Source organism: Acinetobacter sp. NIPH 298, from assembly GCF_000369505.1.
Lineage (GTDB): Bacteria > Pseudomonadota > Gammaproteobacteria > Pseudomonadales > Moraxellaceae > Acinetobacter.
The window spans coordinates 378,324-435,994 of record NZ_KB850053.1 but is presented as its reverse complement, the minus strand read 5'-3'; the positions used below and the strand labels follow the sequence as shown (position 1 = coordinate 435,994).

53 protein-coding genes, 1 pseudogene and 1 riboswitch (2 of these 55 cut by a window edge) are annotated in these 57,671 nt (G+C 41.0%); of the genes and pseudogenes, 38 read left to right on the top strand and 16 right to left on the bottom strand.

From position 1 onward, the window contains the following. A protein-coding gene (gene urtD / locus F903_RS01965) for an urea ABC transporter ATP-binding protein UrtD (protein ID WP_005194082.1) crosses the window boundary here: on the top strand, window positions 1-779 show its 3' portion. It extends 49 nt beyond the left edge of the window; 779 of the gene's 828 nt are visible here — the last part of the coding sequence; its start codon lies beyond the left edge, outside the window; its stop codon occupies window positions 777-779. A 9-nt stretch (window positions 780-788) separates the two neighbouring features. Then, window positions 789-1,487 (top strand): urea ABC transporter ATP-binding subunit UrtE, encoded by a 699-nt coding sequence (urtE, locus tag F903_RS01960; protein WP_005194080.1) that lies wholly within the window; start codon window positions 789-791, stop codon window positions 1,485-1,487. 26 nt (window positions 1,488-1,513) lie between these two features. On the opposite strand, the gene F903_RS01955 is transcribed toward urtE, so the two are convergent. The 3 genes from F903_RS01955 to F903_RS01945 form a co-directional block, all read right to left on the bottom strand. Then, a complete protein-coding gene (locus F903_RS01955; RefSeq protein WP_005194078.1) occupies window positions 1,514-2,251 on the bottom strand; it encodes a hypothetical protein in 738 nt (245 codons plus the stop codon). A 74-nt stretch (window positions 2,252-2,325) separates the two neighbouring features. Beyond that, window positions 2,326-2,874, bottom strand: a complete 549-nt coding sequence (locus tag F903_RS01950; RefSeq protein WP_005194077.1) for a GNAT family N-acetyltransferase — start codon at window positions 2,872-2,874, stop codon at window positions 2,326-2,328. Between the two features lie 132 nt (window positions 2,875-3,006). Next, window positions 3,007-3,732, bottom strand: a complete 726-nt coding sequence (locus F903_RS01945) for an outer membrane protein OmpK (protein WP_005194075.1) — start codon at window positions 3,730-3,732, stop codon at window positions 3,007-3,009. 502 nt (window positions 3,733-4,234) lie between these two features. On the opposite strand from F903_RS01945, the gene F903_RS01935 reads away from it, so the two are divergent. From F903_RS01935 to F903_RS01910, 6 genes are all read left to right on the top strand, one after another. Next, window positions 4,235-4,606, top strand: coding sequence for an HPF/RaiA family ribosome-associated protein (locus F903_RS01935; RefSeq protein WP_004673497.1), 372 nt, complete (start codon window positions 4,235-4,237; stop codon window positions 4,604-4,606). 144 nt (window positions 4,607-4,750) lie between these two features. Further along, window positions 4,751-5,296 carry an ankyrin repeat domain-containing protein gene (locus F903_RS01930; protein WP_004673494.1) on the top strand — a complete coding sequence of 182 codons (546 nt, stop codon included), beginning with the start codon at window positions 4,751-4,753 and terminating at the stop codon, window positions 5,294-5,296. A gap of 30 nt (window positions 5,297-5,326) precedes the next feature. Then, a complete protein-coding gene (locus F903_RS01925) occupies window positions 5,327-6,094 on the top strand; it encodes a transporter (RefSeq protein ID WP_034594690.1) in 768 nt (255 codons plus the stop codon). 80 nt (window positions 6,095-6,174) lie between these two features. After that, window positions 6,175-8,028, top strand: a complete 1,854-nt coding sequence (dsbD, locus tag F903_RS01920; RefSeq protein ID WP_005194074.1) for a protein-disulfide reductase DsbD — start codon at window positions 6,175-6,177, stop codon at window positions 8,026-8,028. Between the two features lie 2 nt (window positions 8,029-8,030). Continuing rightward, the gene (locus tag F903_RS01915) at window positions 8,031-8,726 is read left to right on the top strand and encodes a glutathione S-transferase family protein (RefSeq protein ID WP_005194073.1); all 696 of its coding nucleotides are present in this window, start codon (window positions 8,031-8,033) and stop codon (window positions 8,724-8,726) included. 89 nt (window positions 8,727-8,815) lie between these two features. Next, on the top strand, window positions 8,816-10,480 hold the full coding sequence (locus F903_RS01910; RefSeq protein WP_005194072.1) for an ATP-binding cassette domain-containing protein: 1,665 nt from the start codon (window positions 8,816-8,818) through the stop codon (window positions 10,478-10,480). A gap of 14 nt (window positions 10,481-10,494) precedes the next feature. Here F903_RS01910 and F903_RS01905 read toward each other — a convergent pair whose 3' ends face one another. Together F903_RS01905 and F903_RS01900 are read right to left on the bottom strand one after the other, a co-directional pair. Further along, complete coding sequence (locus F903_RS01905; RefSeq protein WP_005194071.1) at window positions 10,495-11,682, bottom strand: GGDEF domain-containing protein; 1,188 nt, start codon at window positions 11,680-11,682, stop codon at window positions 10,495-10,497. A gap of 282 nt (window positions 11,683-11,964) precedes the next feature. Then, window positions 11,965-12,876, bottom strand: coding sequence for an alpha/beta hydrolase (locus F903_RS01900; protein ID WP_004673485.1), 912 nt, complete (start codon window positions 12,874-12,876; stop codon window positions 11,965-11,967). Window positions 12,877-13,065: 189 nt separating this feature from the next. Between F903_RS01900 and F903_RS01895 the strand changes: the two genes are divergently transcribed. After that, window positions 13,066-13,503, top strand: a complete 438-nt coding sequence (locus F903_RS01895) for a DUF2147 domain-containing protein (protein ID WP_004673483.1) — start codon at window positions 13,066-13,068, stop codon at window positions 13,501-13,503. 59 nt (window positions 13,504-13,562) lie between these two features. Here F903_RS01895 and F903_RS01890 read toward each other — a convergent pair whose 3' ends face one another. Together F903_RS01890 and F903_RS01885 are read right to left on the bottom strand one after the other, a co-directional pair. Then, window positions 13,563-13,913 (bottom strand): arsenate reductase, encoded by a 351-nt coding sequence (locus F903_RS01890; RefSeq protein WP_005194070.1) that lies wholly within the window; start codon window positions 13,911-13,913, stop codon window positions 13,563-13,565. Between the two features lie 303 nt (window positions 13,914-14,216). Beyond that, the gene (locus F903_RS01885; protein ID WP_004673480.1) at window positions 14,217-15,041 is read right to left on the bottom strand and encodes an exodeoxyribonuclease III; all 825 of its coding nucleotides are present in this window, start codon (window positions 15,039-15,041) and stop codon (window positions 14,217-14,219) included. Between the two features lie 41 nt (window positions 15,042-15,082). On the opposite strand from F903_RS01885, the gene pyrE reads away from it, so the two are divergent. Next, window positions 15,083-15,733, top strand: coding sequence for an orotate phosphoribosyltransferase (pyrE, locus tag F903_RS01880; protein WP_004673479.1), 651 nt, complete (start codon window positions 15,083-15,085; stop codon window positions 15,731-15,733). A gap of 167 nt (window positions 15,734-15,900) precedes the next feature. Here pyrE and ddlA read toward each other — a convergent pair whose 3' ends face one another. Then, window positions 15,901-17,010: a D-alanine--D-alanine ligase gene (ddlA, locus tag F903_RS01875; RefSeq protein ID WP_005194069.1), complete on the bottom strand. Its 1,110-nt coding sequence runs from the start codon at window positions 17,008-17,010 to the stop codon at window positions 15,901-15,903. A 226-nt stretch (window positions 17,011-17,236) separates the two neighbouring features. Next, window positions 17,237-17,956: an SDR family oxidoreductase gene (locus tag F903_RS01870; RefSeq protein ID WP_005194068.1), complete on the bottom strand. Its 720-nt coding sequence runs from the start codon at window positions 17,954-17,956 to the stop codon at window positions 17,237-17,239. 195 nt (window positions 17,957-18,151) lie between these two features. Here F903_RS01870 and F903_RS01865 point away from each other — a divergent pair, with 195 nt between their 5' ends. The 4 genes from F903_RS01865 to F903_RS01850 all read left to right on the top strand — a co-directional run bounded on the left by F903_RS01865 (window position 18,152) and on the right by F903_RS01850 (window position 21,040). Then, entirely contained in the window at window positions 18,152-18,508 is a 357-nt protein-coding gene (locus F903_RS01865) for a type II toxin-antitoxin system RelE/ParE family toxin (RefSeq protein ID WP_005194067.1), read from the top strand. After that, window positions 18,501-18,803 carry a helix-turn-helix domain-containing protein gene (locus F903_RS01860; RefSeq protein ID WP_004673466.1) on the top strand — a complete coding sequence of 101 codons (303 nt, stop codon included), beginning with the start codon at window positions 18,501-18,503 and terminating at the stop codon, window positions 18,801-18,803. Before F903_RS01865 ends, F903_RS01860 begins: the two co-directional genes overlap by 8 nt. A gap of 332 nt (window positions 18,804-19,135) precedes the next feature. Further along, the gene (locus tag F903_RS01855) at window positions 19,136-20,308 is read left to right on the top strand and encodes an AAA family ATPase (protein WP_005194064.1); all 1,173 of its coding nucleotides are present in this window, start codon (window positions 19,136-19,138) and stop codon (window positions 20,306-20,308) included. A gap of 3 nt (window positions 20,309-20,311) precedes the next feature. After that, window positions 20,312-21,040: an HNH endonuclease gene (locus F903_RS01850; protein ID WP_005194063.1), complete on the top strand. Its 729-nt coding sequence runs from the start codon at window positions 20,312-20,314 to the stop codon at window positions 21,038-21,040. An 84-nt stretch (window positions 21,041-21,124) separates the two neighbouring features. Here F903_RS01850 and F903_RS01845 read toward each other — a convergent pair. Together F903_RS01845 and F903_RS01840 are read right to left on the bottom strand one after the other, a co-directional pair. Then, window positions 21,125-21,320, bottom strand: a pseudogene (locus F903_RS01845) (DUF3565 domain-containing protein). Then, window positions 21,321-21,773 carry a MarR family winged helix-turn-helix transcriptional regulator gene (locus F903_RS01840; RefSeq protein WP_005194061.1) on the bottom strand — a complete coding sequence of 151 codons (453 nt, stop codon included), beginning with the start codon at window positions 21,771-21,773 and terminating at the stop codon, window positions 21,321-21,323. 179 nt (window positions 21,774-21,952) lie between these two features. On the opposite strand from F903_RS01840, the gene F903_RS01835 reads away from it, so the two are divergent. From F903_RS01835 to lpxC, 9 genes are all read left to right on the top strand, one after another. Next, entirely contained in the window at window positions 21,953-22,435 is a 483-nt protein-coding gene (locus F903_RS01835) for a glutathione peroxidase (protein WP_005194060.1), read from the top strand. 222 nt (window positions 22,436-22,657) lie between these two features. Continuing rightward, window positions 22,658-23,602, top strand: coding sequence for a glutathione synthase (gshB, locus tag F903_RS01830; RefSeq protein WP_005194059.1), 945 nt, complete (start codon window positions 22,658-22,660; stop codon window positions 23,600-23,602). A 228-nt stretch (window positions 23,603-23,830) separates the two neighbouring features. Next, entirely contained in the window at window positions 23,831-24,928 is a 1,098-nt protein-coding gene (gene murG / locus F903_RS01825) for an undecaprenyldiphospho-muramoylpentapeptide beta-N-acetylglucosaminyltransferase (protein WP_081400731.1), read from the top strand. 14 nt (window positions 24,929-24,942) lie between these two features. Then, complete coding sequence (gene murC / locus F903_RS01820) at window positions 24,943-26,388, top strand: UDP-N-acetylmuramate--L-alanine ligase (RefSeq protein ID WP_005194057.1); 1,446 nt, start codon at window positions 24,943-24,945, stop codon at window positions 26,386-26,388. Window positions 26,389-26,422: 34 nt separating this feature from the next. Continuing rightward, window positions 26,423-27,349, top strand: a complete 927-nt coding sequence (locus F903_RS01815; RefSeq protein WP_005194056.1) for a D-alanine--D-alanine ligase — start codon at window positions 26,423-26,425, stop codon at window positions 27,347-27,349. Window positions 27,350-27,352: 3 nt separating this feature from the next. Then, window positions 27,353-28,210 (top strand): cell division protein FtsQ/DivIB, encoded by an 858-nt coding sequence (locus F903_RS01810; RefSeq protein ID WP_005194055.1) that lies wholly within the window; start codon window positions 27,353-27,355, stop codon window positions 28,208-28,210. A gap of 63 nt (window positions 28,211-28,273) precedes the next feature. Beyond that, a complete protein-coding gene (gene ftsA / locus F903_RS01805; RefSeq protein ID WP_004673441.1) occupies window positions 28,274-29,536 on the top strand; it encodes a cell division protein FtsA in 1,263 nt (420 codons plus the stop codon). A 434-nt stretch (window positions 29,537-29,970) separates the two neighbouring features. Continuing rightward, a complete protein-coding gene (ftsZ, locus tag F903_RS01800; RefSeq protein ID WP_004673440.1) occupies window positions 29,971-31,146 on the top strand; it encodes a cell division protein FtsZ in 1,176 nt (391 codons plus the stop codon). Between the two features lie 202 nt (window positions 31,147-31,348). Next, window positions 31,349-32,251, top strand: a complete 903-nt coding sequence (gene lpxC / locus F903_RS01795; RefSeq protein ID WP_004673438.1) for a UDP-3-O-acyl-N-acetylglucosamine deacetylase — start codon at window positions 31,349-31,351, stop codon at window positions 32,249-32,251. Window positions 32,252-32,349: 98 nt separating this feature from the next. On the opposite strand, the gene F903_RS01790 is transcribed toward lpxC, so the two are convergent. Further along, window positions 32,350-32,790 (bottom strand): hypothetical protein, encoded by a 441-nt coding sequence (locus F903_RS01790; protein ID WP_005194054.1) that lies wholly within the window; start codon window positions 32,788-32,790, stop codon window positions 32,350-32,352. Between the two features lie 106 nt (window positions 32,791-32,896). Between F903_RS01790 and F903_RS01785 the strand changes: the two genes are divergently transcribed. From F903_RS01785 to F903_RS01765, 5 genes are all read left to right on the top strand, one after another. Beyond that, window positions 32,897-33,583, top strand: coding sequence for a M23 family metallopeptidase (locus tag F903_RS01785; protein WP_004673436.1), 687 nt, complete (start codon window positions 32,897-32,899; stop codon window positions 33,581-33,583). A gap of 206 nt (window positions 33,584-33,789) precedes the next feature. Next, a complete protein-coding gene (aceE, locus tag F903_RS01780) occupies window positions 33,790-36,507 on the top strand; it encodes a pyruvate dehydrogenase (acetyl-transferring), homodimeric type (RefSeq protein WP_005194053.1) in 2,718 nt (905 codons plus the stop codon). A gap of 2 nt (window positions 36,508-36,509) precedes the next feature. Continuing rightward, complete coding sequence (locus F903_RS01775; protein WP_005194052.1) at window positions 36,510-38,456, top strand: 2-oxo acid dehydrogenase subunit E2; 1,947 nt, start codon at window positions 36,510-36,512, stop codon at window positions 38,454-38,456. 133 nt (window positions 38,457-38,589) lie between these two features. Then, window positions 38,590-38,871 (top strand): hypothetical protein, encoded by a 282-nt coding sequence (locus tag F903_RS01770; RefSeq protein WP_005194051.1) that lies wholly within the window; start codon window positions 38,590-38,592, stop codon window positions 38,869-38,871. A 40-nt stretch (window positions 38,872-38,911) separates the two neighbouring features. Then, window positions 38,912-39,052: riboswitch (yybP-ykoY riboswitch) on the top strand. Window positions 39,053-39,137: 85 nt separating this feature from the next. Further along, window positions 39,138-39,713: a TMEM165/GDT1 family protein gene (locus F903_RS01765; RefSeq protein ID WP_005194050.1), complete on the top strand. Its 576-nt coding sequence runs from the start codon at window positions 39,138-39,140 to the stop codon at window positions 39,711-39,713. Window positions 39,714-39,769: 56 nt separating this feature from the next. Here F903_RS01765 and F903_RS01760 read toward each other — a convergent pair whose 3' ends face one another. Beyond that, complete coding sequence (locus F903_RS01760) at window positions 39,770-41,929, bottom strand: TonB-dependent siderophore receptor (protein ID WP_005194049.1); 2,160 nt, start codon at window positions 41,927-41,929, stop codon at window positions 39,770-39,772. A 284-nt stretch (window positions 41,930-42,213) separates the two neighbouring features. Between F903_RS01760 and guaB the strand changes: the two genes are divergently transcribed. The 4 genes from guaB to recJ all read left to right on the top strand — a co-directional run bounded on the left by guaB (window position 42,214) and on the right by recJ (window position 47,514). Then, entirely contained in the window at window positions 42,214-43,680 is a 1,467-nt protein-coding gene (guaB, locus tag F903_RS01755; protein ID WP_004673427.1) for an IMP dehydrogenase, read from the top strand. Window positions 43,681-43,806: 126 nt separating this feature from the next. Further along, window positions 43,807-45,144: a phosphoglucosamine mutase gene (gene glmM / locus F903_RS01750; protein WP_005194048.1), complete on the top strand. Its 1,338-nt coding sequence runs from the start codon at window positions 43,807-43,809 to the stop codon at window positions 45,142-45,144. A 12-nt stretch (window positions 45,145-45,156) separates the two neighbouring features. Then, complete coding sequence (gene pdxH / locus F903_RS01745; RefSeq protein ID WP_005194046.1) at window positions 45,157-45,813, top strand: pyridoxamine 5'-phosphate oxidase; 657 nt, start codon at window positions 45,157-45,159, stop codon at window positions 45,811-45,813. Next, complete coding sequence (recJ, locus tag F903_RS01740) at window positions 45,814-47,514, top strand: single-stranded-DNA-specific exonuclease RecJ (RefSeq protein ID WP_005194044.1); 1,701 nt, start codon at window positions 45,814-45,816, stop codon at window positions 47,512-47,514. 40 nt (window positions 47,515-47,554) lie between these two features. Here recJ and F903_RS01735 read toward each other — a convergent pair whose 3' ends face one another. Further along, the gene (locus tag F903_RS01735) at window positions 47,555-48,337 is read right to left on the bottom strand and encodes a putative porin (RefSeq protein WP_005194042.1); all 783 of its coding nucleotides are present in this window, start codon (window positions 48,335-48,337) and stop codon (window positions 47,555-47,557) included. Between the two features lie 411 nt (window positions 48,338-48,748). On the opposite strand from F903_RS01735, the gene prfB reads away from it, so the two are divergent. The 5 genes from prfB to F903_RS01710 all read left to right on the top strand — a co-directional run bounded on the left by prfB (window position 48,749) and on the right by F903_RS01710 (window position 53,604). Continuing rightward, window positions 48,749-49,844 (top strand): peptide chain release factor 2 gene (prfB, locus tag F903_RS01730; RefSeq protein WP_155757036.1). Its coding sequence is split into 2 segments (ribosomal slippage): window positions 48,749-48,820 and window positions 48,822-49,844, totalling 1,095 coding nucleotides; the frame shifts between segments, so codons are not numbered across the junction. Window positions 49,845-50,028: 184 nt separating this feature from the next. After that, complete coding sequence (locus F903_RS01725) at window positions 50,029-50,331, top strand: ArsR/SmtB family transcription factor (protein ID WP_034594680.1); 303 nt, start codon at window positions 50,029-50,031, stop codon at window positions 50,329-50,331. Between the two features lie 55 nt (window positions 50,332-50,386). Further along, complete coding sequence (locus F903_RS01720; RefSeq protein WP_005194038.1) at window positions 50,387-51,451, top strand: alkene reductase; 1,065 nt, start codon at window positions 50,387-50,389, stop codon at window positions 51,449-51,451. A gap of 126 nt (window positions 51,452-51,577) precedes the next feature. Beyond that, a complete protein-coding gene (locus tag F903_RS01715) occupies window positions 51,578-52,897 on the top strand; it encodes a 3-deoxy-D-manno-octulosonic acid transferase (protein ID WP_005194037.1) in 1,320 nt (439 codons plus the stop codon). Then, window positions 52,894-53,604 carry a 16S rRNA (uracil(1498)-N(3))-methyltransferase gene (locus tag F903_RS01710; RefSeq protein ID WP_005194035.1) on the top strand — a complete coding sequence of 237 codons (711 nt, stop codon included), beginning with the start codon at window positions 52,894-52,896 and terminating at the stop codon, window positions 53,602-53,604. The genes F903_RS01715 and F903_RS01710 overlap by 4 nt, the downstream gene beginning before the upstream one ends. On the opposite strand, the gene F903_RS01705 is transcribed toward F903_RS01710, so the two are convergent. Further along, complete coding sequence (locus F903_RS01705) at window positions 53,584-54,573, bottom strand: mechanosensitive ion channel family protein (RefSeq protein ID WP_004673405.1); 990 nt, start codon at window positions 54,571-54,573, stop codon at window positions 53,584-53,586. The genes F903_RS01710 and F903_RS01705 overlap by 21 nt on opposite strands. A gap of 450 nt (window positions 54,574-55,023) precedes the next feature. Between F903_RS01705 and acs the strand changes: the two genes are divergently transcribed. Beyond that, window positions 55,024-56,982, top strand: a complete 1,959-nt coding sequence (gene acs, locus F903_RS01700; protein ID WP_005194033.1) for an acetate--CoA ligase — start codon at window positions 55,024-55,026, stop codon at window positions 56,980-56,982. A gap of 88 nt (window positions 56,983-57,070) precedes the next feature. Here acs and sfnG read toward each other — a convergent pair whose 3' ends face one another. Continuing rightward, window positions 57,071-57,671, bottom strand: partial view of a dimethylsulfone monooxygenase SfnG gene (sfnG, locus tag F903_RS01695; protein WP_005194031.1) — the 3' portion only. It continues 503 nt past the right edge of the window; the window shows 601 of its 1,104 coding nt (coding positions 504-1,104); its start codon lies beyond the right edge, outside the window; its stop codon occupies window positions 57,071-57,073.

Sequence of the window (57,671 nt, the reverse complement as noted above, 5' to 3'; positions counted from 1 at the left end):
AAGGTTATGGGCGAATCAAAACACTGGATGCAGATTTTAGTCACGGTATCGCACTGTACTTAGAAAATGTCAGTGTTTGGTTTGATTCTTTCCGCGCATTGAATGATTTATCGCTGTATATCGCAGAGGGTGAATTACGCTGCATTATCGGGCCGAACGGTGCAGGTAAAACCACCTTAATGGATGTGATTACAGGTAAAACTCGACCGACCACAGGTACTGCATTTTTTGGACAAAATTATGATTTAGCCAAAATGAGTACCGAGCAGATTGCTGAAGCAGGTATTGGACGCAAGTTTCAAAAGCCCACGGTATTTGAAAATTTCACCGTGCTGGAAAATTTATTGTTGGCTGCACCACGAGATAAACGGGTCAAAAAAAGTTTGTTTAGTCGCTTAGATCCTGAAGCGCAATTGGCTTTAGATGAAACACTGGAGCAAATCCGCCTCAAAGAGTTTTTACATAAGCCAGCAGGCTTATTGTCCCATGGACAAAAGCAATGGTTAGAAATTGGCATGTTGTTGATGCAACGTCCCAAGCTGATTTTATTGGATGAGCCTGTGGCAGGCATGACCGATGCAGAAACTGAGCGCACAGCCGAACTCTGTTTAGAGTTGAAAAAGAACCACACCTTAGTGGTGGTTGAGCATGATATGAGCTTTATTGACACCATCAGTGAAAAAGTTACGGTGTTGGCGCAAGGGGCGATCTTGGCTGAAGGCACATTGGCAGAAGTACAAGCCAATGAAGATGTGATTGAAAAATATTTGGGACGATAGGGGACACTGATGCTAGAAGTGAAAGAAATTAACCAGTTCTATGGTGGTAGTCATATTCTGCGTGATGTGTCGTTGTCTGCACCTGTAGGTGAATGCAGTGTGGTTCTTGGGCGTAATGGTGTAGGTAAAACCACGTTATTAAAGTGCTTAATGGGGATTTTGCCGATTAAATCAGGACAGATTCTATTAGATGGAAAAGATATTGCCAAGATGTCACCTGAACAACGAGTACGTGCAGGTTTGGCCTATGTGCCGCAAGGGCGTGATATTTTTTCGACGCTCACTGTTGAGGAAAATATTTTAATTGGTATGGCGAAATTTTCAGGGGCAAAGACGCGGAAAGTACCGAGTCATCTCTATGAAATTTTTCCTGTGTTGGATGAGATGAAACATCGCCGTGGTGGGGATCTGTCAGGCGGTCAGCAACAGCAGCTCGCTATTGCTAGAGCTTTGGCCTCTGAACCTCGGGTTTTGATCTTGGATGAGCCAACGGAGGGGATTCAACCCTCGATTATTAAAGATATCGGGCGGGTGATTCGTAAATTGGCAGATCAAGGTGAAATGGCAATCGTGTTGGTTGAGCAGTTTTATGATTTTGCTGAGGAGCTTGCGGATAATTATACCGTGATGGCTCGGGGGCAGGTGGTTGCACAAGGGCTTGGTGAGGATATGCCTGAGAAGGGGATTCGAGAATTGGTGGCGATTTAAAAAAAGCCTCGAAAGAGGCTTTTTTCTTATTTATCTTCAACCTTATAAAACGTGCCACCTGCATAAACATTGTGTCCAAAGCCACAGGTTGAAGCACCATTATTTTGCTCAACCTCGATTTTTTGTCCATTCTGTGGATCATTTAAAAATTGAAGTTTGATCTGACAGTCTTCATAACGATGGTTTGCCCGTTTTGCGGTGATCGGCATGCTGGTTTCAAATGAACCCAGATTTGGACCATAAATTAACCCGCGAAGTCCAAAATAGTAGCCCTCAAAGTCAATCAGATAGCGATTCTGTTGTTTTTTGACGGTGATGTAATCCCATTGACCAAAGCCATTGGTTCGTACATAGCTCCCTTGTAAGTCTTTAGAGATTTGCGGTTTAGGCAGTTGTTTTAAATTATATTGACTGGTTTTAGTGTCTTTATTCCGTAAAAACCAGACTCTTGCCCATTGTGGCTTGTCGAGCTTGGCATAGCTCAGTCCGACATTATTATTGGCGATCTCAACGTCTCGGTCTGTGACTCGAATGCCGCTTTCTTCAGCATTCAGTTGGCAGAAATGTGTCCATGCTACTTGATCTTCAAATTGTTTCACCGCTTTTGCATACTGCTTCTGATCGTAAAACTTTTTTCCTGCTTGGGCATATTGTTTTACTTTGGCACAGCCTTGTTGTAACTCTTGTTCAAACGATGATTCAGCGAAACTGGTGGTCGCTGCGAAAACACTAGTGATAACGAAATATAAGGGTAATGCTTTCATCTTATTTGTCTTTTAAAAATCTAAGTCTTTTTGATTTTAGCCAACTATCCACCATGACGGCAGTGATGAAATTGTTATGCTTGTTGAAGATGCAATTGCATTAAAACTAAGTCACGCCATTGCCCAAACTTTTGTCCGACTTGTGGCATGTAACCTGTTTGCACAAAACCGAGCTGTTGGTGTAGCACGATCGAGCCTGTATTTCCGCTATCGATCGCTGCAACCATAATATGCATCTGTTGTTGTGTAGCGAGATGAATCAGTTGCAGCATTAAGGCTTTGCCTAGACCCTGACGTGCGTAGCTTGGGTCAATAAATACAGAATGTTCAATGGTTTGACGATATCCAGCAATGCTCCGAAATGCAGCATAGTAAGCATAACCGACCACTTTTTTATGTTGTAGATCTTCGACCACAATCATGGGAAATTGCTGTTGCTGTAAATCCTGAAAGCGTTGTTGATATTGAGTGAGGGAAACAGTTTGATCATTCCAATTGGCTGTTCCAGTTGAAATTTCAGCATTGTAAATGGTCAGTATTTGTTTTAAGTCTTCGGTCGTTGCAAAACGGATTTGATATTGTGAAGCCAAAGTATGGGGTGCAAGTGAGATATTTACTGACATGGGATCGGTCATCAAATCATATGGGAAAAGTGTGGTTTTTCAAAATAAGAGAAAAATCAACCAATTCTAATATGAATGATCGTAGCAAAAACAGCAAGGAATGCCTTGCTGTTTTTTAAACGGATATGAGACTTAGAAATGGTATTTGATTAAAGCGCTAACGTTGTTTTCATCGCTACCTTTGATACCAAATTTGTTATTCCAAACTGAGTGCTCAACACCAAGATACAAACGAGTGTCTGGTGAAATGTGCTTACCGACATTCCATTTATATTGTGTGGTCCAGTTAAGTTCGCTGGCATGATCTTTTTCAGCTGTTGACCAGTCGAGGAAACCATCGACCAAGAATTCTTCTGTAGAAACTTTAAATGGCAACGCATAGACCAAAGTCATTTGATAGTCATCAGCGGTGTTTTCATTATTGGCACGGTAGAAGTTGATATTTGCATATTGGAAATATGGAATTTTAAGATCAAAACCTACGCCGTATAAGAAATTATCGAAGTTACTGCCATCGGCGCTGTTTGCTTCCCAAGTTGTTGAGATCAAAATATCTGTAACTGGGCCAAAAGCCAGTTTTTGACCTGAAATTTCACCTAGGCTCAGACGCGGAGAAAGCTCGAAATAGGTGCTTTTATGGTCGTCACTACCACGCATACGATCCATAAAAAAGAATACATCGGCATATTTTACTTTTGCCGCATATTCAACCGTTAAAGTTGTTTGCTTTTCATCAACAACTTCATAGTTTTCACCATATAAACCCGTGAGGCTAAAGTCCTGCCAAATAGGCTTTGCCTGAGTGAAAGCTGCTGTTGATACCAATAAACATGTCGCCGCAAGTTGCTTAAATTGCATTAAAAAGATCCCCCTAAAAAGGCGTGTAAAGCATACAAGGAATTAAGCAAAAATAAAGCCAAATTTGACCAAATGCTCAAAAGAATTGTATAGGCTGGAGCACTGGAAAATGCGGATCCAATTCAGCAGTTTTTATCGCGCGCAGACTCGATTTCAACATAGCGTGTTGTGTATGATTTGAGGATGTTTATTTTCATCCAATTGGCTTGATATTATTCAAAAATTTTTGCTGCTAGAGGGAAAACCTGCGCTAAGTGCCTTAACGGATGCACCAACGCAAATAAAAAATGTCAAAAATCAGCTTGCATATTTTTAATTATGGACGGATATTGGAAATATAGAAGATCTTCTCACATACTGAAAAGCAACAGATGCAAAGCAAGGAGACTACAGGTATTTACAGAATCAGAATATACAGCTGCACTGAATGACGGCATGCTCAAAATGCGTCTAAATAACAAGTTTAGTCAAAACGTCTCATCGAAAAGAGAGGAAGATATTTATGAATATTGAAATCCGTACAGATAAAAACATTCAAGGTAGTGAACGTTTAATTGGTTATGTTCGTGCAGAACTAATGCAAGAATTTCAACGCTATAGTGAGCGTATTACACATTTTTCAGTTCATCTCAGTGATGAAAATGGGGAAAAAACGGGAGATCATGATAAACGCTGTATGATCGAAGCTCGCCCAGCAGGTTTGAAACCTGTCGCAGTAACGCATAAAGCTGCAAATATTGATTTTTCTATTCATGGTGCGATTGATAAGTTGAAACGCAGTCTGGAGCATTTGTATGAGAAAAAAGACCACCATCGTGGTGGCTTGCCTGAATATATTGATGTAGATGATGATTTAGATGTAAAAGAAGCATAATCATATCTGCATAAAAAAAGCCCAATATCGGGCTTTTTTTATGCGTGTATCAAATTTATACATGATTTTTAGTTCGTTTTATAAAAAGCTGTCGGGATATTCGGCATAATAGAAACATTAAATATTATATTGTGAGAATTGGTCATGTTAAGCAAACAGCAACAGGCCTTGGTGCAAGCCATACAACAACTCGATTTAGCCCAAGTGCAATCTCTACTTGCTGAAGGACTTGACCCGAATTTTATTGATCCTGAGCAAGGCCCACCTGTTTCAGTCATTTGTGATGGCTTATTTGCATGGTGGGAAAAGATTTGTGAGGCCTATGAAGCCAATCAACCCATTGCTGAAACTGAAAAACAACAACAACTTAAAGTCTATTTAGATATTTTAGATGCACTCATTCAGGCGAAAGCGAATTTGCATTTGTGGGATGCAGAAGAGTTTTATGGCCCACTTTGGGATGCAGCAAGTTCAGCTTGTGCGCCAGTGGTAAAACGCTTATTGGATGAAAAAGTTGATCCAAATACACGTGATGAAGAAGGTTTAACGATTTTATCATCAATCAGCCAACTGTTCTTTGATTGTGACTTTGATGAAATCGATTGGTCAGAGTCATTAGCTGAAGAGCGTGAGACGCTTGAGTTACTGCGTAACAATGGTGCAAAAATGTCAAAAGAATTGACCGCCTAAGCGTAGTCAAAGAATAGAAAGGGGATAATGATGAATAAACTTCAAACATTGAGTTTTATTGCTGTATCGATGATGGCGAGCACGACTTTTGCTGCTGATTTCTCTTTTGATCGTCCTGGCGCTGGCATGGGTACAGGAATTACGCCTGTTGGGCAGCTGGCATGGGAACAAGGTTTGCCGACAGTTAGCTATCAACAACAAACCGTAGATGGTGAAAAAGAGAAAACCTTAACCCTCAATGGCGACATGTTATTGCGGACAGGTTTGGCTAAAGGCTTGGAATTACAACTTGGTTGGCAAGGTCCTGTTTGGCAGCAGCATAAACGTGCGGGCATGACCAAAGAAAACAATGGTCTAGGTGATGTCAGCATTGGTTTGAAAAAAGCCATTAACCTACACGATGATCGTTTAACCATGGCGTTATTAGCAGAAGCAATTCTTGCTACTGGGAACGATGAATTTACTGCGCATGATGATATCTACAGTTTAACCTCGGCTGTAGCGTATGAGTTTAGTGATCTGATCGGTACTTCGATTACCATGCGTTATGAAGCGCAAAACAGTAATTGGGCGGTAACTGCGATACCTACCATTGATTATAAAATTGCTGGAAAATTATCTGGATACTCAGAGTTTATTTACCGTAAAGCAGAAAGCCAAGATTACGAATATGGCTTAGGCACTGGTTTAGTCTATGCGGTGAATAATCGGATGCAGCTCGATGCCAGTGTTGGGGTCGATTTAAATGGTGATGCCAGAAGCTACAACGGTGGTTTAGGCGTATCGGTTTTATTTTAAGCAAAATTATCTTCTCATGATCTCCCGTGAATTCCTGTATATCTCATCGGGAGCATTGGGCTGATCGAAGAGAAATCATCATGAAAAAATGTACTCAGGGTGGCTATAGTTCCGAACTGATGTGTTACTTCCTTGGTAGTTTATTGTTGTTGTGTGGGTCGATGACCTATGCCCAAGAGAGTGTATCCGAGCAACTGTTAAGCCCTGAAGATGCATTTGCCTTTTCGGTTGAATCGACTGAGCGTAATCAGGCGCGTCTACATTGGAATATTCAACCAAACTATTATTTGTATCAACACAAATTTGAAGTACAACAAGGCAATCAACCCGTACAATTAAATTTGCCTAAAGCGGTTGATCAATATGATGAGAACTATGGACATAGCCAAGTTTATTATCAGCAAGCTGAATTTGATATCCCAACTCAAGCATCTCAACATTATCGAGTAACGTGGCAAGGCTGTGCCAAAGATCGGATTTGTTACCCACCCCAAAATATAGAATTTCAGACCGATGTCGATGGTCTGGTCAGTGTGCAAAATACAGGCTCAAATTCACAAAAACGTTTTTTAGATGTGGCTCGTTCTGCCAACGCCTTAAATACCCAAACTAACGCCTTTGATACCGCTTCAGATGAAGCCTTATCTCCTGTCGATTCCGCTACGACTGACTCAGCAGGTATGGCACAAGACCAAAAGTGGTCTACCACCTTGGCACAACATTCATTGGCCTATAGTGTATTGTTATTTCTCGGTTTAGGAATTTTACTGGCCTTTACGCCGTGTTCATTACCGATGTTGCCGATTCTGACCTCGTTGATTGTCCGTGACAATAAAGGGGTAAAAGCATGGGCGATCGCCTTTACTTTTGTGGTCAGTATGGCCATGGTTTATGCCGTGTTAGGTATGATTGCTGCATCGGCAGGACTTAATTTTCAACGGTGGTTGCAACAACCTGCGACTTTGATTGCTTTTAGCCTATTATTTATCGTGTTTGCCTTAAACCTATTCGGTTTGTTTGAGCTAAAACTGCCACAAAAATGGGTCAATCAATTGGATCGTATGCAGTCGATGCAACAAGGGGGTACTTTAGTTGGTGCCAGTGTCATGGGCATGATTTCGGCATTATTGGTCGGACCATGTATGACTGCACCATTGGCGGGGATCTTGTTGTTTATTTCGCAAAACCAAAATCAATGGCAAGGCGCTTTATTGCTGTTCACGCTTGGTTTTGGGATGGGACTGCCTTTATTGCTTGCGAGTGTTTTAGGTGCTAAAGCTTTACCGAAAGCAGGTGAGTGGATGCATCAAATTAAGGTGATTTTTGCCTTTTTAATGTTGGCATTGAGCATTTATTTCCTCCGCCCATTATTGCCAGAGTTGGCGATGCAGTTGCTTAGCCTCGTTTTAGGTTTGGCTTTTATTATTTATGCACTTTATCGATTATTCGCTCAAAAAGGTAAGTTGCAATGGCTGTATATTCTCTTGTTAATACTCACCATACCATTTCTTGCTTATACCCAATATCAACATATTCAGAATCTGGGTTCTGTTCAGGCGGAAAAGTTGGCTGAATGGCATGTGGCAAAGACCGCTGAGCAATTTCAACAGGTGTTAGCCAATGCGCCGGAAGATCGCGGCATTATTATTGATGTGTATGCAGATTGGTGTGTGGCATGTCAGCCAATTGAGCACCGTATTTTAAAAGATGCAGCAGTACAACAAGCCTTGTCACCGTATTATCTGATTAAATTGGATCTAAGTCAGTATGATGCTTCTCATCAAGCTTTATTAAAACAATGGGATATTTTAGGGCCGCCGACCTACTTATTTTTAGATCAGCAACAACAAGAAATTCGCGCGTTACGTTTAACTGGGGCATTTAAAAAGGCAGATTTATTACAGCAACTGGCTTTATTTGAAGGAAAATCATAAGCATGTATACTTTATTTATTGGCAATAAAAATTACTCTACTTGGTCGATGCGTCCTTGGATATTATTAAAACAGGCAGGGATTTCGTTTCAAGAGCATCTCATTCAGTTTGATGATTTTGAACTGGCTAGCCCGTTTAAGACAGAAATTTTGAAACTGAATCCGACGGGTAAAGTACCTGTGCTGGTGGATGGTGATGTTACGGTTTGGGACAGTTTGGCGATTTGTGAATACGTCGCAGAGCAATCTCCTAAAAAAAATCTATTGCCACAAGATAAAAAATTACGTGCTCGAGCGCGTTGCATTAGCGCAGAAATGCACAGCAGTTTCCAAAGCTTACGTAATCTTTGTCCAATGAATATTGAAGCTGATTTAGCGCATATTGGTCAAAAACTTTGGACTGAACATGATCAACTTCGTGCTGATGTGGCTCGGATTGAACAAATTTGGTCGGAACGCCCAAGTGCAGATAGCTTCTTATGTGGTGAGTTTAGTATTGCCGATGCATTTTATGCACCTGTAGTCATGCGTTTTGTGTGTTTCCAATTCCCTGTATCTGCTTCAAGCCAAGCTTACATGCAAAAAATCTTGTCTTTGTCATCGGTTCAGCAGTGGATCGCCGAAGCCAAACAAGAACAAATGTTTGTGCTTGTTGATGAGCCGTATCGTCAAAATCGTGAAGAGTATTTGACCAACTAGACAAAATCCAAACAAAGAACTCCCACTCATAATCAAAACATGAGTGATATTATGGCTTGAAATATAGCCATAATAGGAGAAACTGCCCGGTGTTTTTAAAAACTTATAAAGCAATGTGGCGTGTTTCCAATAAATTTTATAAAAATGAGAAGCAACATTTAATTGTTTTGATTGGCTTGGTTATCGCCACGAGTTTTATTACCGCTATTCTTCCTTACTTTATTAAGCTTATTATTGATAGTACTCATCAAAATGAAGGTATTAACTACATCTATGTTTTAGTGGTTTCATATTGCCTTGCGTGGTTTTTATCTCAGATTATTGAGTGGGTTAAAAATGCGCTCAGTGGCTTGATTAGTGCAAAACAAGAGACTTCGGTACTCATTGCGAGTTTGGAAAACTATCTTAGAATAGAAAAATCGAGGCAGGATAAAGTCGATATTGGTATATTCAATGCCGAGGCAGTACGAGCAAGTAATGCTTTTTCGATGATCACTTTTGCATTCTTGCTTGCTTTCTTCCCTGTGGTATTACAGCTTGTCTTTATTACTTATATTCTGAGTGCGAATATTAGTGTAGTTTTTGCTTTAGGTTTTCTTGGGACAGCATTTGGACTGTTCTTGATCTCAGTTTTTATTAACAGGAAGAGTAAAAAGTATTATGAACCATTATATTCAATAAAAAATATTTTAAACAGTAAGTTCCTTGAAAAGATAAATAATGCTTATGAGATCAAAGTGAACAATGCTGTTGATTTTGAAGTCGATTATTTCAAGAAGAATGTAAGTCACTTTGTTGATCAAAGTTTCAATAGCCATTTGAAAATTGCAGGTTTGATGATATTTCAAATCGCCTTTATATTTCTATTTTTACTTGGATTTTTGCTTCTTTCAACCAAGTTATTTTCGATAGGAAAAATAACCACAGGTGATATGGTGATGATTAGCTCATATATCATGATGCTAACCATGCCATCTCTGATGATTTCTCAACAAATTAACTTACTTGCAGGTAATGCTGTAGCAGTAGAAAAGTTTTATAGTTACTTTGAATTTGAAAAAGACGAGTTAAATAATAAGACGTATAAGAATGATCATTTATTATTTTCATTTAAGGATGCACTGTTAGAAGTCGGTGGTAAGCTAATTTCAGATGTAAATTTGGATCTATATAAGAATAAGATGTACGTAATTATTGGAAAGACTGGGACTGGGAAATCAACTTTAATTAATTATATGCTAGGTGCTTATAAGTTAAAGGGAGGGCAGTTATTTTATAAAGATCTAGATATTACGAAACAGTACTCTACTAAAATTTTTGATGAGGTGGCCTTTGTTGGACAAAACTATTCTATTTTTACTGGCTCTTTAAGAGAAAACTTAATTTATAACGCGAAGTATGCTTATACCGATGATGAGATATCACAACTGCTTATAATTTTTGATCTACAACATCTTCTTTCAGATAAAAATATTTCATTAGATGATGATATCAATGAATATCTGAAAAGTTTTTCAGGTGGTGAAAAGCAACGTTTAAATATATTACGTGCAGTGCTAAAGAAACCTAAAGTGCTCATTTTAGATGAACCAACCTCAGCACTGGATTCACATACAAGTATCAGGATTTTAAATTTCCTCAATGAAAATATTGAAACATTAATCGTGATTACACACGCTCAAGAATGTAAAGATCTTGCAGATGAAGTGATTGATGTCGAGCAATTATTCAGGATTACAGCACCTTTAACTTAGTCTTATTTTTAACTTTAGCTACTCGTCAAATCTTCAAAAATTTGGACTTGATTCCGTCCAGCCGCTTTCACCGCATAGAGTGCTTGATCCGCCTGACTAATAATCAGATGCGGTTCATCGGCACTGAGTGAACTACTGATCCCAAAGCTGGCACTGACCGAAAACGCTTGTTGATCCTCTGCCACAAAACGTAGGTTCGCAATTGCTAAACGACACCGTTCCGCGATATTTTGCGCTTGAGTGGTGGTGGTATGTGGCAACAATAAAATGAATTCCTCCCCACCAAAACGACCGATCATATCTTGATCACGTAAATGCTTGTTTAAGCAGTTCGCGACTTGAATGAGAACCTGATCTCCCATGTTGTGTCCAAAATGATCATTAATATTTTTAAAATGATCCAGATCAAGCAATACAATTGAATATAACGAGTTGGGTTGTTGATGTAATTTTTCTAGATAAGCACCAATGCTACGACGATTTAACACATCGGTGAGAGGATCGAGACGGCTTAGATGCTGAATCGCTAGCTCTCGTGAACGCCATTGGGTCAGTAAAATTTCAAATAGAAATAAACAAGCAATCAAAATTGGTAATAGAAAAAACAGCATGCTCCCTACCCAAAAGGGATGCATCTCGGATTGATTGAGAACTTCTGGTTTAAATAGCGGTGCGTACTGAAGCACGCCAAACATACTGAGAAAATTGCAAAATAATAATGCAATGGTGGCAGGCACCAGCGCGCAATAAATCATCTTACGATTAAATAAAACCAATCCAACTGCGACGACGCTGACATATACCACCATGGTGGCAGGGCTAAAACTTCCGATCAAATAACTGGTATGACAGAGCAGCACGGTAAAAAGCTGCACAGTTAAAATAGGAATGATTTCATGTGCCCAAGCTTTGTCTTTGTAGCGATAGCAAGGCACGATTAGGCTTAAAAAGACCATCAGCATAATCACGTTGGTCCATAACTTGGAATAAACCAACGGTAAATTTACCCACTGCCATGTGATGGGATTGAGCAAGACCAGCACATCCCAAACAATCCCGAAAAGGGTCATAAAAGCAGCAAGTATGAGCAGCAGAATAGATTTCTTTAACATGTTCCAGTTAATCAGTGGTTCATGTTCCCAAAATTGCGAGAAATTCCATTTTTCTCGATTGACTAAACGCTTAAAATGAATCTTTATCATTGGCATGCATCCTTATATGCAATGAGATTCCTAAGAGACTTTATGAATGTAAATTCGTCATCAGAAAGATCAAGAAACGCTAATTAAAATAACAATAGCATCTTTAGAATGAGAAAAAAGTCTGGTTTTAGGCTTTTGAGTGCAAATGAGGACGGGAAAAATTCTTTGAGAAATAGACTATTATCTAAATATCCAATCAATCATATTTTATGATGACAAAAGTGAATCAAGAATGACAATGGCCAGCGATAGCTGACCATTTTTCACACAACTTGAAGGTGTTTAGTCACGATCGAGTCGATGTGCAAATTTAGCAATATCTGCTAATGCTTGCTTGGCTTCTGGGAACCATGCATTGAACATTTGGAAGTTGTGCCACATGCCGGTATAGAGCTTAAAGATCACTTTGACATCGGCTTGTTCCGCTTTCTCACGGAAGCGTTTTGAATCATCCAATAGAATCTCTTTTGATCCAACCTGGACCAGTGTCGGAGGTAGACCTGTTAAATCATCAAATAGCGGTGATACCCGAGGATCGTCCGCTTGGATATCTTCGGTTAAATAATGATTGATGCCTGCTTGTAACGCTTCAATTGAAAGTAAAGCATCATGCTTTTGATTGAAACGCAGTGATTCGCTGGTGAGAGTCAAATCTAAATAAGGTGACATTAGAATCAAACCACTTGGCATCAACTCAGGTTGTTGTTTGAGACGCAAGCACAGTGCCAATGCGAGATTTGCACCACAAGAATCACCAGAAACAATAATATCTTTGGGTTTAATCCCTTGAACAAGCAGTGTTTGATACACGTCGAAGATTGCATCGATCGCATCTGGGAACGGGTGTTCAGGCGCCAAAGGATAATCGATATGAATCACTTGCATTTGTGTACATGCCGCAATATCAGTCATTAGAGCACGGTGTGTATTGAGGCTTCCCAAGAAAAAAGCACCACCATGAATATGAAAAATGAGCTGAGTTGCCGCGGCTTGGGTTTTAATTTCTTCACCACGAATACCTGCCAAACGCAAAGGACGAATTCGTGCATTAGGATTATGTGGAAATAAGCGACACAATTGATCCAATACAGGACGCAAAGCATTCGGTGCTAGATTGAACTGACTCGGTGTACGGATGGTCGCTTTGAGTAGGGATTCAGTAAAATAATATTTCCAAACAGTACCAAATTTCATAATTTTTCCATATTGTTAGAGCAGTATACAACTAAGAGAATGCTTGATTTTAGTCCACATTTTGTTGTGATCAGAACAGTGTTTTGTAGCTGTTCAGATTGTACCTAATAGTCACAATCAAGAATTGCAATATTAATGGAAGTTCTCAATACTCTTAGTCTTAAAAGACCCATTAAGGATATTACAAAAATGAAGAAAATTGCTTTAGCACTAGGATTGTTTAGTTTGACAGCTTTTGCCAATGCGGCGGATGCATTACACGGTAGCGTGTGGCAAACCATTGATGATGAAACCAAGCAACCAAAAGCGATCGTCAAGTTTACTGAACAAAAGGACGGTTCATTATCTGCATCGATTCAGAAGTATTTAGTCCCTGGCCAAGAAAGTGTTTGTACGAAATGTGAAGGTCCATTTCATAATAAATCACTGAATGGTGTGGTCATTGTTCGCAACCTGAAGAATTCAGGTGGTGTAAATTATGATGGTGGTTCTATCGTTGATCCAAAAAATGGTAAAACCTATAAACTTAAAGCTGAACTCACTGACGGCGGTAAAAAGCTAAAATTACGTGGTTATATCGGTGTTGCGGCACTGGGTCGTAACCAAACTTGGGTACGTTCTAACTAAGTTATCTTGATAAATCCAAAAAACCGAGTCAAATGACTCGGTTTTTTGTGATGTCTGCTTTAAGCAGATAAGTTCTGATAAGTCTCCTCATCAAAACCGACAACAAAACCTTGTGGCGTTTGCAGCACTGGACGTTTAATTAAACTTGGTTGCGCGATTAAAGTCTCAATTAGATTGTCTTGATTGCTAGTAGCGTGGGCTTGTTCGTCCGCCGTCAATTTGCGCCATGTAGTGCCTTTTTTATTCAACACTTTCTCTGCGCCGATGTCTTTCAACCAAACTTCTAAAGTCACAGCATCAATGCCTTGTTTTTTATAATCGTGAAACTGGTAATCGATTCCTTTTGCTTGTAGCGCATCAAAGGCTTTTTTCATCGAATTACAATTTTTAATACCGTAAATTTTAAACATGCTGAAAACCATCGGGAAATAAAAAATATCAATGACAGCCTAACGCAAAGTACAAAAAGAGAAAACCCGCATTTAATCATCCTGATCATGCGGGTCTCATTTCAACGTCCAATGTCTCATCCTTGCAAATAAACTTAAACTAAGTTTATTTTGTCTTCCTACGGCGTCCTATCCTTTTGTGGTCATCCTGACCGCTTCCCTGTGCCGTGCAGCTATAATGCCGATACAGCAGCTAAATAAAAATACACAAAAAACGACATGGCATGTAAGTTAAAGAGGCGGCCAAAGTGAACAACTGTTCACTTAATCGTGTATTTTATAGTCAATAATCACAGGTGCATGGTCGCTAAACCATTGTTCTTTATATACCCAAGCATTTGCAGCACGTGCTTTCCAGTCTGGAGAGCAGGCGTGGTAGTCGATACGCCAACCTACATTTTTTGCACGGGCTTGACCACGATTTGACCACCATGAGTATAATTCTGCTTCAGGTCGTACTTCACGGAAAGTATCGACATAACCCAATTCATCATAGATATGGTCAAGCCATGCACGTTCATGGGGCAAGACGCCTGATGATTTCTGGTTGCCTGACCAGTTCTTAATATCAATGCGTTTATGCACGATATTGTAATCACCACACACGATGATCGATTTATTTTCATCTCGCCATTGTTTTAGTATTTGGGCATATTCTTGTAGAAATAAATCTTTACGTGCTTGCGCTTCGTCACCACTTGATCCTGATGGTAAGTATAACGAGGCAATATGAACAGGATGTGACAGCCCTAAATCAAATTCAGCCGCGATAAAACGACCTTGCGAGTCTGCCAGTTCGAAACCCAAACCATTTTTCACTGAAACAAAGGGCAGACGGCTATAAATCGCCGTGCCTGCATAGCCTGCACGTTCAGCAGGGAACAGGTGGGTATACCAGCCTTCAGGTTTAAATTTGTCGGTCCATTGTTCATGCGTAATACGGCTTTCTTGCATACATACCACGTCAGCATCGGACTGCTCTAACCATTCCAATAGTCCTTTGGTTACGGATGCGCGCAGCCCATTCACATTAATTGAAACGACTCGAAGAATTTTTACATCACTTGGATAGCTATCCTTTGGTATCATACGTCTGTTTAACCTCAATTGAAGAATTTGGAGCACCTTATATGACAACGCCTGTGTCATTTCATCCGCAAGCTTTTATCGAACTCGCATTATCACGTGGTGTGCTTAAATTTGGTGAGTTTACCTTAAAATCAGGTCGTGTCAGTCCTTATTTCTTTAACGCAGGTTTGCTCAATGATGGTGAAGCACTCTCGCTTTTAGCGCAAGGCTATGCGGATAAATTGGTTCAGTGTGACAATGTTGGGGTGATTTTTGGCCCTGCGTATAAAGGGATCCCTTTTGTTGCAGCGACAGCAGTGGCGTTATCTCAAGTACATGGTAAGAGCATACCGTGGGGTTTTAACCGTAAAGAAGCCAAAGATCATGGTGAAGGTGGCATGTTGGTTGGTGCATCGGTTGCTGGTCAAAAAGTTTGGATCATTGATGATGTGATCACTGCGGGGACTGCGATTCGTGAAGTTGTGACGATCTTGAAAAATGCAGGTGCGACCATTGCAGGTGTGTTGGTGGCGTTAGATCGTCAGGAATGTGGTCAGGGTGAACTTTCTGCGATTCAGGAAGTGCAAAAAGAATTAGAAATTCCAGTTCATGCACTCATTACCATGAAAGATTTGATGGATTATTTGGATGCTAAAGGCGAAAAAGAAGCTTTGGCAAATATGCAAGCCTATCGTGAAAAATATGGCATCTAAGTTATAAATATAAAAGAAAAGGAAGCGAAGGCTTCCTTTTTTGTTGCTCGGTTTTGAGCGAAAAAGAGAGAGTGAAAATAAAATACTAAAGCTGTATTAGAAAGCTGATTAACGCAACAGTTTATGAAAAAATAGACTTTAGAATGAACAAGATACTATCCAGATGACTATTCAATCTTATTTAAAGAAACTATATTTTGTAGTTGTGCCTCATTTTCATGATGTTCGATCGCTAGTTCAATTAAACGAGTAATCAAGTCAGAGTAATTTAACCCACTTGCTTCCCATAGCTTCGGAAACATACTTATATTTGTGAAGCCCGGTAAGGTATTTATTTCATTTATAAAAACATCTCCATGTTTTGTTAAAAAAACATCAACTCGTGCTAGTCCTTTACACTCTAAAACCTCATAAGCTTTAATTGAGATACGTCTAATTTTTTGGCTGATTTCATCTGGTATATTTGCAGGAATTGTTACTGTTGCACCTTTATCATTAATATATTTTGTGTCATAAGAATAGAAACTATCTTTAAGTTCAATTTCTCCGCAAACACTCGCTAAAGGTTCACTGTTACCAATAATGGCACACTCTATTTCCCTACCATCTATACCCTGTTCAATCAGTATTTTATTATCGTATTTGAATGCCGTATCTAAAGCTGTTTCAAATTCATCATGAGAAGTTACTTTACTGACACCCACTGAAGATCCTTGATTAGCAGGTTTTACAAATAATGGACAGCCAAGCTGAGAGCTTGCAATATCAAAGTTTATTTTGTTTCTATCTTTATTCGTTAATTTGATAAACGGTGTGATATTTAAGCCCGCATCTCTTAATAGTCTTTTTGTTATATCTTTATCCATACACATTGCGGAACTTAGTACTTGAGAACCAACAAATGGCAGGTTCACCATTCTTAACAATCCTTGCAGAGAACCGTCTTCTCCAAGTGTTCCGTGAACGATAGGAAAGATCACATCCAATTGTGATAGAGTTTTGTTCTGAAACTCTATAATTTGTTTTTCATTTTTTCCTGGAATAAACGCAATATTTCGTCCTGATTGATGCAGTGCAATTAGAGATGGATTATCTGAATTTAATAAAAAATGAGTACTTTCATTTAGGTGCCACATTCCATTTTTATCGATCCCTATCAATGTCACATCAAATTTTTCTGGATCTATAGCATCAACAATATTTCTTGCAGATTGAAGGGATACTTCATGCTCAGTAGATTTTCCTCCAAATATAATTCCAATATTTTTCTTCTGCATATCTATGTTTCCTTGGGTATTTGTATAGTTTCGACTTAAAACTAAACCTTAATTTACCTTTTAATGATGTAACATCATTATTAATATTTGTACGCTTAACTAAAGGGGAGAGTATTCGCACCTAATTGTCGATGCAGATAACGACCCTGCAGTAGAACTCTGCCGACAAATGGTTTTTGAATGTGTCGGCTCATCTTATGGGGGCATTTAGCGTACTCATAAAAAACTAAACATTCTGATCTAACATTGCAGGCATAAGTATTTCCTTTACACAGGCAGCCTTACTGGTTGAAATAATAAAATTAATTGCATGAAGAACATCTGCCAAAGGAATTAAGGAATATTCCGTTTCTTCTAAAATTTCTTCAACAGGTTTTTCAATCTCATATTCACTGGCAAGGTAGCCTAGATTAAGCACACTCACTCCAATTAAATGTTCACGTAAGATTTCTCTGAGGGATTGTGCAATACCTCTTAATGCAAATTTGGTTGCCGAGAAAACAAGTTCTTTACCATTATGGTTATCAACACCCCAAGTTGAACCGATCAGAATAATTTTGGCATTGTCAGAGCGCTTTAGATTTTCAAGTAATGATTGAATGGATTGGATACAGGTGATGATATTGGTATTAATGATTTGGCTGATTTCAGCAGCAGAAACGTCTGCAAAATTATAATTTTCGCTAAATGCCTGTTGTTCCCAAATGCCTACGTTGTAAATCAGCACATCAACTTTTTGCTGTCCAATTGCTGTTTTTACGTCACTTACAGCTTGTTCAGATTTGGATAGATCAGTACAGATCCAGTTTAAGTTAAAAATTTCTCGTGGTTGGGTGCGAGATACGCCATAGATGGTATCTGTTGACCTTGGTACAGTTTGAACAATGGCTTTTCCTAGTCCTTTACTAACACCGTATATGAGAAATGTTTTATTCGAACCGCTCATCATCTTTCCATGTATTCAAGATTATTATGCAACTATAAAAGCTCAACTTAGCTTGAGGTCAAGGATTATTTGATCTGCTAAATGTGGATTATGACTCATGAGAAATATGATGTGGTTTTTGTTCTAATGTTCTCTATTGCGAATCTATTCTATTTGTTATAAGATATAGATTGTAGTCTATATTTTGGTTGTGATATGTGGACAGTCATTACGACAGACTTGTTTAATGAATGGCTTGAACGGCAGGATGAATCCACACAAGAAAAAGTCTTAGCAGCTTTAGTTGTTCTACAACAGCAGGGACCGAGTTTAGGTCGTCCTATGGTTGATACTGTATATGACTCAAAATTTACAAATATGAAAGAGCTACGTGTTCAACATCGAGGTAAGCCTCTAAGAGCTTTTTTTGTATTTGATCCATTTCGACAAGCGATTGTGCTGTGTATTGGTGATAAAAGTGGTAAGAAGCGTTTTTATACAGAGATGCTGGCAGTTGCAGATGAGCAATATGAACTGCATCTCTCAACTTTAGGAGATCAATCTAATGGCTAAGACCTTACAAGAATTACTGGCTAGTCGTTCTCCAGAGAGTCAAGCTCGTATTCAAGAAATGGCAGATGAATTGCTTTTAGAAACTCAGCTTTATCTTATTCGTGAAGAGTTAGAGATTTCTCAAAAAGAACTGGCTGAAACGCTTGGGATCAAACAGCCTTCACTTTCAGCGATTGAAAATCGAGGTAATGATTTAAAGATTTCAACCATGAAAAAATATGTAGAAGCGATGGGCGGAAAGCTTCGTATCGATGTGGAGCTTCCTACAGGAAAACATATCGGATTTAATGTTTAAATTCTTGGAGAACAAAAAAGGGCATAAGGTTGCCTCTTTTAAGTATTTCTAATCAATTGTTGGAAATAATGATTGAAAAATAAGCGTGGAACATGAAAAGTCACAAAAAAGCCGTTCCAGTGTGCTGAAACCTAGAACGGATTTAGATAAAATATTGATGATAAAAAGAAAAGTTCATGTGTTTCGCATAAGGCGTATTATGTTAATTTTAAAAAAACTCTTAAAATTTAAAATGACTTACTAGAGTAATTTAATGAATTTTACTAATTTATATTTTATTAAAATTATAGTAAGTGTAAGATATATCTATCTAAAATATTATGGTTTAAATAGTGAAAATTAAAACAATCGAATTAGAAAATGTTGGAGGCATACAACATCTTAAGCTTGAAAATATAAATAAACAAATGAACATTATTTGTGGCGAAAATGGTGTAGGTAAAACTACATTAATAGATAGTATTGGTCATGTTTTTACAAACCAACATACATATGTGCTTAAAAAAAATGTTCAATCTGAAAAAGGAACTATAAGATCAAATATCTTAGATGATACAGAACACCCGCATGCAGTACAGCTTTATATTGATAAACATAAACCAAATGAAAATAGCTATATTAGTGGTTTTGGACACTATTCAAAAAAATTAATTTTATTGAAAGTAGATAGAACATTTAATTATCAAATGTTAAGTTCTATTAATAAAGATGAGCTGAAAGATGATGGTCACACAGCACATCAATCAATGAGTGGTATTGGGTACCATGATATCAAGAGTTGGTTTTTACATAGACATTTATACTCAGCTCACCCAGGTGCTCTGCAATCTGAACAAATCCATAATTTTGAACTTTCCAAGCGTTGTTTCTCAATTCTGAATAAAAATTTCAGTTTCAGTAGAGTAGATCCAAATGAAAATGAAATTATGATTAATACACCAAGTGGTGAAATTTATTACGAATATTTATCTTCTGGATTTAAATCAATAATTTCTATTGTTTTTGGAATTATTAAAGAAATTGAATTACGGTTTAAAAATCCATTTTTACATGCAGATCAATTTGATGGAATAATTGAAATTGATGAAATTGAACTACATTTGCATCCTGAATGGCAAGGTAAGGCTTGTTCTATATTGAAAGAAACATTTCCTTTAGCTCAGTTCTTTATTACGACTCATAGTCCTCATGTGGTTCAGACAGCGAATCAAGGGGAGGTAATTGCACTCGAAAGGAAAGATGATCGAGTGTTACAACGAGAACTTCCAAATTCTGAATATGGTTATCAGGGGTGGACGGTTGAAGAAGTTCTTAGAGATGTTATGGGAATGAACGACCTTCGTACAGAAAAATACGAAGTTATCAGAAATGAATTTTTACTAGCCTTTAAAAATCGTAATAGAGCGGATGCTGAAATTGCTTTTGATAAACTTGAGAAAATGTTACATCCGAATAATGAGTTAAAGACAATTTATCAAATGCAGCTTGATAGTATTGGAGAATAATCCATGATCAAGTTGGAAAGAGGTAATAAGCCATCATATTTAACTGATGCGAAAGTTGAAGCGCTTACACAAGAATATAAAGAAAATGGAAAATCTGTATGGAATAAAGATCAAATTAAAACCCCTTTATCTGAAAGCACTTCACATAAATGTGCATATTGTGAGACTGACCTAAATTCACCAAGTATATATATGGAGGTTGAGCATTTTCTTCCAAAATCAAAATATGAAGATTTAGTTGTTATTTGGAATAATCTATTGCCATCATGCAAGCGATGTAATGGTACAAAAAATGATGATGATATTTTAGCTAATCCTATTATCAACCCATTTGATAAAGATCCCAGAGAAGACTTCTATTTTGATCATTTTTATATTTTCGGCAAAACAGAATTAGGAGAAAATACAGAAAGTACTCTTAATCTAAATGATGAAGTCTTGTTCCTAAAAAGGTGTAAAGTCGCAGGTATTGTTAAAAATGATTTAATACAAATGTCCCGAGAATTTTCCAAATTATCTCAATTAGATGGTCATAAACGACGAAAATTACGAGCTGTTTTACTTGCTGCTCAACCTGATAGACCATACTCTGCTTTTGTTGCTACCATAATTCACAATACAAGAGAATATAGTCTACTTAAGCAAAGGTTTATTGAGGAAGCTAAGTGGACAGAGGAATTAACTAAGCTCCATAATACATCATTTAATTTAATTCTACCTTTACGAAAATAGTAAATCTATTTAGAAAGCGTTCTAAAAAATTAAATAACCATTATTTTAGGCGCTTTTCTAAAATCTTATTTAACATAAAAACTCTTATTCAAATTTTATCTCCTCACACTTCTTAGTCCAACATCACACCTAACTTTTCCTTACGCCCTTGCCCCGTCAAAACCCAAGGGCGATTTTGCCACGGTGGATCATGGCGCACATGCTGCGTATGACCACATGCGAGATCAGCAATCCAATGATTCTCATCATCGAGGTGAAATCCAACAATGGCTTGTTGCATTTACTCACTCAAACTTTCAAGTTTAGAATTTTCCAAACCCTTTAAAAAACGATGGCATAGATTATGGATCGCCACCAAATCATTCGGATCAACACCCAAAGAGCAGGCGAGTTTAAAAGGAATTAACGTAATTTCATCTTTTGCAGCAAGTGCCTTTTCAAGCAAGATCACTTTTTTCATCCGCTCATCTTCTTTCACCGCAACACGCTTTAAAAACTGTTTTTCTTCAAGTTTTTTAATAATTGGCGTGAGGGTTCCTGAATCAAAAAAGGTCTTTTGTCCAATTTCAGACAAAGTCACATCGTCCTTTTCGTACAAAGTCAGCAACACAATGAATTGCGGGTAGGTCAGATCGTATTCCTGAAGTAAGGGACGATATTGACGAATCATTGCATTGGTCGCGGAATACATTGCAAAACACACTTGATTATCCAAGTAAGAAATTTCAGTCATGCTTCGCTCCTCAACATCGTTTTTGCTAGGTGACAGTATAGTTTGAAAAGGCATAAAAGTATATTGTGCATAATTAACTTGCATACAAGATAGTTGTGTGCAATATTAATATCCACAGCTGAACAGATGCAAACAGCGATTAGGTAAATAAGATTGATTGAATTAGAGCGAGATGTTGTATGACCACAATTTATGATTTTCAGGCAGAATTGTTAGAAGGCGAGCAAAAGAACCTTGCAGACTATCAAGGCAAAGTTTTATTGGTGGTGAACACTGCAAGTCAGTGTGGCTTAACCCCACAATTTGAGGGACTTGAAAAGCTATATCAAGATTATCAACAACAAGGTTTGGTGATTTTAGGCTTTCCATGTAACCAGTTTGCTAATCAAGACCCATCAAGCAATGAAGAAATTGGCAGCTTCTGTCAGCGTAACTATGGCGTATCATTTCCGATGTTTGCCAAAGTTGACGTGAATGGACCAACTGCACATCCTTTGTATCAATACTTAACTTCGGAAGCGAAAGGCATTTTAGGCAGTGCAAGCATTAAATGGAATTTCACCAAGTTCTTGATCAATCAAAATGGCGAAGTAATCAAACGTTACTCTCCAACGACAAAACCAGAAAAAATTGCGAAAGATATTCAAAAACTTTTGGCATAAGTTGTATAAAGTGTTGATGATTTGGAAATTACTGGTGTTGAAATCATCTACCAGTAATTTTCTGATTTTTAATCAATGATCAATTCAGACCTGATATATAGATCGTTGTAGAAGACTGAATAAAATAGATTTTTTTATAATTAAGAATTACATAACTTGTTTAAACATCATCATTAAAGTTCGTTATACTTTTGCCAAGATTAAAAATACGAGCGTCAGATTATGCGTGTACTTGTAGTGATGGACCCAATTGAAACTGTGAATCTAAAAAAAGATTCCACCATGGCGATGTTATGGGCGGCCAGCCGTCGTGGACATGAGTTGGGTTATGCATTGCAACAAGATTTGTATATTGATCAAGGTAAAGCTTTTGGTTTGATTTCGCCGTTAAAAGTGTTTGAAGATTATGACCATTATTATGAGTTAGGCGAAAAGCAAAAAGAATCGATTGCTGCTTATGACGTGGTGTTGATGCGTAAAGACCCACCGTTTGATATGAATTTTGTCTATAGCACTTATATCTTGGAACAGGCAGAGCGAGAAGGGGCGTGGATTATCAATAAACCACAATCCTTACGCGACTGTAATGAAAAGCTATTTGCTACCCAATTCCCTGAGCTACAAGTGCCGACCTTGGTGACTTCACAACAAAGTTTAATTCGTGAATTTATCAAAGAACATGGTGATGTCATCGTAAAACCATTGGATGGCATGGGTGGTACAGGGATTTTCCGCTTGTATCAAGATGGTGTGAATATTGGTTCAACTTTAGAAATGCTCACTGAACTGGGTACATGTCCAATCATGGCGCAGCGTTATATTCCTGAAATCGTGGAAGGGGATAAACGCATTTTGATGGTCAATGGTGAGCCAGTGCCGTATTGCTTGGCGCGTATTCCACAAAATGGTGAAGTGCGTGGCAACTTAGCTGCGGGTGGTTTAGGTCAAGCCCGTCCGCTGAGTGAAAATGACAAAATGATCGCGGCTAAGGTCGGACCATTCTTGCGTGAAAAAGGTTTGGTTTTCGTTGGATTAGACGTGATTGGCAATTATGTCACCGAGATTAATGTCACCAGTCCAACCTGTATTCGAGAGATTGATGCACAATTTGGCACCTCAATTGCCGATGATTTATTTGCAGTGTTAGAAGCGGGTCGTGCAAACTAATTTATTATCAAATTTTGACCGAATTGCCCGTTTATTTTTTATGTTAATTTGGCGGTAAATGGGCAATTAGATGTAGACATCATCATGTTTTTAGCAAACAATTGCAAAAAGTATAGCTTTCTGTTGTAAACGAGTGAAATTCGCTTTTCGTGAATGAAACTTTAGGATTAAAATAACTGCCGAAAACAATAGACGATAACCTTCTTTTTTGAGTTGAAGAATTAGACCGTGACCAATTCACCACAGAACAAACCCAAACATGTCTTGATGATGGCCGCTGGTACGGGTGGGCATGTTTTTCCTGCGCTTGCTGTTGCCAAACAACTTCAACAAGAAGGCTGCCAAGTCTCATGGTTAGCGACGCCAACTGGTATGGAAAATCGCTTACTCAAAGATCAAAATATTCCGATTTATCAAATTGATATCCAAGGCGTGCGTGGCAATGGTTTATTACGTAAACTCACTGCACCTTTCAAAATTTTAAAAGCAACTTTAAGCGCAATGCGCTACATGAAGCAGCTCAAGATTGATGCTGTCGCTGGTTTTGGTGGTTATGTTGCAGGACCGGGTGGTTTGGCGGCACGTTTGCTCGGTATTCCGATTCTCATCCATGAACAAAATGCAGTTGCTGGTTTTACCAATACCCAGTTGTCACGGATTGCCAAAACAGTTTGTCAGGCTTTTCCAAATACTTTTCCAAGCAGTGATAAAGTGGTCACCACAGGCAATCCTGTGCGAGCTGAAATCACTGCCATTTTGAATCCCTCATGGCGTTACCAAAGCCGTGAGCAAGAACAATTACCGCTGAATATCTTAATTGTTGGGGGGTCACTCGGGGCGCAAGCGTTAAATGAGCGTTTGCCTGAAGTCTTGATCAAACTCAATGTGCCGTTAAATGTATTCCATCAGTGTGGTCAAAATCAGCAAGATGCAACGCGAAATCGTTATCAAGCTGCACCTGCGAGTATGAATGTCGCAGTTGAACCCTTTATTCATGATATGGCCAAAGCCTATAGTGATGCTGACCTGATTATTTGCCGAGCAGGTGCGTTAACGGTAACTGAAGTGGCAACCGCAGGGCTTGCAGCAATTTTTGTACCTTTACCAATTGCGGTAGATGATCACCAAACTGCAAACGCAAAATTCCTCGCAAATGTAGGGGCTGCCAAGATTTGCCAGCAAGCAGAGATGACGCCAGCAGCTTTAGATGAGTTGTTGGCGAGTTTACTTAACCGCCAGCTTTTATCTGAAATGGCCATTAAAGCACGTCAACAAGCACAACCGAATGCAACTCAGCATGTGGTTGATCTGATTAAAAAATTGTAATTCGAGTTTTATCTATGTCTCCAACAAATCCAAACCAAGCTAAAAAGCTGATTAAAGTGCCAGAGATGCGCCGTATTAAACACATCCATTTTGTGGGGATTGGTGGTGCGGGGATGTGTGGTATTGCTGAAGTGTTGGGTAACCAAGGCTATAAAATTTCAGGTTCAGACATTAAAGCCTCCAAGACCACAGCGCAACTCGAAGCCAATGGCATCAAAGTGTATATTGGTCATAGTGCTGAAAATATTAAAAATGCCAATGTATTGGTCGTTTCAACTGCAATCGATCCTGAAAATCCAGAGATCAAAGCCGCGATTGAGCAGCGTACGCCGATCGTGCGTCGTGCGGAAATGTTGGGTGAGTTGATGCGCTATCGTCATGGGATTGCTGTGGCAGGTACGCATGGTAAAACCACCACCACCAGTTTGCTGACCACCATGTTGGCTGAAGAAAACCTTGATCCGACCTATGTGATCGGTGGGTTGTTGAATAGCACAGGTGTAAATGCTGCACTTGGTGAAAGTCGCTTTATCGTGGCGGAAGCCGATGAGTCAGATGCATCGTTCTTGTATTTGCAACCGATGGCGGCCATCGTCACCAATATCGATGCAGATCACATGGATACCTATGATGGTAGCTTTGACAAGTTAAAAGATACCTTCATCCAGTTTTTACATAATTTACCGTTCTATGGCTTAGCTGTGGTCTGTGGTGATGATGCCAATATTCGCGAGATTCTTCCGCGAGTGGGTCGTCCTGTGATTACTTATGGTTTTGATGACGATAATGACGTTCGTGCCATTGATGTAGAACAAGATGGTATGCGTTCACACTTCACTGTGCTGCGTAAAGATCGTGAACCGTTACGTGTCACCGTCAACCAACCGGGCTTGCATAATGTGCTGAATGCATTAGCAGCGATAGGGGTGGCAACCGATGAAGGCGTTTCGGATGAGGCGATTTGTCGTGCTCTAGCAGGATTTAGTGGTGTCGGACGTCGTTTCCAAGTTCAAGGTGAATTTGACGTCGGAGATGGCTTGGTGAAATTGGTGGATGACTATGGTCATCATCCTAAAGAAGTCGAAGCCACCATCAAAGCGGCACGTGCCAGCCATCCAGATCGTCGTTTAGTGATGATGTTCCAACCGCACCGTTATAGTCGTACCCGTGACTGTTTTGATGATTTTGTGGATGTGTTATCTCAAGTCGATCAATTGTTGTTATTGGAAGTGTATTCCGCAGGTGAAAAGCCAGTGGTTGGTGCTGATAGTCGTGCTTTAGCGCGTAGTATTCGTTTACGTGGTCAGGTTGAGCCGATCTTGGTTGATCCAGTCGAAGGCAATTTACCAAGTGTTTTACAAAAAGTGTTACAAGCGAATGACTTGTTATTAACACAAGGCGCAGGTAACGTGGGGGCAATTTCGGTAGAATTGGCTCAGCATCGCTTGTATGCCAAATAATTGTATTTTGTATTAAAGTTTTAAGGATATAAACGTGTCAAATGCTGCAAAATTCGGCAAAGTTGCTGTGTTGTTTGGTGGGAAGTCGGCTGAACGTGCTGTGTCATTGGATAGTGGTCAAGCCGTTTTAGATGCATTGTTGCGTTCGGGCGTGCAAGCAGAAGCATTTGATCCACAAGATCGTAGTGTGACTGAATTGGTTGCTTATGATCGCGCTTTTATCGTGTTGCATGGTCGCGGCGGCGAAGACGGTCAGATCCAAGGGGTATTGGAATGGTTAAATATTCCCTATACAGGCACTGGCGTACAAGGTTCTGCGATTGGTATGGATAAGGTGAAAACCAAGCAAATTTGGCAAGGCAGCGACTTACCAACAGCGCCATACCGTATTATTAGCAAAGCGACTGACTTGGACGCTGTGATTGCGGAATTGGGCTTGCCTGTGATTATCAAACCTGTGCATGAAGGCTCAAGTGTCGGCATGAGTAAGGTTGAAAAAGCAGAAGACTTTGCTGCTGCCATTGAAAAAGCAACGCAGCATGATGCTGTGGTGATGGCTGAAAAATGGATTACGGGTCGTGAATTTACCATTTCATTTTTGAATGGTCAGCCTTTACCTGTAATTCGTTTACAACCGCCAGCAGATGTGGCGTTTTATGATTATGAAACCAAATATCAACGTAATGATGTTGAATATGGGATTCCTTGCGGGTTAAGCGAGGCCGAAGAGCAAAGTTTACAAACACTTTGTTTACGTGCGTTCCAAACTGTCGGTGCGGAAGATTGGGGGCGTATTGATGCCATGCAAGATGAGCAAGGCAACTTCTGGTTGTTGGAAGTGAATACCGTTCCGGGTATGACCAGTCATTCTCTCGTGCCGAAAGCAGCACAAGCTGTGGGTTATAGTTTCGATCAGCTCTGCGTTGCGATTTTAGAGCAAACCTTAACAAAGTCGGCTTAATTTATGGCTCAACTCCCTGCATCCATGCGCCGTAAATCACGGCCAGCGATTAGCTCTATCCACGAGAAACCGCCTTCACCTCAACAAAAGATGGTGAATGCGGGCGGCTGGGTGTTGCTGGTGATTGCATTTGCAGTGCTGGCGCTGGGTATTTATGGCTTGTATAAAGTCATGACTGATGCCACAGTGGCGGAATTGCAGGTCGTTGGTGCAAATTCAGAACAAGAAAACCAGTTGTTGGTTCAGAAATTAACGCCGATTATTAAAGATAATTATTTCACTTCAGATTTAGAACTCATTCGAGATCAAGCATTAAACGTTTCATGGGTCGACCGTGTGGTCGTGTCACGAGCTTGGCCAAATGCAATTCGTGTGCGGGTGATGCCGCGTCATGCGATTGCGCGTTGGGGAACAGGGCGTTTGCTCAGTGACAATGGTGAAGTATTTAGCGAAGCTGTGCCAAAAGCACATCCAAATTTACCGCTTTTACATGGTCCGACCAGCCAATCCAAAATGATGATGCGTCGTTATAATGAAATTAATCAGCTGTTTCTGCCTGCTGATTTGCGTTTAAAAGAGTTGTATTTAACCGAGCGTATGACGTGGTTTATGCAGTTTGATTCGGGTTTACGTATTATTGTAGATCAAGATCAGACCATGAATAAACTACAACGCTTAAGCCATTTGGCACAAACGGATCTTAAACCTGTATGGCCCAAAATCTCGGCGATTGACTTGCGTTATCGGAATGGCCTTGCCATTCAATGGAGAAATGCAACACCGCCTAAGATCGTCAACGGTCAGTTTGTTGTAACGATTGATGACACAAGCCTTGCAGGTGCAATTCAGGCAAAGCCATAATACGTGGCTTGAAAACAACAGGCAGTTTGCCCGTACTACACAACAAAATATGGTATTCAAGTAATGAGTGAAACTGTTCCCTCAGTTGTTACGATTGATATTGGGACTCATAAGGTCACAGTTTTAATTGGTAAAATCCATGCGCCGGACAAGATCCAAGTCATTGGCATGGCATCTGCTCGTAACCGAGGTATGGTTAAGGGCAAGATTGTCAGTCTAGATAAGGTCATTGCGGCGATTAAAAATGCAGTATCTGAAGCTGAGGATATGGCGGAGTGCCGTATTCATAGTGCTTGGGTGTCTATTCCGAGTACTGAATTACAGAGTTTTTATGCTTCTGGTCGTACACCTGTGGCCAACCATGATCATATTATTACAACAAATGAAGTAGTCAGAGCGTTAGAGCTGGCGAAAGCCAGTCATGTTTCCCCAGATTATTATTTAGCAAGTGCAGTGCCCCTTGGTTTTGAGTTGGGTGATTCGGCGGAATGGGTGCAGAACCCCGTCAATATGTCTGCACACAGTATGACGGGACATTATCAATTGATGATGATGCCAATTAGTACCATGCAAAACCTTGATCGTGCGATGAAAGGTGCGAATATCGGGGTGGAAAAAATGGTGGTGTCTTGCTTAGCAACCGCGGAAGCAAGTCTGCTTAAAGATGAAAAAGAATATGGCGTGTGTTTGGTAGATATTGGTGCGGGTATTACCAATATTGCGGTATATCTAGATGGACGTCTAGCGCTAGCCCGTACTTTGCAGCGTGGTGGTGAAAATGTAACGCGTGATATTGCTGCTGTTCTACAGACCACCACGGATGAAGCTGAGCGGATCAAGATACTGCATGGTTGTGTGGATCTGAGTGTGGTGAAACCTGATCATATGATCCAAGTACAGGGGATTGATGGCACCCAAACCATTAGTCGTATTGAACTTGCAGAAATCATCATTGCACGTTATGAGGAAATCTTTGCGCTGATTCGTGATGAATTACAGCATAGTGGCGCGATTCATGGTTTGTATCATGGTGTGGTGTTAACGGGCGATGCTTGTCAAATCGAAGGTATGGTGAATTTGGCACGACGGATGCTTGGTGTCTCTGCACATTTGGGCAATCCACCGTTACAGGTCTATGCTGATGATCAGCATTTGCCAGCCTTGCGTCGTTCGATGTATGCCACTGCTTCAGGTTTGTTGATGTTTAGCCAAAGTGATTTGCAAGATGTGGTTGAAGAACCAGAGGAAGCCGCGGATCGTAGTTTTGTGGATCGGGTTGCCAATGGTTGGAATGCATTGAATAGCAAATTAAAGGCTATATTCTAGGGTTTGTTGAGATTTCACAGATGCTTGCGACAGTGGACATTTTTTAGCTGATACAAGGCATGTTTTGCAAAATTTAGTCATTCTAAATAAGCAGAACATAACGTAGTCGCGGCAAAAAATGTCCCTGTCCCGAAGGGTTATGACTAAAACTTCCGCAAACTTCGTTATGAAACTTGGCAAGGGGTTCGCCATTGTCTTCGTTTCATGCCTCATTTGCGTGGTTTTAGTCAATAACGCAAGCTATGGTTGAAATCTCAACAAACCCTCAGTTGTAGTTATTTTTAGGAAAATTTGTTAGGAAGTTGTAATACTAAGTCACTCTACTTGACAAGTTGATGATTATTGCACAGCATCCTAAACATCAGTAGTTTTAAAAATCAGGGCAGTAACGGGCTGAAGTAACTGCCATTAATATATTAGGAAATCTAAAGGTCATGGCCTCATTTGAATTTATAGAAGATGAACTAGACGATGGCAACGGTCAAGCCCGTTTCACAGTGTTTGGTGTTGGTGGTGGTGGTGGTAATGCTGTTCAGCACATGGCGCAGTCTGATATTCAAGGTGTAAAATTTGTCTGTGCCAATACAGATAAGCAAGCACTTGACTCTATGAATGCACCATTCAAGATTCAATTGGGTGAGCAAAGCACGCGTGGCCTAGGCGCTGGCGCAAACCCAGAAGTGGGTCAGATTGCCGCAGAAGAAAGTCGTGAAGTAATTCGCCAACACCTTGAAGGCACTGACATGGTCTTTGTCACTGCGGGCATGGGTGGCGGTACAGGTACTGGCGCAGCGCCAGTGGTTGCTGAAGTTGCCAAAGAAATGGGGATTTTGACCGTTGGTGTTGTCACGACTCCATTCAACTTTGAAGGACGTCGTCGTCAAAAATCTGCGGAAAAAGGCATTGATGCTTTAGAAGCACATGTTGATTCTTTGATTATTATTCCGAACCAGCGCTTACTCAGTGTTTATGGCGATATTTCAATGAAAGATGCCTATAAAAAGGCAGATGATGTATTGCTAAATGCGGTTCGTAGTATCTTTGATCTGGTGGTCAATCGTGGTCACATTAACCTTGACTTTGCCGATTTAAAAACAGCGATGAGTACACGTGGTTATGCCATGATGGGTGCTGGTTTAGGCCGTGGTGAAGATCGTGCACGTCAAGCTGCTGAGCAAGCGATTCGCAGCCCGTTGCTTGATAATGTAAATATTATCAATGCCAAAGGCGTGTTGATCAATATCACAGGTGGCGATGATATTACCCTTCGCGAAACAGAAATTATTACCGATATCGTCAATCAAATCGTTGATTTGGATGATGGTGAGATTTTCTACGGTACGGTATTTGATCCAGATGCCCGTGATGAGCTTCGTGTCACCGTTATTGCAACGGGTTTAACACGCAATTCAGCCGAAGTTGATCATAAAAAACGTACGACTGCTACACATGCTTCCGCTCAAGCAACCCAAGCTGTTGATGAAGATGATGTTCCTGCGATCAATAAGCGTGCCAATGCAGAGGCTTCAGCCAATGCAGCGCCAAGTTCATCACCGTTGTCATCACCGATGAGTATTCAAGACTATTTGAAAAATCAACAACGTAAATAGTCGAATAAAAAGATGATTAAAAAGGGGTATTGATTACCCCTTTTTTTATTTTTTAGAATAAATGGGTCATCATGTCGCTATTGCTTACGTTTTATTTCAGCTCTGATGAGATTTTCTTTGACAAGGCAATCCATTTATGAAGTGCCAAAAGACCCTAAATATGCTAACTTATAGCGGTTTTTGCAAATAAAGTTGGCATGGCATGTTGAAACAACGGACTCTCAAACGTGTGGTGAAAGCGAGCGGTATTGGTCTGCACAGTGGTCAAAAGGTGCTGATTAATTTTGTTCCACACCATATTGATGGAGGTATTGTCTTTCGCCGTATCGACTTAAATCCGCCAGTTGATATTCCAGCCGATGCTTTGCTGATCCAAGAAGCCTTTATGTGTTCCAATCTGGTCCGTGAAGACATTAAGGTGGGCACCATCGAACATGTTATGAGTGCCATTGCTGGTCTTGGGATTGATAATTTAATTGTTGAGGTATCCGCTTCTGAAGTTCCGATTATGGATGGAAGTGCAGGGCCATTTATTTATTTACTCATACAAGGTGAACTTGCTGAGCAAGATGCGCCGAAAAAATTTATTCGAATTTTAAAACCTGTTGAAGCATTAATAGAAGATAAACGCGCGATTTTTACGCCGCATTCAGGCTTTCAGTTGAACTTTACCATTGATTTTGATCATCCTGCCTTTGCTAAAGAATACCAGTCAGCCACCATTGATTTTTCCACAGAAGTCTTTGTCTATGAAGTGAGTGAAGCCCGCACTTTTGGCTTTATGAAAGATTTAGATTACTTAAAAGCCAATAATCTGGCCTTGGGCGCGAGCTTAGACAATGCGATTGGGGTGGATGATACAGGTGTGGTCAATGAAGAGGGATTGCGCTTTGCGGATGAATTTGTCCGGCATAAGATTTTGGATGCAGTCGGGGATTTATATCTCCTTGGGCATCAGGTCATTGCGAAGTTTGATGGCTATAAATCAGGTCATGCACTCAATAATCAGCTCTTACGCAATGTTCAAAATGATCCAAGCAGCTATGAAATTGTAACATTTGATGACGAGAAGAATTGTCCAATTCCGTATGTAAGTGTGACATAAGTCATTGTCTTTCAATGCCTATGTTATAATGTAACATACCGAAATGGGAAGCACATCACGGAAAATAACAGCAGATTCCGTCACTTAAATTGAGTGGTTTACTTTTTATTGCTTGCCAAACGTAGTAAAGCTTGGCTAAGCTTAGGGTCGCTCACATATTCAGCGGCGCTACGCAATAGCTCTTGAGTCTCTGATGTAAGTACTTTTGATGAGGGGGATGGTTGTTGAGGTGCAATAACTTTGTGTCTTAAACGAACTTGAATTTTTCGTAAATCATGAAGTCCTTGGAGTTGAGCTAACTGCGCAACATAGTGGCTTTGCAAATAACTGAGTTGACTAATCATTGCTTGATTTTCACCGGTTATGATCAGAACACCATGTTGATAACAAACAACTTGCCATTGCTCTGGTTGGGGCAGTAAAGGTTGAATAATTTTCGTAAGTTGTGTCCATTGTGTGACTTGCGTCGTTAGAAACGTTAAGTTTCCAGTTTTTGTACGTTGTCCTTTCTGTTGAAAAACGTTGCTAGGTTCAGACATGTCAACTTCCTTCGAGGAGATATGCCCATCTTAAGCGTTTATTTTGGCTGTTATCAAGGAAGAGATGATAAAGGGACTTTTTAAGGACGGTTTCAAGAGGTTTTTTATGCATCATACGCGTCGTATTTTACTGGCATTTTCATTGGCGGCTTCAGCTGCTTCAGTTGCTTTTGCAGACTATCAAAATATCAATCAAGCAAATGCTGCTGATCGTTTAGAGCAGTTATCAAATACCTTAGCTCAAGGTTCTTATACCCACCCTGATGATATTGATTTACCTGCTGTATCCAATGTATCGGTTAAATTACGCGAAAAAACCATTGAATTGAATAATGCAAGCATTGAGAAAAAATATGGTCGCCAAGACAGCGGATCATCTTTCTCAGCGGGTACAGGTCATTCTTGGTTGGTGAGTCATCCACTACAAGAAGGCCGAGTAAGTTCTACTTGGGGCAATCGCACCTTATTGGGTTCGACCCGTCATCATTCAGGTGTTGATATTGCGGCACCATCAGGTACACCTATCTATGCAACTGGTCCTGGTGTTGTGACCAAAGCAGGTTGGGGTACAGGTTACGGTCAATATGTTGAAATTGACCATGGCAGCGGTTATGTCACACGTTATGCACATGCATCACGCTTAATGGTGAGTGCAGGTGATCGTGTTGGCGCTGGTGAGCATATTGCCAATGTCGGATGTACAGGCCGTTGTACTGGACCTCATTTACATTTTGAAGTTGTGAAAGATGGTCAACGCAGAAACCCTTCAACTTACCTTGCAATGTTGCCTTAATGTAATTTATTAACAGTTGTATATAAATATTTAAAGAAAATCGCCTTTATTGGCGATTTTTTATGTTTTATGTTTGATTTGGGTCAATGACTATTTAGGAAAAAAATATTAAGTGCTTTTGTATTCATTTAGGGCAATACCTTTATGAAGCCAAAACATGATAAATATAGCAACAACAATATAACTTAAGGGAAAAGGTGAATTATATGGCGTTTTATGGCGACTCTGACGCGCAGGAAACCCAAGAATGGCAAGATGCTTTTGATTCAGTATTACAGCACATGGGCACGGAGCGCGCTGCTTTCTTACTGGAAAAGCTTTATCAACGGGCGATTGCGAAACACGTTCCAATTCAACGCTTAAATACACCTTATCTCAATACGATTTCAGTTGAAGAACAACCTGCGATGCCCGGCGACCAAGATATGGAACGCCGTATTCGTGCATTGATTCGTTGGAATGCCTTAGCAATGGTACTTCGTGCGAATAAAACAGGTGATGATCTAGGTGGACACTTGGCGAGCTTCGCATCAAGTGCAACATTATATGACGTAGGTTTTAACCATTTCTTCCGCGCAAACAGCAATAACTTTGGCGGAGATATGATTTATTACCAAGGACACTGTGCTCCTGGTATTTATGCACGTTCATTCCTTGAAGGACGTTTAACTGAAGAGCAGTTAAGTAATTTCCGCCGTGAAGTTGGCGGTAACGGTTTACCAAGCTATCCACATCCGTATTTAATGCCGGACTATTGGCAATTCCCAACTGTATCAATGGGTCTTGGTCCAATCATGTCGATCTACCAAGCACACATTCAAAAATATTTGATGAATCGTGGTTTGATTAAAGAAGAAGATCGTAAAGTCTGGGCATATCTTGGTGATGGCGAGATGGATGAGCCAGAAAGTACGGGTGCAATTTCACTTGCTGGTCGTGAAAAGCTTGATAACCTAATTTGGGTCGTGAACTGTAACTTACAGCGCCTCGATGGTCCTGTACGTGGTAACGGTAAAATTATTCAAGAATTAGAATCTTTATTCCGTGGTGCGGGCTGGCGTGTCATTAAAGTGGTGTGGGGCCGTCATTGGGATCCTCTACTTGCTCAAGATAATTCAGGCGCTTTAAAAGCAGTAATGGAAGAAACAGTTGATGGTGAGTACCAGCGCTATCAAGTGAAAGGTGGTGCATATACACGTGAGAAATTCTTTGGCAAGTACCCAGAAGCTGCGGAACTTGTAAAAGATTTAAGCGATGAAGACATCGATAATCTTAACCGTGGTGGTCATGACCCGTACAAAGTTTTTGCTGCCTATGCAGAAGCAATGAAAGCCAAAGGTCAACCAACCGTTATTCTTGCGAAAACTGTCAAAGGTTACGGTTTGTCTGAGGAAATTGAAGCGGTGAACAAAACTCACCAAATCAAAAAAATGCAGGTCGACTCTTTGAAATATGTACGTGACCGTTTTAACCTGCCATTTACAGATGATAAGTTAGAAGAGCTTCCATTCTACCGCCCAAGTGAAAACTCTCCAGAAATGAAGTATATGAAGGCGCGTCGTGAAGCATTAGGTGGTTACCTACCTGCACGTCGTAAAGAGAGTGAAATTTTAGCGATTCCTGAATTATCTGTATTTGATGCAGTATTAAGCGGTTCAGGTGGTAAAGAACAATCGACCACGATGTTGATGGTTCGTTTAATTTCTGCCTTACTGAAAGAAAAAGCAATTAAAGACCGCGTAGTACCAATCGTTCCAGATGAAGCACGTACTTTTGGTTTAGAAGGTATGTTCCGTCAGCTCGGTATTTATGCTGCTCACGGTCAAAAATATACCCCAGAAGACCAAGAACAGCTCATGCATTACCGTGAAGCAAGTGATGGTCATATGCTTCAAGAAGGAATTAACGAAGCGGGTGCGATGAGTGCATGGGCGGCGTTAGGTACCAGTTATTCAACCAATAACTTGCCGATGATTCCAATGTACATGTACTACTCAATGTTTGGTTTCCAACGTATTGGTGACATTGCGTGGGCGGCAGGTGATGCACAGGCACAAGGTTTCTTACTTGGTGCTACTGCTGGCCGTACTACACTGAACGGAGAAGGTTTACAGCACCAAGATGGTCATTCACATATCTTGGCGAACACAATTCCAAACTGTGTATCTTATGATCCATGTTTTGGTTATGAGTTAGCTGTAATCGTTCATGACGGTTTACAACGTATGTATGTGAACCAAGAGCGTGTGTTCTATTACCTAACTGTAATGAACGAAAACTACGAGCATCCTGCAATGCCAGAAGGCGCAGAGGAAGGCATTAAACGTGGTATGTACTTGTTCGAAAAAGATGAAAAAGCAACTGTCCAATTACTTGGTTCAGGTGTCATTCTTCGTGAAGTGATTAAAGCTGCGAAAATCTTACGTGATGAATACCAAATCCATTCAAACGTTTGGAGTGTAACAAGCTTCAATGAGTTGTCACGTGATGGCATGGCATGTGAAGAATACAACCGCTTACACCCGCTTGCTGAAGAAGTGAAAGAATCTTGGGTGTCTAAACAATTACGTGGTACAGAAGGTATCGTCGTTTCTGCTACAGACCATATGCGTGCGTACAGCGAACAAATTCGTGCATATCTTCCTGATGGTCGTCCATTTGTTGCATTAGGTACAGATGGTTATGGCCGTTCAGATACACGTGCGAACTTACGTAGTTTCTTTGGTGTTGATGCTGCGCATATCGTTGTTGCGACTTTGAAAAAATTAGCTGACGAAGGTGAAGTCGATGCCCGTTTAGTTAAAGATGCAATTTCTAACTTTGAGTTAGATACTGATCGTCCAGTGGCTTGGGCTCCACAAGCGCATCCAGAAGTTCAGGCAGTTGCTGAATACCATGAAGCGCAAACAGGTGAGGGGAAATAATCATGCAAATCCAAGCACCTGATATTGGCGTAGATAAGGCTCTTGTTGCAGAAATCTTGGTAAAAGTGGGTGATCACGTTGCAGTTGAGGATAGCCTTTTGGTTCTAGAATCAGACAAAGCAACGGTTGAAGTGCCAAGTACAGCCGCAGGGGTCGTCAAAAGCATTTTGGTAAAACAAGGTGACGAAGTCACAGAAGGCGTAGCTCTGATTGAACTTGAAGAGCAAGCTCAAGCGCCAGAAGCGACCACGACCGAAGCACCTAAAGCTGAAAGTCAGAAAGCGGAAGTAAAAGCTGAGAAAACTGAAGACCAACCAGCGCCAGTGGCGGCTAAAACTGCGACTGCGACGCAAGTGGTTGATGTGAAAGTGCCTGACATTGGTGTTGAAAAAGCATTGGTTGCAGAAATTTTGGTCAAAGTTGGTGATCAGATTGAAACTGAGCAAAGCATCGTGGTGGTTGAGTCAGACAAAGCCACAGTAGAAGTGCCAAGCTCGGTCGCTGGTGTGGTTGAGTCGATTCAGATTAAAGAAGGCGACAGTGTTAAAGAGGGTGTTGTATTGATTCAAGTCAAAACAACAACCACTGAAACTGCGTCAGCACCGCAAGCTGAACCTGCTGAAGCCGAAGCACCTGCCTCAACCAGTACCACAACAGGTGAAGTTGAAATCACAGTGCCTGATCTTGGTGTGGATAAGGCAGTTGTTTCTGAAATTTTGGTCAATGTCGGTGATCGTGTAGAAGCACAACAAAGTTTATGCGTGGTCGAGTCAGATAAAGCCTCAGTGGAAGTCCCAAGTTCATCAGCAGGCATCGTAAAAGCCATTCATGTGTCATTGAATCAAGATGTGCGCCAAGGGATGCCGTTGGCAAGTATTGAAGTGAGTGGCGAGGCTGTTCCAGCCACTGCCAAAGCACCGAAAGCGTCTCCAGCTGAAGAAGTACGTAGTCCAGCGACTAAACCACAACCCGTGGCGGCTCAAACGCAGTCAGCGCCAGCGCAACCAGAAAAGCTGAGCAAGCAACAAGAGGCCGACAACGCCAAAGTGTATGCTGGCCCAGCGGTGCGTAAGTTGGCACGTGAATTGGGTGTGGTACTTGGGCAAGTCAAAGCTTCGGGTGAACATGGTCGAGTAATGAAAGACGATGTTTTTGCATATGTAAAAACTCGATTGACCACAGCGCCAGTAAGTCCAACAACTCAAGCTGCACCAGCGGCTTCTGGTTTACCTGCTTTACCAGACTTTAGTGCCTTTGGTGGTGGTGAAGTAAAAGCGATGACGCGCTTGCAGCAAGTCTCTGTGCCGCAGTTGTCATTGAATAACTTTATTCCCCAAGTCACACAGTTCGACTTGGCGGATATTACTGAGTTAGAAGCGTGGCGTGGTGAACTCAAAGATGGTTTCAAAAAGCAGGGGCTTAGCTTAACTATCTTGGCATTCATTGCCAAAGCGGTTGCACACTTGCTGAAAGAAGAGCCTTATTTTGCTGGACACTTGGCGGATGATCAAAAATCAGTACTATTACGTAATGAAATTCATATGGGCATTGCAGTTGCAACGCCAGATGGATTAACCGTTCCTGTATTGCGCAATCCTGACCAGAAGTCGATTAAGCAAATTGCCACTGAATTGGCTGAGCTGAGCCAAAAAGCGCGTGATCGTAAGTTGTCACCGAAAGATTTACAAGGTGCGAACTTTACTATTACCAGCTTAGGTTCAATTGGCGGTACGGCATTTACACCACTGGTCAACTGGCCTCAAGTTGCAATTTTGGGTATTTCACCTGCAACCATGCAGCCAGTCTGGAATGGCAAAGAATTTGATCCGCGCCTAATGTTGCCACTATCGTTATCTTATGATCATCGTGTGATCAATGGTGCGGATGCGGCACGTTTTAGTAATAAGCTCACCAAGTTGTTAAAAGATATTCGCAGTTTATTGCTGTAAATATTTTGAATGTAGAGAGCCTCGCTTATGCGGGGTTTTCTTTTTGGGAAATTTAAAATATCAGACTTTATTTCAGCGCTGTTTTATTTAGAATAAATCATCAGGATTCAATACGCTTAAACAGGAAGTAGAGATGCTCGCGATTTATAAAGTGATGTTACCGCTCGTGTTGATTGCTTTTGTGCTGATGGGGTTGTGGGTGAGTTACTTACACTTTCCATGGGAATGGATTCTTTATGCGGTAATGGGTTTGGAGGTGTTACTTGCGACCGTGGCGATGACAATGGAATATCAAGCGCAGCATGCTGGTAGCACCAGCGGTTGGGAAAGTATGGGTATTATTGGCGGCAATGTCGTTTTTGCATGCCTATTGGGGCTTTTTAGATGTGTACTGTGGTGGTATCAAAAAATCTAAATTTAGAGATTTTAAATAGGATATGGATTTGTTAGAATAAAACCACTTCATTGGGGAGTAGCCGCTCTTTACGCAAAGTAAAGAGGTGATGATCAACATAATTGTTCAACAGAACATGGTCATCATAGCAAAGAACCAAAAACAGCTTTTTAGCTGTGCTTTTGTTGGCAAGACCTTTGATTTATCACTCTGCAATCAATCTATTTGATTTTGGCTAGCAGGAGGGATAGGTCATCGGTATATTTTGCTAGCCAGAGCATTCAACAATGTATGAATTTCTCATCTCGACTTCTATCGTTGCCCTTGCAGAAATGGGCGATAAAACTCAACTTCTGGCTTTATTGCTTGCCGCACGTTTTCGTAAACCGATTCCGATTCTGATTGCCATATTATTGGCGACATTGATTAATCATGGTTTATCGGCTGTCCTTGGGCAATGGATTACCACCGTACTGAGTCCTGAGATCTTATTGTGGATCCTTGCACTGGGTTTCATTGGGATGGCAATTTGGATGTTGATTCCAGATGAGTTGGGTGATGAAACTGAAAATATCAATAAATGGCAAAAATTTGGTGTGTTTGGTGCAACATTTATCTTATTTTTCTTGGCAGAAATCGGCGATAAAACCCAAATTGCAACGGTCGCATTGGCAGCCCGTTTTGACAGTATTTTTTGGGTCACGCTCGGCACAACCTTAGGCATGATGATTGCCAATGCACCTGCGGTATTTATTGGTAATAAATTGGCTGAGCGGTTGCCGATTGCTTTGATCCATAAGATTGGCGCAGCAATTTTCTTAATTATCGGTTTATCGGCTTTGGTGCAGCATTATTTCTTTTAAAGTTGTGATCCTGATAACGCACGCTGCTCTAGCGTGCGTTTTTTATAATCAAAAGATCAATATTTAAACTTCACCGTAAAGTTAATCTGACGTGGATTGCCTAAAGTAATTAGATTCTCATTCAGCGCACCAGCATAATAATCTTTGTCAAACATATTGCGGATCGCCAATTGTGCACCCCAGTGTTCGGCATCATAACCTGCTTCTGTATCAAATAATGTGTAGCTTGGGATGTCGACAGCTAACCCATTGATGCTTTTCTTCGTTTCACCTCGAAAGCCAGCCCCCACATACCAGCCTATATTGGAATTCTGTTCAAAACGATAACGGGAAGAAAGGCTGTAGCTGTGTTTGGGAATATTATCGATTCGCAATCCTATATTATCGGCTACGGTATCTTTGCTGGTTTCAGCGTCAGGCGTGTAGGTATAAGCTGCTGTGATTTTGAGTTGATCAAAGAGCTGAGCGGCGATTTCAGTTTCGACCCCACGTGTCATTTGTTCGCCACGTTGTACCTTAAAGCCTGAGTTGATTGGATCGCTGACAGAAACATTTTGGCGGCGTAGGTCAAACCAAGCAATGCTACCTTGAATCCGCTGATCTGGACTTTGTAGTTTTAAGCCAACTTCAATTTGTTTGCCCTTTTCAGGCCTAAAAGTATTGTCATAAAAATCAGTTCCTGTTGTCGGCAAGAAGGATGTTGCATAACTGACATAGGGCGCAACCAGATCGTTAATGCTATACAGGAGGGAGACATTGCCAGTAAATGCATTATCAGATTGTGATGTCTCAGTATTTTTGACTAAATTGGTGCTGCTGGTTTCTGCCCAATCGTGACGTCCTGCAAGATTTAAAACCAGTTGTTCATTCAGTTGAATCCGATCACGTATATATAAGCCCGTGTATCTGAGGCGATTGATATCATGATTGGTTGGCGTTTCAGGGCAATCCACAGTGGTGTTATATTGTGGCGTATATAAATTCAAATTACCGACTGTACAGCGATTATTGATGTAATCACTTTTTTCTTGCATGGCATCGACACCAACCATCAATTCATGTGCCATATTGGCAAGCTTAAATGTTTTCTGTAGCTGATTGTCGATTGCAAAGTTTAGATTATCCACATCTTGATAGCGTCCCTGACGCTGAATGGTGGTGTAATCAATTTTTCCATCTTTATCTTTCGCCCAAAAGTTTTTACCTGTTGCTGCAAACACTGCTGGACCAAGCATTTCAGTTTTTTGTATTGCAAAGTTTTGCTTGAACTGCCATTCGTTCTCAAACTTATGAGCGAAATTATAACCTACACGGTAAACATCCGCATCGTATCCACCATGTGCAGGTTCACTGATAAACAATTTACTGTTCAATGAGCCATTCGGGTTCGACAATAATGTTCCCATAACAGGCAAGCCTTGTTGGCGCATATATTCACGATGTTGATAACTGGCAATCACCGATAAATCCGTATTTTCACCTAAATCAAAATTATAGGAAGGTGAAATATAATAATTTTTAAAATAGACAAAATCAGTTGGATCGTTTTGATCCGCAACTCGGGCATTGATACGAAAAGCACCTTTATCGCTATTATTCGGGCTGTAGTTGAGATCAAATGTGCCTTGTTTGAGTTGATTTGAGCCATAGGTCAATGTACTGCGATAGAAACTTTCTGCTTGGGGGCGCTTGGTCACCATATTGACCATGCCACCCGGTTGTACCAAACCAAAATTGACCGATGCAGGGCCTTTTAAAACTTGGACTTGATCCATGCCTGAAATTTCGGTGGCAACGAAAGTGCTTTGTCCTTGGCGTAATCCATCAATAAATACCTGATCTGATGAGTTTTGTCCGCGAATAATAAAATCATCCCAGCCACGTCGTCCAAGTTGTCCTGATACCACACCCGCAACACCATTGATGGCTTCGGCTAGCGTAGAGGCTTGTTTCTGTTCTAATTGTTCTTGGGTAATCACACTGACAGATTGAGCTGTTTTAAATAAAGGATCATTTGACTTTAAAACGAAGCTGGCTTTTTTGGCAACGTAGCTAAAAGTAAGCTCTTGTTGTGCCTGAATTTCGATTGTGGGCAGGATATTGGTTGATTCGCTACTTTGGGGCGTCGCAGTTGCTGCATGCGTTGTGGTCATCGCTGTAAAAACAGCAAGCGCTAAGAGGGTGGGTGAAGATGGGAGTCGTTGCGATGGTCGCATAAGTGAGTCAGCCTAGACAAGCAGAAGTTGAATTTGATAATGAGAATTATTTTATTTAAAAAAGTATTTTTTTTAAATGTCCAAAACATTTATTTTTAAATTGAGTGAGCAGGCAATTTGTCTCTAAAAATGATCGGAAATGTGTGGTGGTGATCGGGGTGGCGTGCTGAATTGTGGGCGAAATAGCAAAGATTTAATGGTGTAAAAATTATTTCATCATAGAAAATGAAAAATACAGCGAAATTTGTTTATAATAGCTCACGGAAATTACCAGTGAGATTGTTATGCTGACCATCGTTCAAGAAGCGTTAACCTTCGATGATGTCTTATTACTTCCTGCCTACTCAACTGTTCTCCCAAAAGATGTCTCTCTAAAGACACGTTTAACTCGCGGAATTCAACTTAATATCCCTCTCGTTTCGGCTGCAATGGATACAGTGACTGAGTCACGTATGGCGATTGCGATGGCGCAAAATGGTGGTATTGGTATTTTGCATAAAAACATGGATATTGCAGCGCAAGCCGCTGAAGTACGCCGTGTGAAAAAATTTGAAGCGGGGATGGTGAAAGATCCAATCACCGTTACGCCTGAAACCACTGTTCGTGAATTGATTGCGATTACGCAAGCCAATAACATTAGTGGCGTGCCAGTAGTGAAAGATGGCAAAGTGGTTGGGATCGTGACAGGGCGTGATACACGTTTTGAAACCAATCTTGAGCAACCTGTAAGCAACATCATGACAGGTCAAGACCGCTTAGTAACGGTTCTTGAAAGCGAATCGAAAGAAAATATTCAAGCACTTCTTCAAAAACACCGTATTGAAAAAGTATTGGTGGTTGATGAAAACAATGCACTGAAAGGTTTAATCACGGTTACTGACTTCCGTAAAGCTGAGCTTTATCCAAATAGCTGTAAAGACGAACTCGGTCGTTTACGCGTGGGTGCTGCGGTTGGTACAGGTGCAGAAACACCTGCACGTGTAGAAGCGTTGGTCGAAGCTGGTGTGGATGTGATTGTTGTAGATACGGCACATGGCCACTCTGCTGGTGTGATTGAACGTGTGCGTTGGGTTAAACAAAACTTCCCACAAGTTCAAGTGATTGGCGGCAATATTGCCACTGGTGATGCAGCATTGGCATTACTCGATGCGGGTGCAGATGCTGTGAAAGTCGGTATTGGTCCAGGTTCAATTTGTACTACTCGTATCGTTGCAGGGATTGGCGTTCCTCAAATGTCTGCGATTGATAATGTCGCCAGTGCTTTGAAAGGTCAGATTCCTTTGATTGCTGATGGTGGTATTCGTTACTCAGGCGATATGGCGAAAGCGATTGCTGCGGGTGCAAGCACGATCATGGTAGGTTCACTCATGGCGGGTACTGAAGAAGCGCCGGGTGAGGTTGAATTTTTCCAAGGACGCTACTATAAAGCCTATCGTGGTATGGGTTCATTAGGCGCGATGTCTGGTGCTTCAGGTTCGTCTGACCGTTATTTCCAAGATGCCAAAGCAGGTGTAGAAAAGCTTGTTCCTGAAGGTATTGAAGGTCGTGTACCTTATAAAGGTCCAATGAGTGCGATTGTGCATCAAATGATGGGTGGTTTACGTTCATCTATGGGCTATACAGGTTCAGCGGATATCGAAGCAATGGCGCAAAACGCGAAGTTTGTGAAGATTACCTCTGCGGGTATGCAAGAATCACATGTGCATGACGTGACGATTACCAAAGAAGCACCTAACTATCGTATTGGTTGATTTTTGGTAACTGTTTAGATTGAAAAACCGTCAGTTCACTGACGGTTTTTTTGTTTTGGTGTAAAGTGAATAACATGAAAAAGATATGGTTACAATCCATATAAAAGATAAGAAAGTGAGTAAATAATGAGTTATTTTGGTACTGATGGAATTCGTGGCAAATTTGGACAAATGCCAATTACTCCTGAGTTTGCATTGAAATTAGGTTTTGCGGCTGGAAAAGTATTAAAACGCACCAGTCCGAAAAATAAGCCAATTGTTGTTTTGGGCAAAGATACACGCTTATCAGGTTATATTTTAGAAGCGGCACTGCAAGCAGGTCTCAATGCAGCAGGCGTTTATGTACATTTATTGGGCCCATTACCAACCCCAGCCATTGCCCATTTAACCCGTGCACTACATGCTCATGCTGGGATTGTGATTTCAGCATCACATAATCCTTATTATGATAATGGCATTAAATTTTTCTCAAGTGAAGGCAAAAAGCTTCCCGATGCATTGCAAGAGCAAATTAACCAAGAATTAGAAAATGATCTTGAGATCGAAGACAATGCCAGTTTAGGTAAAAGTGTTCGGGTGAAAGATGCCAATGGACGCTATATCGAATTTTGTAAGTCGACTTTCCCGTACCATTTTGATTTGCGTAATGTAAAAATTGTGGTGGATTGTGCCAATGGTGCAGCTTATAGCGTAGGACCTTCAGTGTTCCGTGAGTTGGGCGCTAAAGTGATCCCGATGTATAACGAACCAGATGGTCTAAATATCAATGAAAATTGTGGTTCTACTCATCCTGAACATTTACAGAAAGCAGTTGTGGAACATAACGCTGATCTAGGTATTGCTTTTGATGGTGATGCCGACCGTGTGGTGATGGTGGATAAAAATGGTCAACTGATTGACGGTGATCATATTCTATATATCCTTGCGACACAGGCGAAAAATAAGCCTACAGGGGTGGTTGGAACAGTAATGAGCAACATGGCACTTGAGTTGGCATTGCAAAAAGCCAATGTCGGTTTTGTCCGTGCGAGTGTAGGTGATCGTTATGTTTTACAAGCGCTTGAAGAAAATGACTGGGTGATTGGCGGTGAGCCATCAGGTCATATTCTGACACTGGATAAGAGCACTACTGGTGATGCAATTATTGCAGCATTGCAAGTGTTAACGGTGATGGTCGAACAAGGTAAAGCTTTGCATGAGTTGGTTGAAGGCTTTGATTTATTCCCACAAGTACTGGTCAATGTACGTTTACAGCAGATGATTGATCCATATTCGATTCCCGCTTTGGTTGCCGAGTTTGAAAAAGCTGAGCAACAATTGAAAGGACGTGGGCGACTTTTGATACGTAAATCAGGGACTGAGCCTGTGATTCGGGTGATGGTTGAGGGTGATCAACAACAAGAAGTTGAAACTTTAGCGCATCAATTGGCTGATGCAGTACGAGCCCAAGCCCAAGTTGCATAGTGGAGAGTCGGCATGAGTGATGTGATTAAAGACTTAAGTGAATTACGTTTGAGTTATGAGCAAGGTGAGTTACACGAAGCACAAATTAGTGATCATCCTCATCTTCAGTTTTTAAACTGGTTTAATCATGCTTTGGCTGCACATTTACATGAGCCGTATACCATGTCTTTGGCAACGGCAAATGCCCAAGGGCGACCACATGTGCGTACCGTACTGTTGCGTGGCGCAACGGAAGCGGGATATGACTTTTATACCAATTATGATAGTCAAAAAGGTATCGACCTTGCTGAGAATCCTTTTGCCGAATTGTTATTTTATTGGCCAAGTTTAGAGCGTCAGGTACGGATTAGTGGTCAGGTGATTAAGATTTCGGAACAAGAGTCAGCCGAGTATTATCACAAACGCCCACGTGATAGTCAGATTGCAGCACATATCAGTACACCGCAAAGTGGATGCATTGCCAGTCGTGATGAGTTACAGCAACGTTTTCAAGACTTGCAGCAGCAGATCGGTGAGCAGGGTGAACTTGCCAAGCCAGAATTTTGGGGTGGCTATCGTTTAGTGGCTGACTATTATGAGTTCTGGCAGGGACGACCGAATCGGTTACACGATCGTTTGAGTTATGAAAAACAAAATGGACTTTGGGTTATCCAACGTTTGATGCCATAAATGACCAAAATGCAGATTCAACAAAGGCCTTTTCTGACACGCCCTGAACAGTTTCAGGGCGTACCGTCGTTTATGGCTGAAATTTTAGCGAGACGAGGGGTTCAATCTGAACAAGAACTTGAGCTAAAGCTAAAGCATTTACTTTCACCCAATTTAAAAGGCTTAGATACTGCCGTTGAACTGATTAATCAAGCAATTGATCAGCAGAAAAAAATTGTCATTATTGGTGATTATGATGCCGATGGTGCAACCAGTACGGCGTTGATGGTCTTGGTATTAAGGGAAATGGGTGCAGACGTTGAGTATCTCGTGCCCGACCGTTTTAAATATGGTTATGGACTCACACCAAAGATTGCTGAGCTGGCACAACAAAGCTATCAGCCTGATTTACTGATTACAGTCGATAATGGTATTTCCAGCCATGCAGGGGTAGAAACAGCGCAAGCTTTGGGGATGCAGGTGATTATTACCGATCATCACTTAACCACAAAAGCGACGCCAAATGCAGAGGCGGTGGTTAACCCAAATCAATTGGGTTGTGATTTCCCGAGTAAAGCATTGGCCGGCGTGGGTGTTGCTTTTTATGTGTTGGCCAAACTAGCTAGTGCTCGCACTCAGCTGGGTAAAAGTAGCTGTAAAGTCACTCAATATTTAGATTTGGTTGCACTCGGCACTTATGCGGATGTGGCAACTTTGGATTATAACAATCGGATATTGATTGATACGGGTCTAAAGCGCATTCAGCAGCAGCAATGTCGTGCCGGAATTTTGGCTTTACTGGATATTGCCAAACGCGATACAGCAACATTACGCGCGCAAGATTTAGGGTTTGTCATCGGACCACGAATTAATGCGGCTGGGCGTATGGAAAGTATGCGTATTGGTATTGAATGCTTGTTAGCACCAGATCTGGCAACGGCTTATCCGATCGCACAACAACTGAATCAACTGAATATCGAACGCCGCCAAGTTGAAACTGAAATGAAGCAACAAGCATTAACGGCTTTGCAACATATTCAGCTTGAAACCGAACATCTGCCAGCAGTTTTGGTAATGTTTGATGAGCAGTGGCATCAAGGTGTGATTGGTATCGTCGCTGGGCGGCTAAAAGAACAATTTTATCGCCCAAGTTTAGTATTCGCCCCTGATGAAGATGGTATTCATATCAAAGGATCTGCGCGTTCCATCGATGGGATTCATATCCGTGACATGATTGAACAAGTGGCGGAACAGCGCCCTGACTTGGTCAGCCATTTTGGTGGCCACGCAGCAGCAGCAGGCTTGACCCTGAAAAAGCAAGATTTTGATGAATTCAAAATGGTCTTTACCCAGTCTATCGCTGAAATGGATGATGATTTATTTCAAGCGACATTGTGGACGGACGGTCAGTTAGTTGATTCAGCTTTACATTTGTCCACATTGGATTGGATCGAACAACTTGGACCGTGGGGGCAAAAGTTTCCGTTGCCTCAGTTTGAAGGTCGCTTTAAAGTGATTGACTATCGCTGGTTGAAAGACCAACATTTGAAATTAAAAGTTTCACTTGGGCAGCAATCTGTTGATGCAATTGCTTTTAATGCAGTTGATCGTTTTGAATTTAATCCGATGTTGGGCTATGTCGATTTGGTTTATACCCTAGAACGTAATATCTATAATGGAAATACTAGCTTGCAATTGCAAGTGGTACATTTAACACAATAAAAAATCGCCCTTAGGGCGATTTTTTATATCTTTGGTTAGATTAGAAGCGGTATTTTGCTGCAACGCCAAATGTATTGTAGTCATTTTTGGCAACAGTTCTATCTTTACCGAAACCAACACGTCCTTCTAAACTCATTTGTTGGTTAAAGAATTTACGTGCATTTACGCCAAATTCACGTTGCTTTGATAGGTCATTGTCGTAGTAATCAGCACCGACACTGAGTGTTTTATCAATATAGTAGTCAGCTGCGAGATTAAACTCATCCAAATCACCGAATGCTGCACCTGCCTCTAAGTTGATGTCATTTCCACCAACTTGAGTCACGTATTTAGCACGAATGGTTGGATCAACACCATCATCAAATTTGTTGTCATAGCCTTTCGCACCGACTGCAAGCAACAAACCTGGGGCTGGTAGATAACCGACTTCAGCACTGTAATAAGTCGTCTTGATGTCTCGTGCATGATCCAGCTTTAACGTATTACGGCTTACATCACCGCTAAGATAAAAATCAGAGTTAGGAACAAAGTATTCGACACCAACACCATAAGTATTGTCGTCAGTCGCGCCTTTATCTTTCCAAGACGCTTCAGCACTTACATTGCTTGCTCGATCTAAAAATGCTGCTTCGGCAAGTGGTGCATTACGGGTTTGTACAGGATTGAAATAATATTTACCGTTAATCGCGAAGTCACTGCCTGAACTACCTTTATCAGGGTCGATATAACCTACCGATGCGCCAACTTCAGCTTGATAAGCATGAGCAGTCCCTGTTACTGCAAGTGCAGATAAAAGTGCTGATGCAATTGCTAATTTTTTCATGGTTATGCCCCTTTGAGATAATGAACCAAATGAAATTTCGATTACATGTTTTGTTACAACTTCCAGTCTAGGCTAAAAAAACGATGCGTCAATCCTAAGTCGGTAATCAAATGGTACGAATGTAAGTGAAATGTAATTTAGTTTGTTTAATATATTGATTTTAATTGATAAATATTAATGTTTTGATTTATTAAAACTTAGGGTAGATTGTGTGTTTTGGTATTTTTCGTGTAATTCATAAACACTATTGTCGCTAAATGTGTCGTTTAAGAATAATAAAATCAATAAGAAAAAAAGGATTATTTTGAAATCAGCAATAAGGAAATCTGTTCGAATCACAGAGGCTGTGTAGTGTAAAACACTTATGTTAAAATGATCGATTGAGTGAAAAAATATTGTGAGACAAAACGCGTGGAAATTAATCCGTATTTAAACCAATTGAAAGATTTATCTGATCGTAGCCAAACACTACGGGGGTATCTTTGACTACGATCTAAAGGCTGAGCGTTTAGAAGAAGTTTTAAGAGAGTTAGAAGACCCTGAGATTTGGAATGATCAAAGCCGCGCGCAAGCCATCGCTAAAGAAAAGGGCAGTTTAGAAAATACGCTTGGGGTGTTTGACCGTTTGGCGGAACAGCTTGATGATGCCAAGGCAATGCTTGACCTCGCTGTTGAGGCGGATGATGAAAGCTTATTGCTTGATGTGCAAAGTGAATTAGACAGTGCTGAAACAGCATTGGCCAATCTTGAATTCCGTCGTATGTTTAGTCATCCAATGGATCCAAATCCATGCTTCCTCGAAATTCAGTCAGGCTCTGGCGGTACTGAAGCGCAAGATTGGGCATCGATGCTGTTACGTATGTATCTGCGTTGGATCGAGCGTCACGGTTTTAAAGCTGAATTGATGGAAGTGTCTGACGGTGATGTGGCAGGGATTAAATCTGCAACCATCCGTGTTGATGGTGAGTTTGCCTATGGTTGGTTACGGACAGAAACGGGTGTTCATCGTTTAGTACGTAAATCACCATTTGATAGTAACAATAACCGTCATACATCTTTCTCTGCCGTGTTTATTTCTCCTGAGATCGATGACAATATTGAAATTGATATCAATCCATCCGATGTCCGCACGGATACTTATCGTGCTTCGGGTGCAGGTGGTCAGCACATTAACAAAACGGATTCTGCGGTGCGTTTAACCCATGCACCAACAGGGATCGTAGTTGCTTGTCAGAACCAGCGTTCACAACATGCGAACCGCGACCATGCTTGGAAACAGTTACGTGCCAAACTCTATGAATTAGAGATGAGTAAACGTAATGAAGCTGCGCAAGCCTTAGAAGATTCAAAGTCAGATATTGGTTGGGGCAGTCAAATTCGTTCTTATGTTTTAGATGATTCACGCATTAAAGACTTGCGTACAGGTGTGGAAAACTCGAACACCAAGGCGGTTCTCGATGGTGATTTAGATAAATTTATCGAAGCAAGTTTAAAGCAGGGTCTATAAACCTCTTTCCTAAAAAGAGACTTTGGAAAATTAATTTAAACGGCAAGCTCGTTTAGCAAGAGGTGGTTAATCGGAAAAATATGATATTAATATCGAAAAAAATAGATATTAATATTTGAAAATTTCGATATACTGGCTCTAGGTGCTGAACGAAGCTTCGCTTGTTGAGAAACGTGGTGAGTCTATGGATATTGATGTTATAAGCAAGGCCCTAGCCAATCCATTACGACGACAAATTTTGCAATGGTTGAAAGAGCCGGAGCGATTTTTACCCGTTGAACAATGTGGTGGTAGTTTTGAACGTGGCGTATGTGCAGGGCACATCGAACGTTTAGGCAAAGTTGCGCAATCGACGATGTCGAATCATTTGTCTGTATTACAGCAGGCAGGTTTGATACAGGTTGAAAAATATGGACAGTGGTCATATTTCACGCGTAATGAAGCTTTGATTCAGCAATACATCGAACATTTGAAACAAGCACTCTAAACGGTATTAAAGGTCAACCCTTTAATACGCTGATAAAAGTGAAGTTGAGGCGATCATGGCTGAACTAAATTCTGCGTTACAAGTAGGTGATTTTACGATTAAAAATCGCTTGGTTTTAGCACCGCTTACCAGAGCACGTAGTGGTGAAGAGCGTATTCCAAACGATTTAATGGTGGAGTATTACCAACAACGTGCCAATGCGGGCTTAATCATTACTGAAGCAACAGTGATTAGTCCTAAAGCAGCGGGTTATGCCAATACACCAGGTCTATGGTCACAAGAGCAGGCTCAGGCGTGGCATAAAATTGTAGATGCTGTGCATGTGCAGGGTTCAAAAATTGTGGTTCAGCTCTGGCATGTTGGGCGTATTTCACATCCAGATTTATTGGAGGACGATATCCCAGTTGCGCCAAGTGCGATTCAACCTGCGGGTGAAGTGAGTTTACTTCGTCCTAAACGTCCATTTGTGACGCCTCGTGCTTTATCTCATGAGGAAATTCAAGAGATTGTTGCACAATATAAAAATGCCGCCGAACTTGCCAAAGCCGCTGGCTTTGATGGGGTTGAACTACATGCAGCGAACGGCTATTTGATTGACCAATTCTTACAAAGTGGAACCAATCAACGTAATGATGAATACGGTGGCTCAGTTGAAAACCGTGCGCGTCTATTGTTACAAGTCGTGGATGCTTTTATCGAAGTATGGGGTGCTGGCCGGGTCGGCGTACACCTTGCTCCGCGTGGTGACTCACATGATATGACGGATGAAAATCCGTTAGCAACGTTCGGTTATGTGGTTGAGCAACTGGATCAACGTAATGTTGCCTTTATTTTCACTCGTGAATATGAAGCTGAAGACAGTTTAATGCCCGCTTTGCGTCCAAAGTTTAACGGTGTTTGGATTGCCAATGAAAAATTAACGCCTGCATCGGCGAAACGTATTTTGGCAACAGGGCAAGCAGATGCAGTCTCATTTGGGTTGGCTTATATTGCAAATCCTGATTTATTAGACCGTTTAGAGCATGATTTACCCTTAAATCAGGTGAATTTTCAAACGTTATATGCTGCTGATGCAGAGGGTTATACCGATTATCCTGCATTTGAAAAGTTAGAAGCGTAATTCGTTTGATAAATTACTCATGTCATTAAGGTTTGTTGAATATCAACGAACCCTAAAAAATGGCATGAGTTTTTTGTTTAAATTCCGCATAATGAGCTGAAATCAAATTGTGAATCATGGTCTCGAATGGCGCAGGCAAAATCAGCACAGCAAACCCCATTTTGGTATAACTTTTTATTGGCTTGTCTTAAGCCGTTATATCGTTGGAAAATAAAACTACGTGCTGAAAGTGATGCGCTATTTCAACAAGAATGTATTGAGCGTTTTGGTCCCTTTCAACCGCCTAAAAATCTGCATGCAATGTGGTTTCATGTAGTCTCGGTGGGTGAAACCAATGCAGCGCAGCCGTTAATCGAACATTATTTAAAATTAGGTCATCCTGTTCTAGTGACCAATACCACTAAGACAGGTCAAGCCCGCGCAAAATCCCTATTTCTAAAAGTACCTTATCTGGATTTATTTCAAGCCGTCTATTTGCCTGTTGACCAAAAATCGTTGCTCAAGCAGTTTTTTGCACTGTATCAACCGAAAATTTTAGCGTTAGTCGAAACTGAAATCTGGCCAAATTTAATTGCAGCAGCACAGCAGTACCAGATTGCTTGTATTTTATTGAATGCTCGACTATCAGAAAAATCAGCCAAAGGCTATGCCAAGGTGAGACGATTAACCCAGCCGATGTTGCAGCAACTCACGTGGATGTTGGCACAAGATTCCGCCACCTTAGCGCGTTATGTTGATTTAGGTTTAGATCAAACCAAGAGTCAAGTGGTGGGAAATATTAAGTTTGATATTACCGCACCAACAGATTTTATTGAGCAAGCAGAACAACTAAAACAAGATTGGCAATTGGCAGGTCGGCAAATTATCACTTTAGCCAGTACTCATGCGCCTGAAGAAGAGAGCCTACTGAAGCAGCTTCAACCACATTTAAATTCAAACCCAAATTTACTCTGTATCGTTGTGCCACGTCATCCTGAGCGTTTTGATGAAGTCTATAAAGTTTGCCAAAATCTAAATTTAAATACGCAGCGTCGCAGTTTAGGACAGCGTATCGAGGCTAATACCCAAGTTTTTCTAGCCGATAGTATGGGTGAAATGTGGTTGTGGTATGCCATGAGTCAGGCGAGTTTTGTTGGTGGTTCACTGAATGAACCCGGTGGCGGGCACAATATTCTAGAGCCGATGGTGTTGAATGTGCCCACTGTCATAGGCCCTCGGTATTTTAATTTCCAAAGCATTGTCGATGAATTCGTTATAGCACGAGGAATTTTGGTCGGGGAAAATGCTGAACAGGTGACAGCGCAGCTTCTCGGCTGTTTGGATGATTCAAAGCAACGTCAGCAACTCATCGAACAGGCTCAAGTGGTATTGCAACGCAATCAAGGTTCGTTGCAACAGCATATTCAACTGCTCGATCACTATTTGAAAGCAACAGATGCATCATGAACATCGTTTTACTTGAACCCTCTCAAACTGCTTGCGCAGAGCAATGGTTGATTGAAAATCCACGTCAATTGCAACATTTAAAACAGTATGTTCAACCGAATGTTGGCGATCATCTAAAAGTTGGCATTCGCCATGGTCAGCGTTATCTCACTGAAGTTTTGAATATTTCAGAGCAACGGATTGTGTTGAAACCGATTCAGATGGAGGCAGTGCCTGAAAAACTTCCTGTGCATTTGATTCTTGCGTTACCACGACCGAAAGTATTACGTCGCATCATCATGGATGCGGTCACACTGGGTGTAGAGCGGATCAGCTTGATTCATAGTTATCGGGTGGATAAGAGTTATTGGCAAAGCCCATTTTTGCAACAACTCAATGACTATGTCACTTTGGGGCTAGAGCAGGCAGGCGATACGGTTGAGCCTGAAATTCAGATGTATAAACGCTTTAAACCTTTTGTAGAGGATGTGCTGCCAAGTTTGATTAGCGCCGAAAAACCTGCCTATGTAGCGCATCCTTATGCAGACCAGTCGATGCCGCATGCCATTCAACAGGCATGTACTGTGATCGTTGGACCAGAAGGTGGCTTTATACCGTATGAGATTGAGCTGCTCAAAAAAAATGGTTGCCAAGCGATGCGCTTGAGCAACCGTATTTTACGTACAGAAACCGCTATTTCTTATATTTTAGGTCGTTTGATTGTCTGAAGGCTTCATGTTTGTTGGAAGTTGAGCGACTTGGTTTGACTGAACCTTAAACTCTTGGATCGGATAAGGAATATTAATTCCTTGGGCACTAAATGCTTGTTTAACCTGTGCTTGTATCATACTTGAAGAGGACAGAATATCGGTTTCTGTGGTATCAATCCACCAACGAACAGTAAGGTTGACTGAGAAGTCTGCCAGTGCAGTCACATTGACCGAAAACTTTGGTTGACTCAGGACGCTGCGTTCATTGTTGAGAATATCCAACACGATTTGCTTGGCTTTTTGTTCATCATCATCATAGCCAATCCCCACAACAAATTCACAGCGTCGTTGCTGATAAGCTGTATTTACGGTGATTGCACTGGTATACACCGTCGCGTTAGGGATCACGATCCGACGACCATCATAAGAGCGTAAAAAAGTGGCTCGAATTTGAATATCTTCAACGGTGCCTTCCATCCCATTGACAATAATGGCATCACCGATGCGGAACGGTTCTCCTAATAAGATCAGTATGCCAGATAGTAAGTTCTGGAAAATATCTTTGAAAGCAAAACCAATCGCAACCGAGCCAATCCCTAGTGCGCCAATCAATTGACCTGGAGTAAAGCCCGGAATCGCGATCACAAGTGCGATCAGGAAGCCGAAAAATAAGATAAAAGTACTGCCGACACGATGTAGCACAAGGACTAAGTTTTGCCGCGTGTAAGAGCGATTACTGAGGGTTTTGTTGATAAAGAATTTAAAAAATTTAGTCAGTAGCCAAAACAAAACAAAGACAAAAATGGCCAAGCAGATATAAGGAACGCGTTCCCAAAAAACCAGCACCATTTTATCAATAGCACTATATGCCTCATGGTATTTTTCAGTATGCGCCAATACGGTTTCTGAGGTTTTTGTGCCTGCTTGTTGGATCAGTGTACCTGTATCTTTAGCGACACTCGTCAAGTTAATTTGTTCGTTTGCCAAGGGGACGTCTCTATTTCGTTTGGAGGTTGATCAAGAAAGCCATCATGATGAATGTATGACCAACATGGATGAAAAATTTACTAACAGCTTTATCGGTTTATTTTATAACGAAACCATCGTAATCGTTTATGATTATTGTTGGAAAAAATGTTGCTGAATAGACGATCATCATGGTCGGTATTTATGATGATTCGCGCGCTTAAGCGTGGGTCAATGATCAAAATAACGATCAATTTTGAGAATAAAAACCATCGACAAGTCGTTCATATTTAAATTATTTTAAATAAATTTTCAAACTAGATTGGGTGTATAAGAACAATACTCCTACGACCAAAGCCGCATTGTTTACTCGTGTATATGCTCGCCATACTGCAAGAAAGCACAAGCATACCCAAGAAATAGATGTGTACATCTAGGGTATGAGATAAAAGACCAAGGAAGTAATAAGTTATGAAAGAAATCTACCCAGTGCCTGAAAAATTTAAAGAAACGGCAAGAATTTCGGAAACAGACTATTTCAATCGCTATCAATATTCTATTGAACAGCCTGATGCATTTTGGGCAGAAGAAGCACAAAATATTGATTGGATGAAACCATTTACCCAAGTCAAAAATACCAGTTTTGACCCAGATCATTTTAAAATTGAATGGTTTGCTGATGGGGAGCTGAATGTCTCTGCTAACTGTCTGGATCGTCATTTAAAAGACAATCCATTAAAGCCTGCCATTATATGGGAAGGCGATCATCCATCACGTCATAAAATCATTTCATTCGCTGAATTGCATGATGAAGTTTGTCGTTTTGCTAACGTTCTCAAGAAACATGGGATCAGCAAAGGGGATCGCGTCGTCCTCTATATGCCAATGGTACCTGAAGCAGCGATTGCCATGTTGGCATGTGCGCGTATCGGGGCTGTGCATTGTGTGGTTTTTGGTGGTTTCTCACCTGACTCTTTGGCCAGCCGTATTGATGATAGCCAAGCGAAATTAGTGATTACTGCCGATGCTGGGATGCGTGGTGGCAAGATTATTCCGTTAAAAGAAAACGTGGATGCTGCTTTAGAAATTGAAGGTACCGATAGTGTTGAACATGTGATTGTGGTGCATCGTACGGGCAATCCGATTCAGTTCAATGAAGCACGTGATTTGTGGTATCACCTCGAAATCATGGAAGTGAATGAACACTGCCCACCTGAGCCAATGAAAGCGGAAGACCCACTATTTATTCTGTATACCTCTGGCTCTACAGGTAAGCCAAAGGGCGTATTACATACTACTGGTGGTTATCTGGTGTATGTAAATACCACGTTTAGAGAAGTGTTTGATCTTAAAGAAGACGATGTGTACTGGTGTACTGCCGATGTGGGTTGGATTACAGGGCATAGTTATTTACTGTATGGACCGCTGTGTAATGGCACGACAACGGTCATGTTTGAAGGTATTCCACAATACCCAACATGGGCACGTATCGGTCATGTGATTGATAAGCATAATGTCACCATTCTTTATACTGCACCAACCGCGATTCGCGCCATGATGCGAGAGGGTGATGCTTATGTTCGTGAAAGTGATCGTAGTAGCCTTCGTTTATTAGGCTCTGTGGGTGAACCAATTAACCCAGAAGCATGGAATTGGTATAACGAAGTGGTCGGTGAAGGCCGTTGCCCGATTGTGGATACATGGTGGCAAACAGAAACAGGCGGTATTTTGATTTCACCATTACCAGGTGCCACTGCATTGAAACCAGGTTCAGCAACTCGACCAATGTTTGGGGTTCAGCCTGCTTTGGTGGATGGTGAAGGCAATGAACTTGAAGGTGCCAATGAAGGTAACCTTGTCATTAAAGATTCTTGGCCAGGTCAAATGCGCACCATTTGGGGTGATCCTGAACGCTTTATTGAAGCGTATTTCTCGACCTTCAAAAATAGCTATTTCACAGGTGATGGCGCACGTCGTGATGCAGATGGCTATTACTGGATCACAGGCCGTGTCGATGACGTACTCAATGTCTCTGGACATCGTCTAGGGACTGCTGAAATTGAAAGTGCACTGGTGGCCCATGAAGCAGTTGCTGAAGCGGCTGTGGTTGGTATGCCTCATGACATTAAGGGACAAGGCATTTGTACCTTTGTGACCTTACAAGCGGATGTCTCTGAGTCTGAAGAGTTACGTAAAGAGTTGGTCAATTGGGTACGTAAAGTCCTTGGTCCAGTGGCAACGCCAGATGCCTTGCATTGGGCGCCCGCTTTACCAAAAACTCGTTCGGGTAAAATCATGCGTCGTATCTTGAGAAAGATTGCAGCGAATGAATTGGATAGCTTAGGCGATACATCAACCCTTGCTGAACCAGCGGTAGTTGATGCCTTAATTGCAACAGTGTATCCAACAGCAAGCAGTGTTGAAGGATAAATAGAAAAAGCCCCCAAGCCGAGTCTTGGGGGTAGTTTTTTGCGCCACAACCTTTTATTTTTCTTCTTATTCAAAATACCATTTAAGTTTAAGCCGATTTAGCGGTTAGTTGATTTCGTTGTTCTTGTTCCAACTGTCGCACCAGAGGCAGTACTTTCTCTCCAAAATATTCAACTTCTTCAATAAAATGCAGAAAACCTGACAGCACAAGATCTACGCCCACATGTTTTAACGCCACAATGCGTTCAGCGATTTGTTGCGGTGTGCCGATTAAATTGGTTTTAAAGCCATCGTTATATTGCACTAAATCATCGAAAGTTGATTTTGCCCAATTGCCTTCAGCTTCTGGTGCAGCAGCACCTGCTTCACGGGTTGCGTCTCGAAAGGCATTGACTGCCTCTACATTTGCCTTAGCGATGATTTCATTCAGCACAGCATGTGCTTCTTGCTCTGTATCGCGGGCAATGATAAATGCATTCACTCCGATCTTCACTTGTCGATGGGCAAGCTTGGCTTTGTGACGAACGTCATCGACCTGTTTTTTGATTTCTTCGATGCTATTGCCATTGGTAAAATACCAATCTGAGACGCGTGCGGCCATATCTCGTGCAGCACGTGAACTTCCTCCTTGGAACACTTCAATAGAGGGTTTTTGTAGAGGTTTTGGTTTTAGGGTGTAGTTTTTGAAT

Excerpts from the sequence above, each read along its gene's own strand:
- F903_RS01715 (WP_005194037.1), top strand. The coding sequence starts at position 51,578 with ATGGCGCAGGCAAAATCAGCACAGCAAACCCCATTTTGGTATAACTTT.
- F903_RS01725 (WP_034594680.1), top strand. The coding sequence starts at position 50,029 with ATGGATATTGATGTTATAAGCAAGGCCCTAGCCAATCCATTACGACGA.
- F903_RS01765 (WP_005194050.1), top strand. The coding sequence starts at position 39,138 with ATGTATGAATTTCTCATCTCGACTTCTATCGTTGCCCTTGCAGAAATG.
- F903_RS01870 (WP_005194068.1), bottom strand. The coding sequence starts at position 17,956 with ATGAGCGGTTCGAATAAAACATTTCTCATATACGGTGTTAGTAAAGGA.
- recJ (WP_005194044.1), top strand. The coding sequence starts at position 45,814 with ATGACCAAAATGCAGATTCAACAAAGGCCTTTTCTGACACGCCCTGAA.
- glmM (WP_005194048.1), top strand. The coding sequence starts at position 43,807 with ATGAGTTATTTTGGTACTGATGGAATTCGTGGCAAATTTGGACAAATG.
- aceE (WP_005194053.1), top strand. The coding sequence starts at position 33,790 with ATGGCGTTTTATGGCGACTCTGACGCGCAGGAAACCCAAGAATGGCAA.
- acs (WP_005194033.1), top strand. The coding sequence starts at position 55,024 with ATGAAAGAAATCTACCCAGTGCCTGAAAAATTTAAAGAAACGGCAAGA.
- F903_RS01905 (WP_005194071.1), bottom strand. The coding sequence starts at position 11,682 with ATGATAAAGATTCATTTTAAGCGTTTAGTCAATCGAGAAAAATGGAAT.
- F903_RS01925 (WP_034594690.1), top strand. The coding sequence starts at position 5,327 with ATGAATAAACTTCAAACATTGAGTTTTATTGCTGTATCGATGATGGCG.
- F903_RS01720 (WP_005194038.1), top strand. The coding sequence starts at position 50,387 with ATGGCTGAACTAAATTCTGCGTTACAAGTAGGTGATTTTACGATTAAA.
- pyrE (WP_004673479.1), top strand. The coding sequence starts at position 15,083 with ATGACAACGCCTGTGTCATTTCATCCGCAAGCTTTTATCGAACTCGCA.
- F903_RS01790 (WP_005194054.1), bottom strand. The coding sequence starts at position 32,790 with ATGTCTGAACCTAGCAACGTTTTTCAACAGAAAGGACAACGTACAAAA.
- F903_RS01810 (WP_005194055.1), top strand. The coding sequence starts at position 27,353 with ATGGCTCAACTCCCTGCATCCATGCGCCGTAAATCACGGCCAGCGATT.
- F903_RS01945 (WP_005194075.1), bottom strand. The coding sequence starts at position 3,732 with ATGCAATTTAAGCAACTTGCGGCGACATGTTTATTGGTATCAACAGCA.
- F903_RS01840 (WP_005194061.1), bottom strand. The coding sequence starts at position 21,773 with ATGACTGAAATTTCTTACTTGGATAATCAAGTGTGTTTTGCAATGTAT.
- F903_RS01890 (WP_005194070.1), bottom strand. The coding sequence starts at position 13,913 with ATGTTTAAAATTTACGGTATTAAAAATTGTAATTCGATGAAAAAAGCC.
- F903_RS01775 (WP_005194052.1), top strand. The coding sequence starts at position 36,510 with ATGCAAATCCAAGCACCTGATATTGGCGTAGATAAGGCTCTTGTTGCA.
- F903_RS01885 (WP_004673480.1), bottom strand. The coding sequence starts at position 15,041 with ATGATACCAAAGGATAGCTATCCAAGTGATGTAAAAATTCTTCGAGTC.
- F903_RS01930 (WP_004673494.1), top strand. The coding sequence starts at position 4,751 with ATGTTAAGCAAACAGCAACAGGCCTTGGTGCAAGCCATACAACAACTC.
- dsbD (WP_005194074.1), top strand. The coding sequence starts at position 6,175 with ATGAAAAAATGTACTCAGGGTGGCTATAGTTCCGAACTGATGTGTTAC.
- gshB (WP_005194059.1), top strand. The coding sequence starts at position 22,658 with ATGCGTGTACTTGTAGTGATGGACCCAATTGAAACTGTGAATCTAAAA.
- pdxH (WP_005194046.1), top strand. The coding sequence starts at position 45,157 with ATGAGTGATGTGATTAAAGACTTAAGTGAATTACGTTTGAGTTATGAG.
- F903_RS01860 (WP_004673466.1), top strand. The coding sequence starts at position 18,501 with ATGGCTAAGACCTTACAAGAATTACTGGCTAGTCGTTCTCCAGAGAGT.
- F903_RS01835 (WP_005194060.1), top strand. The coding sequence starts at position 21,953 with ATGACCACAATTTATGATTTTCAGGCAGAATTGTTAGAAGGCGAGCAA.
- F903_RS01895 (WP_004673483.1), top strand. The coding sequence starts at position 13,066 with ATGAAGAAAATTGCTTTAGCACTAGGATTGTTTAGTTTGACAGCTTTT.
- lpxC (WP_004673438.1), top strand. The coding sequence starts at position 31,349 with ATGTTGAAACAACGGACTCTCAAACGTGTGGTGAAAGCGAGCGGTATT.
- urtE (WP_005194080.1), top strand. The coding sequence starts at position 789 with ATGCTAGAAGTGAAAGAAATTAACCAGTTCTATGGTGGTAGTCATATT.
- F903_RS01900 (WP_004673485.1), bottom strand. The coding sequence starts at position 12,876 with ATGAAATTTGGTACTGTTTGGAAATATTATTTTACTGAATCCCTACTC.
- F903_RS01865 (WP_005194067.1), top strand. The coding sequence starts at position 18,152 with ATGTGGACAGTCATTACGACAGACTTGTTTAATGAATGGCTTGAACGG.
- guaB (WP_004673427.1), top strand. The coding sequence starts at position 42,214 with ATGCTGACCATCGTTCAAGAAGCGTTAACCTTCGATGATGTCTTATTA.
- F903_RS01710 (WP_005194035.1), top strand. The coding sequence starts at position 52,894 with ATGAACATCGTTTTACTTGAACCCTCTCAAACTGCTTGCGCAGAGCAA.
- F903_RS01935 (WP_004673497.1), top strand. The coding sequence starts at position 4,235 with ATGAATATTGAAATCCGTACAGATAAAAACATTCAAGGTAGTGAACGT.
- F903_RS01915 (WP_005194073.1), top strand. The coding sequence starts at position 8,031 with ATGTATACTTTATTTATTGGCAATAAAAATTACTCTACTTGGTCGATG.
- ftsA (WP_004673441.1), top strand. The coding sequence starts at position 28,274 with ATGAGTGAAACTGTTCCCTCAGTTGTTACGATTGATATTGGGACTCAT.
- murC (WP_005194057.1), top strand. The coding sequence starts at position 24,943 with ATGTCTCCAACAAATCCAAACCAAGCTAAAAAGCTGATTAAAGTGCCA.
- F903_RS01950 (WP_005194077.1), bottom strand. The coding sequence starts at position 2,874 with ATGTCAGTAAATATCTCACTTGCACCCCATACTTTGGCTTCACAATAT.
- F903_RS01785 (WP_004673436.1), top strand. The coding sequence starts at position 32,897 with ATGCATCATACGCGTCGTATTTTACTGGCATTTTCATTGGCGGCTTCA.
- F903_RS01770 (WP_005194051.1), top strand. The coding sequence starts at position 38,590 with ATGCTCGCGATTTATAAAGTGATGTTACCGCTCGTGTTGATTGCTTTT.
- ftsZ (WP_004673440.1), top strand. The coding sequence starts at position 29,971 with ATGGCCTCATTTGAATTTATAGAAGATGAACTAGACGATGGCAACGGT.
- F903_RS01850 (WP_005194063.1), top strand. The coding sequence starts at position 20,312 with ATGATCAAGTTGGAAAGAGGTAATAAGCCATCATATTTAACTGATGCG.
- ddlA (WP_005194069.1), bottom strand. The coding sequence starts at position 17,010 with ATGCAGAAGAAAAATATTGGAATTATATTTGGAGGAAAATCTACTGAG.
- F903_RS01955 (WP_005194078.1), bottom strand. The coding sequence starts at position 2,251 with ATGAAAGCATTACCCTTATATTTCGTTATCACTAGTGTTTTCGCAGCG.
- F903_RS01735 (WP_005194042.1), bottom strand. The coding sequence starts at position 48,337 with ATGAAAAAATTAGCAATTGCATCAGCACTTTTATCTGCACTTGCAGTA.
- F903_RS01760 (WP_005194049.1), bottom strand. The coding sequence starts at position 41,929 with ATGCGACCATCGCAACGACTCCCATCTTCACCCACCCTCTTAGCGCTT.